General features: G+C 34.8%; 61 protein-coding genes, 1 rRNA gene, 3 riboswitches and 1 other annotated feature (1 of these 66 running past the window's edge). Of the genes, 25 read left to right on the forward strand and 37 right to left on the reverse strand.

What is annotated here, in order from left to right:
* Positions 1 to 421, reverse strand: a 16S ribosomal RNA gene (locus IEV35_RS10020); the annotation flags it as partial.
* A gap of 562 nt (positions 422 to 983) precedes the next feature.
* On the opposite strand from IEV35_RS10020, the gene IEV35_RS10025 reads away from it, so the two are divergent.
* The gene (locus IEV35_RS10025) at positions 984 to 1742 is read left to right on the forward strand and encodes a YybI family spore inner coat protein (RefSeq protein WP_188384521.1); all 759 of its coding nucleotides are present in this window, start codon (positions 984 to 986) and stop codon (positions 1740 to 1742) included.
* A 45-nt stretch (positions 1743 to 1787) separates the two neighbouring features.
* Here the strand turns inward: IEV35_RS10025 and leuS are convergent, their stop codons facing one another.
* Positions 1788 to 4202, reverse strand: coding sequence for a leucine--tRNA ligase (leuS, locus tag IEV35_RS10030; RefSeq protein WP_188384522.1), 2415 nt, complete (start codon positions 4200 to 4202; stop codon positions 1788 to 1790).
* A 51-nt stretch (positions 4203 to 4253) separates the two neighbouring features.
* Positions 4254 to 4467 (reverse strand) — a binding site (T-box leader).
* Positions 4468 to 4771: 304 nt separating this feature from the next.
* Here leuS and mnmM point away from each other — a divergent pair.
* The 3 genes from mnmM to IEV35_RS10045 are packed head-to-tail and all read left to right on the forward strand — an operon-like array spanning position 4772 to position 6096.
* Positions 4772 to 5335, forward strand: coding sequence for a tRNA 5-(aminomethyl)-2-thiouridylate-methyltransferase MnmM (gene mnmM, locus IEV35_RS10035; protein ID WP_188384523.1), 564 nt, complete (start codon positions 4772 to 4774; stop codon positions 5333 to 5335).
* A 15-nt stretch (positions 5336 to 5350) separates the two neighbouring features.
* Positions 5351 to 5878 (forward strand): gamma carbonic anhydrase, encoded by a 528-nt coding sequence (locus IEV35_RS10040; RefSeq protein WP_188384524.1) that lies wholly within the window; start codon positions 5351 to 5353, stop codon positions 5876 to 5878.
* A gap of 23 nt (positions 5879 to 5901) precedes the next feature.
* Entirely contained in the window at positions 5902 to 6096 is a 195-nt protein-coding gene (locus tag IEV35_RS10045; RefSeq protein ID WP_188384525.1) for a hypothetical protein, read from the forward strand.
* Between the two features lie 32 nt (positions 6097 to 6128).
* On the opposite strand, the gene metK is transcribed toward IEV35_RS10045, so the two are convergent.
* Positions 6129 to 7325 (reverse strand): methionine adenosyltransferase, encoded by a 1197-nt coding sequence (gene metK / locus IEV35_RS10050; protein WP_188384526.1) that lies wholly within the window; start codon positions 7323 to 7325, stop codon positions 6129 to 6131.
* A gap of 180 nt (positions 7326 to 7505) precedes the next feature.
* Positions 7506 to 7611, reverse strand: a riboswitch (SAM riboswitch).
* A 216-nt stretch (positions 7612 to 7827) separates the two neighbouring features.
* On the opposite strand from metK, the gene pckA reads away from it, so the two are divergent.
* From pckA to IEV35_RS10070, 4 genes are all read left to right on the forward strand, one after another.
* The gene (gene pckA / locus IEV35_RS10055) at positions 7828 to 9414 is read left to right on the forward strand and encodes a phosphoenolpyruvate carboxykinase (ATP) (RefSeq protein WP_188384527.1); all 1587 of its coding nucleotides are present in this window, start codon (positions 7828 to 7830) and stop codon (positions 9412 to 9414) included.
* Positions 9415 to 9609: 195 nt separating this feature from the next.
* Complete coding sequence (locus tag IEV35_RS10060; RefSeq protein WP_188384528.1) at positions 9610 to 10602, forward strand: ABC transporter substrate-binding protein; 993 nt, start codon at positions 9610 to 9612, stop codon at positions 10600 to 10602.
* 11 nt (positions 10603 to 10613) lie between these two features.
* Complete coding sequence (locus IEV35_RS10065; protein ID WP_188384529.1) at positions 10614 to 11375, forward strand: ABC transporter ATP-binding protein; 762 nt, start codon at positions 10614 to 10616, stop codon at positions 11373 to 11375.
* Between the two features lie 42 nt (positions 11376 to 11417).
* Positions 11418 to 12224, forward strand: coding sequence for an ABC transporter permease (locus IEV35_RS10070; protein WP_188384530.1), 807 nt, complete (start codon positions 11418 to 11420; stop codon positions 12222 to 12224).
* Between the two features lie 39 nt (positions 12225 to 12263).
* On the opposite strand, the gene IEV35_RS10075 is transcribed toward IEV35_RS10070, so the two are convergent.
* The 9 genes from IEV35_RS10075 to IEV35_RS10115 form a co-directional block, all read right to left on the reverse strand.
* Positions 12264 to 13016, reverse strand: a complete 753-nt coding sequence (locus IEV35_RS10075; protein WP_188384531.1) for a phosphotransferase family protein — start codon at positions 13014 to 13016, stop codon at positions 12264 to 12266.
* Between the two features lie 265 nt (positions 13017 to 13281).
* A complete protein-coding gene (gene ytkD, locus IEV35_RS10080) occupies positions 13282 to 13743 on the reverse strand; it encodes an RNA deprotection pyrophosphohydrolase (protein ID WP_188384532.1) in 462 nt (153 codons plus the stop codon).
* Between the two features lie 19 nt (positions 13744 to 13762).
* Entirely contained in the window at positions 13763 to 14257 is a 495-nt protein-coding gene (locus IEV35_RS10085; protein WP_188384533.1) for a hypothetical protein, read from the reverse strand.
* 102 nt (positions 14258 to 14359) lie between these two features.
* Positions 14360 to 14680, reverse strand: a complete 321-nt coding sequence (locus IEV35_RS10090; protein ID WP_188384534.1) for a hydrolase — start codon at positions 14678 to 14680, stop codon at positions 14360 to 14362.
* Positions 14681 to 14743: 63 nt separating this feature from the next.
* Entirely contained in the window at positions 14744 to 16195 is a 1452-nt protein-coding gene (locus tag IEV35_RS10095) for an o-succinylbenzoate--CoA ligase (RefSeq protein WP_188384535.1), read from the reverse strand.
* 308 nt (positions 16196 to 16503) lie between these two features.
* On the reverse strand, positions 16504 to 17322 hold the full coding sequence (menB, locus tag IEV35_RS10100) for a 1,4-dihydroxy-2-naphthoyl-CoA synthase (RefSeq protein WP_188384536.1): 819 nt from the start codon (positions 17320 to 17322) through the stop codon (positions 16504 to 16506).
* A 19-nt stretch (positions 17323 to 17341) separates the two neighbouring features.
* A complete protein-coding gene (gene menH, locus IEV35_RS10105) occupies positions 17342 to 18160 on the reverse strand; it encodes a 2-succinyl-6-hydroxy-2,4-cyclohexadiene-1-carboxylate synthase (protein WP_229740714.1) in 819 nt (272 codons plus the stop codon).
* On the reverse strand, positions 18157 to 19902 hold the full coding sequence (gene menD / locus IEV35_RS10110; RefSeq protein ID WP_188384537.1) for a 2-succinyl-5-enolpyruvyl-6-hydroxy-3-cyclohexene-1-carboxylic-acid synthase: 1746 nt from the start codon (positions 19900 to 19902) through the stop codon (positions 18157 to 18159). Before menD ends, menH begins: the two co-directional genes overlap by 4 nt.
* Before the next feature lie 3 nt (positions 19903 to 19905).
* Positions 19906 to 21288 (reverse strand): isochorismate synthase, encoded by a 1383-nt coding sequence (locus tag IEV35_RS10115; RefSeq protein ID WP_188384538.1) that lies wholly within the window; start codon positions 21286 to 21288, stop codon positions 19906 to 19908.
* Between the two features lie 206 nt (positions 21289 to 21494).
* Between IEV35_RS10115 and IEV35_RS10120 the strand changes: the two genes are divergently transcribed.
* Together IEV35_RS10120 and IEV35_RS10125 are read left to right on the forward strand one after the other, a co-directional pair.
* The gene (locus IEV35_RS10120) at positions 21495 to 22427 is read left to right on the forward strand and encodes a 1,4-dihydroxy-2-naphthoate polyprenyltransferase (protein WP_188384539.1); all 933 of its coding nucleotides are present in this window, start codon (positions 21495 to 21497) and stop codon (positions 22425 to 22427) included.
* A gap of 39 nt (positions 22428 to 22466) precedes the next feature.
* Positions 22467 to 22865, forward strand: a complete 399-nt coding sequence (locus tag IEV35_RS10125; RefSeq protein ID WP_188384540.1) for a hotdog fold thioesterase — start codon at positions 22467 to 22469, stop codon at positions 22863 to 22865.
* Positions 22866 to 22913: 48 nt separating this feature from the next.
* Here IEV35_RS10125 and IEV35_RS10130 read toward each other — a convergent pair whose 3' ends face one another.
* Together IEV35_RS10130 and IEV35_RS10135 are read right to left on the reverse strand one after the other, a co-directional pair.
* Positions 22914 to 23498, reverse strand: coding sequence for an ECF transporter S component (locus IEV35_RS10130; protein WP_188384541.1), 585 nt, complete (start codon positions 23496 to 23498; stop codon positions 22914 to 22916).
* Between the two features lie 155 nt (positions 23499 to 23653).
* A riboswitch (FMN riboswitch) is annotated at positions 23654 to 23794 on the reverse strand.
* Between the two features lie 104 nt (positions 23795 to 23898).
* The gene (locus IEV35_RS10135) at positions 23899 to 24954 is read right to left on the reverse strand and encodes a M20/M25/M40 family metallo-hydrolase (protein ID WP_188384542.1); all 1056 of its coding nucleotides are present in this window, start codon (positions 24952 to 24954) and stop codon (positions 23899 to 23901) included.
* A 133-nt stretch (positions 24955 to 25087) separates the two neighbouring features.
* Between IEV35_RS10135 and IEV35_RS10140 the strand changes: the two genes are divergently transcribed.
* From IEV35_RS10140 to IEV35_RS10155, 4 genes are all read left to right on the forward strand, one after another.
* A complete protein-coding gene (locus IEV35_RS10140; RefSeq protein ID WP_188384543.1) occupies positions 25088 to 25645 on the forward strand; it encodes a thioredoxin family protein in 558 nt (185 codons plus the stop codon).
* A gap of 428 nt (positions 25646 to 26073) precedes the next feature.
* Positions 26074 to 27075, forward strand: a complete 1002-nt coding sequence (locus IEV35_RS10145; RefSeq protein WP_188384544.1) for a potassium channel family protein — start codon at positions 26074 to 26076, stop codon at positions 27073 to 27075.
* Positions 27076 to 27152: 77 nt separating this feature from the next.
* On the forward strand, positions 27153 to 27527 hold the full coding sequence (gene yugI, locus IEV35_RS10150; RefSeq protein ID WP_188384545.1) for a S1 domain-containing post-transcriptional regulator GSP13: 375 nt from the start codon (positions 27153 to 27155) through the stop codon (positions 27525 to 27527).
* A gap of 135 nt (positions 27528 to 27662) precedes the next feature.
* On the forward strand, positions 27663 to 29012 hold the full coding sequence (locus IEV35_RS10155; RefSeq protein WP_188384651.1) for a glucose-6-phosphate isomerase: 1350 nt from the start codon (positions 27663 to 27665) through the stop codon (positions 29010 to 29012).
* Between the two features lie 41 nt (positions 29013 to 29053).
* Here the strand turns inward: IEV35_RS10155 and IEV35_RS10160 are convergent, their stop codons facing one another.
* Positions 29054 to 31147 carry an RNA polymerase sigma factor gene (locus IEV35_RS10160; protein WP_188384546.1) on the reverse strand — a complete coding sequence of 698 codons (2094 nt, stop codon included), beginning with the start codon at positions 31145 to 31147 and terminating at the stop codon, positions 29054 to 29056.
* A gap of 251 nt (positions 31148 to 31398) precedes the next feature.
* On the opposite strand from IEV35_RS10160, the gene IEV35_RS10165 reads away from it, so the two are divergent.
* Entirely contained in the window at positions 31399 to 32565 is a 1167-nt protein-coding gene (locus IEV35_RS10165) for a MalY/PatB family protein (protein WP_188384547.1), read from the forward strand.
* A gap of 41 nt (positions 32566 to 32606) precedes the next feature.
* On the opposite strand, the gene IEV35_RS10170 is transcribed toward IEV35_RS10165, so the two are convergent.
* Positions 32607 to 33185, reverse strand: a complete 579-nt coding sequence (locus IEV35_RS10170; protein WP_188384548.1) for a superoxide dismutase family protein — start codon at positions 33183 to 33185, stop codon at positions 32607 to 32609.
* Between the two features lie 110 nt (positions 33186 to 33295).
* Positions 33296 to 33481, reverse strand: coding sequence for a hypothetical protein (locus IEV35_RS10175; protein WP_188384652.1), 186 nt, complete (start codon positions 33479 to 33481; stop codon positions 33296 to 33298).
* Positions 33482 to 33593: 112 nt separating this feature from the next.
* Between IEV35_RS10175 and kapB the strand changes: the two genes are divergently transcribed.
* Complete coding sequence (gene kapB, locus IEV35_RS10180; RefSeq protein WP_188384549.1) at positions 33594 to 33986, forward strand: kinase-associated lipoprotein KapB; 393 nt, start codon at positions 33594 to 33596, stop codon at positions 33984 to 33986.
* Positions 33987 to 34029: 43 nt separating this feature from the next.
* Here kapB and IEV35_RS10185 read toward each other — a convergent pair whose 3' ends face one another.
* Positions 34030 to 34293, reverse strand: coding sequence for a phosphocarrier protein HPr (locus tag IEV35_RS10185; RefSeq protein ID WP_188384550.1), 264 nt, complete (start codon positions 34291 to 34293; stop codon positions 34030 to 34032).
* 206 nt (positions 34294 to 34499) lie between these two features.
* On the opposite strand from IEV35_RS10185, the gene deoD reads away from it, so the two are divergent.
* From deoD to IEV35_RS10200, 3 genes are all read left to right on the forward strand, one after another.
* Entirely contained in the window at positions 34500 to 35207 is a 708-nt protein-coding gene (gene deoD / locus IEV35_RS10190) for a purine-nucleoside phosphorylase (RefSeq protein ID WP_188384551.1), read from the forward strand.
* 132 nt (positions 35208 to 35339) lie between these two features.
* Positions 35340 to 35936, forward strand: coding sequence for a biotin transporter BioY (locus IEV35_RS10195; protein ID WP_188384552.1), 597 nt, complete (start codon positions 35340 to 35342; stop codon positions 35934 to 35936).
* A 102-nt stretch (positions 35937 to 36038) separates the two neighbouring features.
* Complete coding sequence (locus IEV35_RS10200) at positions 36039 to 36512, forward strand: divergent PAP2 family protein (RefSeq protein ID WP_188384553.1); 474 nt, start codon at positions 36039 to 36041, stop codon at positions 36510 to 36512.
* Between the two features lie 33 nt (positions 36513 to 36545).
* On the opposite strand, the gene spsC is transcribed toward IEV35_RS10200, so the two are convergent.
* The 3 genes from spsC to IEV35_RS10215 all read right to left on the reverse strand — a co-directional run bounded on the left by spsC (position 36546) and on the right by IEV35_RS10215 (position 38963).
* Positions 36546 to 37238, reverse strand: a complete 693-nt coding sequence (gene spsC / locus IEV35_RS10205) for a stationary phase survival protein SpsC (protein WP_188384554.1) — start codon at positions 37236 to 37238, stop codon at positions 36546 to 36548.
* Positions 37239 to 37325: 87 nt separating this feature from the next.
* The gene (locus IEV35_RS10210; RefSeq protein ID WP_188384555.1) at positions 37326 to 37637 is read right to left on the reverse strand and encodes a YuiB family protein; all 312 of its coding nucleotides are present in this window, start codon (positions 37635 to 37637) and stop codon (positions 37326 to 37328) included.
* Between the two features lie 111 nt (positions 37638 to 37748).
* Positions 37749 to 38963: an NAD(P)/FAD-dependent oxidoreductase gene (locus tag IEV35_RS10215; protein ID WP_188384556.1), complete on the reverse strand. Its 1215-nt coding sequence runs from the start codon at positions 38961 to 38963 to the stop codon at positions 37749 to 37751.
* Between the two features lie 270 nt (positions 38964 to 39233).
* On the opposite strand from IEV35_RS10215, the gene IEV35_RS10220 reads away from it, so the two are divergent.
* Positions 39234 to 40223, forward strand: coding sequence for an NAD(P)/FAD-dependent oxidoreductase (locus IEV35_RS10220; RefSeq protein WP_188384557.1), 990 nt, complete (start codon positions 39234 to 39236; stop codon positions 40221 to 40223).
* 46 nt (positions 40224 to 40269) lie between these two features.
* On the opposite strand, the gene IEV35_RS10225 is transcribed toward IEV35_RS10220, so the two are convergent.
* The 3 genes from IEV35_RS10225 to IEV35_RS10235 form a co-directional block, all read right to left on the reverse strand.
* Positions 40270 to 40629: a HesB/IscA family protein gene (locus IEV35_RS10225; RefSeq protein ID WP_188384558.1), complete on the reverse strand. Its 360-nt coding sequence runs from the start codon at positions 40627 to 40629 to the stop codon at positions 40270 to 40272.
* Positions 40630 to 40705: 76 nt separating this feature from the next.
* Entirely contained in the window at positions 40706 to 41569 is an 864-nt protein-coding gene (dapF, locus tag IEV35_RS10230; RefSeq protein WP_188384559.1) for a diaminopimelate epimerase, read from the reverse strand.
* The gene (locus tag IEV35_RS10235; protein WP_188384560.1) at positions 41566 to 41904 is read right to left on the reverse strand and encodes a YuzD family protein; all 339 of its coding nucleotides are present in this window, start codon (positions 41902 to 41904) and stop codon (positions 41566 to 41568) included. The genes dapF and IEV35_RS10235 overlap by 4 nt, the downstream gene beginning before the upstream one ends.
* A gap of 163 nt (positions 41905 to 42067) precedes the next feature.
* Here IEV35_RS10235 and IEV35_RS10240 point away from each other — a divergent pair, with 163 nt between their 5' ends.
* Positions 42068 to 42292: a NifU family protein gene (locus IEV35_RS10240; RefSeq protein ID WP_042142979.1), complete on the forward strand. Its 225-nt coding sequence runs from the start codon at positions 42068 to 42070 to the stop codon at positions 42290 to 42292.
* 51 nt (positions 42293 to 42343) lie between these two features.
* On the opposite strand, the gene IEV35_RS10245 is transcribed toward IEV35_RS10240, so the two are convergent.
* Complete coding sequence (locus IEV35_RS10245) at positions 42344 to 43324, reverse strand: YutH/CotS family kinase-like spore coat protein (protein WP_188384561.1); 981 nt, start codon at positions 43322 to 43324, stop codon at positions 42344 to 42346.
* 84 nt (positions 43325 to 43408) lie between these two features.
* Here IEV35_RS10245 and IEV35_RS10250 point away from each other — a divergent pair, with 84 nt between their 5' ends.
* Positions 43409 to 43909, forward strand: coding sequence for a phosphatidylglycerophosphatase A family protein (locus tag IEV35_RS10250; protein WP_188384562.1), 501 nt, complete (start codon positions 43409 to 43411; stop codon positions 43907 to 43909).
* A gap of 58 nt (positions 43910 to 43967) precedes the next feature.
* Here the strand turns inward: IEV35_RS10250 and nucF are convergent, their stop codons facing one another.
* On the reverse strand, positions 43968 to 44738 hold the full coding sequence (gene nucF / locus IEV35_RS10255) for a 5' nucleotidase NucF (RefSeq protein ID WP_188384563.1): 771 nt from the start codon (positions 44736 to 44738) through the stop codon (positions 43968 to 43970).
* A gap of 9 nt (positions 44739 to 44747) precedes the next feature.
* Positions 44748 to 45185, reverse strand: a complete 438-nt coding sequence (hepT, locus tag IEV35_RS10260; RefSeq protein ID WP_188384564.1) for a type VII toxin-antitoxin system HepT family RNase toxin — start codon at positions 45183 to 45185, stop codon at positions 44748 to 44750.
* 151 nt (positions 45186 to 45336) lie between these two features.
* Between hepT and IEV35_RS10265 the strand changes: the two genes are divergently transcribed.
* A complete protein-coding gene (locus IEV35_RS10265) occupies positions 45337 to 45600 on the forward strand; it encodes a hypothetical protein (RefSeq protein ID WP_229740715.1) in 264 nt (87 codons plus the stop codon).
* Positions 45601 to 45637: 37 nt separating this feature from the next.
* On the opposite strand, the gene IEV35_RS10270 is transcribed toward IEV35_RS10265, so the two are convergent.
* Entirely contained in the window at positions 45638 to 45910 is a 273-nt protein-coding gene (locus IEV35_RS10270) for a YutD family protein (protein WP_188384566.1), read from the reverse strand.
* A gap of 132 nt (positions 45911 to 46042) precedes the next feature.
* On the opposite strand from IEV35_RS10270, the gene IEV35_RS10275 reads away from it, so the two are divergent.
* Positions 46043 to 46615, forward strand: a complete 573-nt coding sequence (locus IEV35_RS10275; RefSeq protein ID WP_229740716.1) for a YhcN/YlaJ family sporulation lipoprotein — start codon at positions 46043 to 46045, stop codon at positions 46613 to 46615.
* A gap of 94 nt (positions 46616 to 46709) precedes the next feature.
* Entirely contained in the window at positions 46710 to 47675 is a 966-nt protein-coding gene (locus tag IEV35_RS10280) for a M23 family metallopeptidase (RefSeq protein WP_188384568.1), read from the forward strand.
* Positions 47676 to 47750: 75 nt separating this feature from the next.
* On the opposite strand, the gene IEV35_RS10285 is transcribed toward IEV35_RS10280, so the two are convergent.
* The 9 genes from IEV35_RS10285 to sufB form a co-directional block, all read right to left on the reverse strand.
* The gene (locus IEV35_RS10285) at positions 47751 to 47852 is read right to left on the reverse strand and encodes a MetS family NSS transporter small subunit (protein WP_188384569.1); all 102 of its coding nucleotides are present in this window, start codon (positions 47850 to 47852) and stop codon (positions 47751 to 47753) included.
* A 1-nt stretch (position 47853) separates the two neighbouring features.
* Entirely contained in the window at positions 47854 to 49398 is a 1545-nt protein-coding gene (locus IEV35_RS10290; RefSeq protein WP_188384570.1) for a sodium-dependent transporter, read from the reverse strand.
* Positions 49399 to 49674: 276 nt separating this feature from the next.
* Positions 49675 to 51207: a Na+/H+ antiporter NhaC family protein gene (locus IEV35_RS10295; RefSeq protein WP_188384571.1), complete on the reverse strand. Its 1533-nt coding sequence runs from the start codon at positions 51205 to 51207 to the stop codon at positions 49675 to 49677.
* A 132-nt stretch (positions 51208 to 51339) separates the two neighbouring features.
* Positions 51340 to 51515: riboswitch (Lysine riboswitch) on the reverse strand.
* Between the two features lie 43 nt (positions 51516 to 51558).
* A complete protein-coding gene (gene yunB / locus IEV35_RS10300; RefSeq protein ID WP_188384572.1) occupies positions 51559 to 52341 on the reverse strand; it encodes a sporulation protein YunB in 783 nt (260 codons plus the stop codon).
* Positions 52342 to 52400: 59 nt separating this feature from the next.
* A complete protein-coding gene (locus tag IEV35_RS10305; RefSeq protein ID WP_188384573.1) occupies positions 52401 to 53477 on the reverse strand; it encodes an HD-GYP domain-containing protein in 1077 nt (358 codons plus the stop codon).
* Between the two features lie 151 nt (positions 53478 to 53628).
* Positions 53629 to 53934 (reverse strand): YunC family protein, encoded by a 306-nt coding sequence (locus IEV35_RS10310; protein WP_188384574.1) that lies wholly within the window; start codon positions 53932 to 53934, stop codon positions 53629 to 53631.
* A gap of 72 nt (positions 53935 to 54006) precedes the next feature.
* Positions 54007 to 55404, reverse strand: coding sequence for a bifunctional metallophosphatase/5'-nucleotidase (locus IEV35_RS10315; RefSeq protein ID WP_188384575.1), 1398 nt, complete (start codon positions 55402 to 55404; stop codon positions 54007 to 54009).
* An 11-nt stretch (positions 55405 to 55415) separates the two neighbouring features.
* Entirely contained in the window at positions 55416 to 56237 is an 822-nt protein-coding gene (locus IEV35_RS10320) for a sulfite exporter TauE/SafE family protein (RefSeq protein WP_188384576.1), read from the reverse strand.
* Between the two features lie 149 nt (positions 56238 to 56386).
* On the reverse strand, positions 56387 to 57671 hold the 3' portion of the coding sequence (gene sufB, locus IEV35_RS10325) for a Fe-S cluster assembly protein SufB (RefSeq protein ID WP_188384577.1). It continues 113 nt past the right edge of the window; the window shows 1285 of its 1398 coding nt (coding positions 114-1398); its start codon lies off the right edge, out of view; it ends in the stop codon at positions 56387 to 56389.

The following is a 57671-nucleotide window of genomic DNA, read 5'->3' on the forward strand; positions in this document are numbered from 1 at the left end:
CGTTGCTCCGTCAGACTTTCGTCCATTGCGGAAGATTCCCTACTGCTGCCTCCCGTAGGAGTCTGGGCCGTGTCTCAGTCCCAGTGTGGCCGATCACCCTCTCAGGTCGGCTACGCATCGTCGCCTTAGTGAGCCGTTACCTCACCAACTAGCTAATGCGCCGCGGGCCCATCTGTAAGTGATAGCTTGCGCCATCTTTCATCTTCTCACCATGAGGTGAAAAGTATCATCCGGTATTAGCTCACGTTTCCGCAAGTTATCCCAGTCTTACAGGCAGGTTGCCCACGTGTTACTCACCCGTCCGCCGCTAGATTCACTAACATCACCTCAGATGAGGATCAGTTAGTTTCACTCGCTCGACTTGCATGTATTAGGCACGCCGCCAGCGTTCGTCCTGAGCCAAGATCAAACTCTCCATAAAAGACTTGCTTTTGGTTTTGCCAAAAGCAGAGTTTATAATAATTGAACGAGTCAATTACGTTCTTAGCTACTAAAGCACGCTAGCTTTAGATTTATTTAATAGAAAAAACAGGGTATGTTTTTTCTTACATACTGGTTGTTTTGTTCAGTTTTCAAGGAGCAAAATTTTTGTCGCCATCTCAGCGACAACTATTATATCTTATCACACTCAAAGTATTATGTCAACAAGTTTTTTGATTTTATACTCACTAACCTTACAAACGAAACATCTGAGCGACATTTATTACTATATCATCACCATCAGATTATGTCAACTAGAATTGAAATGTTTTTTTATTTTTTTTATATCTTTAGGCTACTCATTTTTTAAGCAACAGAATACATACTACACTCGTTTGGAATACTAGTCAATATAAATTTTAGTTTTTATAAAGCAAGATTCCTTTATTAGTAATTAAACAAGGATATTATATTCGCTCCACTTTGTATATGTTCCTCTTGAATAGCTTCAAAATTAATACACACTATAACATTACTTTGATAATAACTTCGAGGAGGATCTTATGAAAAGAATAACTATTTCAGTGCTAGTACTATGCCTATTATTTCTAATGGATAATTATTCCATATACAGTGAAGAAAATCCCGCTCCTACACTTAATGTGATTAAAAATTATGAAGAAGATGTAACTGGTAATGGATTAAAAGAGATAATTGAACTAAAGGGACTACTTTTTTCACCTGACTCTAATTACTATAAGGATATTAAAGCTGTAATCACTTCATCGGAAAATCAAATATGGGAGATTCCTTACTTGGGAGGATATGAACCTAGTTTAACTTTTATTGATTTAAATCACGATAAAGTTAATGATGTATTCTTTCAAAGTGCTTCTGGAGGAAGTGGTGGATTGTATCAGTACCAATTACATACATTAATTCATAATAAGCTTTCAGAAATTCCCCTTCCGGAACAACCTTATGTTATAGGTAAGTTTCAAGATAACTATGTAGTGGAAGTAACTTATTCACCTAATTCCAAACCAATCAATGTTGATGTTAAACATCGAAAAGAGGACTACACTCGATTAGGTATTTATAGTAAGGATGGAAAACTTACTAAGCCATTATCAGCAATGGTGGCGCCAATAGCATATTTCGAACCAAAATTTATAAGTAAGACAAAAGGATATGGATTAAAAAGTTATCAACAAGTAAGTGGTGCATTTCATGCTGATCAGCTTGGGACAGTAGAATCACTCTGGTATTACGACAGAGATAAATGGATTCTTCTACAAGCAAAATGGATGCCAAGTAAATAATATTTAAAGAGGCTCCTTGGATAAATTCCAGGAAGCCTCTTTAATTTAGTTTGCTACGATATTAACTAACTTACCAGGAACAACTATTACTTTTCTAACTGTCTTACCTTCAATCCATTCTTGAATAGACTCATTTTCTAAAGCTAGTTTTTCTAGTTCTTCCTTTGAAATGTCTTTAGCTACGTTTACCTTCGCACGAACTTTACCCATTACTTGTAGAACGACCTCTACTTCATCTTCTACTAATTTAGATTCATCAAAAGTTGGCCATTGTTCATAACTAATAGTACTTTCATGCCCTAGACGACTCCAAAGTTCCTCAGCAATGTGTGGAGCAACTGGAGATAGAAGTTTAACAAAACCTTCAACAAATTGTTTTGAGATTTTTTCTGCTTTATACCCTTCATTCACAAATACCATCATTTGAGAGATTCCTGTATTGAAGTGAAGATTCTCAAAATCCTCTGTTACTTTTTTAACTGTTTGATGATAAACTTTTTCAAGTTCTTGACTATTATCTTCCACTATTTTATCAGAAAGAGTTCCATCTTCATTAATAAATAGTCGCCATACTCGATCAAGGAAACGACGTGCACCATCTAGACCATTTGTAGACCAAGCAACAGATGCATCAAGTGGTCCCATGAACATTTCATATAGTCTTAGTGTATCTGCACCGTGAGAAGCAATAATATCATCTGGGTTTACAACGTTCCCTTTCGATTTACTCATCTTCTCATTACCTTCACCTAGAATCATACCTTGGTTAAATAGCTTCATAAATGGCTCTTTTGTTGGTACCACACCTATATCATACAAGAATTTATGCCAGAAACGTGCATATAGCAAGTGTAGAACTGCATGTTCTGCTCCTCCGATATAAATATCAATCGGAAGCCATTTTTTAAGAAGTTCTGGGTCTGCTAGTTGTTCGTTATTAGTTGGATCAATATAACGTAGGAAATACCAGCAACTTCCTGCCCATTGTGGCATTGTATTTGTTTCACGACGACCTTTCATACCAGTTTCTGGATCTACTACATTCACCCATTCTTCACTATTTGCCAGTGGCGATTCACCTGTTCCAGATGGTTTTATTTCTGTCATTACTGGAAGTTCAAGTGGTAATTCTTCTTCTGGAACTGCAGTCATTGTACCGTCTTCCCAATGGATAATCGGAATTGGCTCACCCCAATAGCGTTGTCTAGAAAACAGCCAATCACGTAGACGATATGTTATTTTTTTCGTTCCTACTCCTTTTTCTTCTAGCCAAGCAATCATTTTTGTAATTGCTTCTTCTTTATCCAAACCATTTAGAAAATCAGAGTTAACATGTACTCCATCTCCAGTGTATGCTTCCTTAGAAATATCCCCTCCGGAAACCACTTCAATAATTGGCAAATCAAACTTCGTTGCAAACTCATAGTCACGTTCGTCATGTGCAGGTACGGCCATAATGGCACCAGTACCATAAGACATTAGTACGTAATCAGCAATCCAAATTGGCATTTTCTGATTTGTTACAGGGTTAATTGCATAAGCTCCGCTGAATACTCCAGTTTTATCTTTAGCTAGATCCGTTCTTTCCAAATCTGATTTTGTTTGTACTTCATTCAAATATTTTTGAACTGTTTCTTTTTGTTCAGCGGTTGTTATTTTTTCAACAAAAGGATGTTCTGGAGCTAGGACTGCATACGTTGCACCAAACAAAGTATCTGGTCTTGTTGTAAATACTGTGAAACTTTCATCGTGTCCATCAATTTGGAAAGTAACTTCAGCACCTTCTGAACGACCAATCCAATTGCGTTGCATATCCTTAATACTCTCTGGCCAATCTAGCTCTTCAAGATCTTCCAATAGTCTATCGGCATATTCAGTAATTTTAAGTACCCATTGCTTCATTGGTTTCCGTACTACAGGATGGCCACCTCGTTCACTTTTCCCATCAATAACTTCTTCATTAGCAAGAACAGTACCAAGTGCTGGACACCAGTTAACTGCTACCTCATCAATATACGCAAGTCCTTTTTCATAAAGCTTAGTGAAAATCCATTGTGTCCATTTATAATAATTTGGATCTGTTGTACTTATTTCTCGGTCCCAATCATAGGAAAAGCCTAGTTCTTGAATCTGTCTTCTAAATGTATTGATATTTTTTATCGTAAATTCTGCTGGACTATTCCCTGTATCCAGTGCGTATTGTTCTGCTGGAAGACCGAATGCGTCCCAACCCATAGGGTGAAGAACTTCATAACCTTGCATCCGCTTCATGCGGGAAAGTATATCTGTTGCAGTATAACCCTCTGGATGTCCTACGTGTAGTCCTGCCCCTGATGGATACGGGAACATATCTAGTGCATAGAACTTCTTTTTATTCGATGATGTATCCGTCTTAAATGTTTTGTTTTCAAGCCAGTAACTTTGCCATTTCTTCTCAATCTCAAGATGATTAAAACTCATAATACTTCCTCCTTATTATAAAAATAAATACAAAAAAGCTTCTCATCCCAATGAAGGGACGAGAAGCTATTATTCCCGCGGTACCACCCAAATTAACGAAGTAATCGTTCACTTGTATCCATAACGTGGACGTACGTCAGAAACTACTTTCTTTCATTCCTGCAGCCTTGAAGGCGAGTTCGTAACGCTTCAGGGACAATTCACACCAACCATTGTCTCTCTTTACCTGAACCTAATTACTACTACTCCTTCGCATCGCTTTTCATTATTTAAATTGAATTGTAATGAATAGTAATAGCTTTGTCAAGATATTCCTATTTTAATCCTTTTATATGATGAAAAAGCCTAATTAACATAATCTTTAGCAAAGATAATGACATCTTTAGCAAGTTTACAGGAAACTTTAGCAACTTTACAGTAATCTTTAGCAACTTTCACCAAAACTTTAGCAACTCCCTTTCATTACTCTACGAATACTTCACTAATTTGTGCACATCATTTAATTTCCGAAAATTATCTAAAAATGCTATTCTTAATAGAGAGATTTACTTATGGTTAGGAGAGCGTTAATGAAAAGCATATTAAAATATTCTCATCATTTATTAGAAGAGATAATTACACCTGGGGAAACAGTTATTGATGCAACATGTGGTAATGGTAATGATACATTATTCTTAAGTAAACTAGTTGGTGAAACTGGAGAAGTCCTTGCATTTGATATTCAAGAACAAGCAATAGATAATACAGATCAATTATTAGTTGAAAATCATTGTACAAACGTTTCGCTTATATTAGATAGTCATGCTAATATAGAAAACTATTTGACAGAAGACTTAAGAGGAAAAATTGGTGGAGCTATCTTCAACTTAGGATATTTGCCAAAGAGTGATAAATCTATTATCACCAGAGGGGAATCAACAATTAAAGCAATTAATACAATATTACACTATTTAAAAAAGAACGGAAGAATTATTCTAGTTGTCTATTATGGTCATGAAGGTGGAGTAGAGGAAAAGAATTCCATCCTTAAATCTGTTATAGCATTAGACCAGAAACAATTTAACGTCTTACAATATGGTTTTATTAATCAAAAGAATAATCCACCTTTTATTATTGCTATCCAGAAAAAATAAGAAAGGGGTTTACCAATGATTCATCATTATAAAAATGTTTCACCAGCCATCCATCCAACTGCATTTATCGCTAATGATGCAGTCGTTATCGGGGATGTCGAAATAGGGGAAGAATCTAGTATTTGGTTTAAAACGGTTATTCGTGGTGATGTTGCACCAACTAAAATTGGAAAAAGAGTGAGTATCCAAGATCTTTCGATGCTTCACCAAAGCCCAAATAACACATTAATTGTAGAAGATGATGTAACTGTTGGTCATCAAGTTACGCTCCATTCAGCAATTGTAAGAAAAAAAGCGTTAATTGGTATGGGGTCAATTATATTAGATGGTGCTGAGATTGGTGAACACGCATTTATCGGGGCTGGCAGTTTAGTCCCTCCAGGCAAAAAAATCCCCCCACATACTTTAGCGATGGGCAGACCGGCAAAAGTTGTACGTGAACTTACAGAGGATGACTATAAAGAGATGGAACGAGTTAGAATATCGTATGTGGAAAAGGGACAATATTATAAACATCATACAAATTTAGGGATAGAGAACTAAATAAGATATTGGGGAAGTTTCATATGAAAGGTATTAAATTAAGTAAACTATTTTTCGTCTTCATGTTAATTGGGAGTATAGCAATTACACTTAGTGCCCTTAATATTGGTAGAGATTTTATTAGTGACCATATATATTGGTTTGTAATTCCTTTGTGGATTGGCATGATAGGTTATTCCATTATTGAAAAGCAAAATAAGAAACAAAAAAAACAATAAAAAGAACGCTTGATTCCAAGCGTTCTTTTATTTTATTTCGTTAATGATACTAACTCATCTACTTTATCAGTCTTTTCCCAAGGGAACTCCAAGTCAGTTCTTCCAAAGTGACCGTAAGCAGCGGTATCTTTATAGATAGGTCTTTGTAAATCAAGCATTCGAATAATTCCAGCAGGTCTTAAATCGAAGGTTGCACGTACAGCATCTGCTAATTTTTCTTCTGCTACTGTCCCAGTTCCAAATGTATTGATTGCAATGGAAACTGGCTCTGCAACACCAATAGCATATGCTAACTGTACTTCACAAGAATCTGCTAGTCCTGCAGCTACAATATTTTTGGCAACATATCGTGCAGCGTATGCAGCGGAACGGTCAACTTTTGTTGGGTCCTTACCACTAAATGCACCACCACCATGACGAGCATAGCCGCCATACGTATCAACAATAATTTTTCTTCCAGTAAGACCTGCATCCCCTTGTGGTCCTCCAATTACGAAGCGACCTGTCGGATTAATGAAGTACTTTGTATTCTCATCTAATAATTCTGACGGGACAACTGGCTTTATGACATACTCCATTAAATCTGTTTCTATTTGTTCTAATGTTGCTTTTTGAGAGTGCTGTGTTGAAATAACAATCGTATCAACTCGGATTGGACGATCGTCTTCATCATATTCAATCGTAACTTGAGTTTTACCATCTGGACGTAGATATGCCAATGTACCATCTTTTCTAACATCACTTAAACGCTTAGAAAGTTTATGAGCTAATGATATTGGAAGAGGCATTAATTCTTTTGTTTCATTACAAGCATACCCAAACATAAGACCTTGGTCTCCAGCTCCAATTGCAGCAATTTCACCTTCCGTCATTTTCCCTTGACGTGCTTCTAATGCTTGGTTTACTCCACTAGCAATATCAGGTGACTGTTCATCAATAGCAGTTAAGACAGCACAAGTATCTGCATCAAAACCATACTTAGCTCTAGTATATCCGATATCTTTAATTGTTTGACGGACAACTGCTGGAATATCAACATAGGTTGATGTAGTAATTTCCCCTGCTACTAAAACTAATCCAGTTGTTACTGTAGTTTCGCAAGCAACACGAGCAACAGGATCTTTCTTTAAAATTTCATCTAAGATTGCATCCGAAATCTGATCACAAATTTTATCAGGATGCCCTTCTGTTACGGATTCAGAAGTAAATAAACGACGATTGTTAGCCATTTGGCTAAATCCTCCCTCTTTTTACTGGTACGGAACTCTATAATTATCAGTATTATATCCTAATCTTATATAAGAAAAACTAGCCCACTACTTTATCTAATAATTCGTATCTATTTAGCGTTTTAGAACATAAAAAATCCTTTCCTGCAATACATGAGGAAAGGAATGACCAGCCTTTCGCTCTTATTGTTCAAGGATTAATCCTTGCATCAGGTTAGCACCTTTTCACAAATGTGAGGTTGCTGGGCTTCATCGGGTCTGTCCCTCCGCCTGCTCTGAATAAGAGTATCCGCTCTATTGTAGGTTAACTTAATGGACAATACAATGTCAATAAGTTAATCCACTGTCACAAAACTTTTTATTTAATAATACAATAAAAAATAATAATTAGTATGGACTATTAACGCAAATGTGTTATACTAATAATTAATTTCAGGTTATTAATTATAACATCAAAGGAATATTGTTAATTAAACTTTTTATAAAAGGTAGGTAATTTTGAATGAACACAGTAATGAAATCTTCTCAATTAGAAGAACTTCTATCACAAACTCACGTGAAGAGAAACTTATCTGTTGCAGCTTTAGTTGAAAAAGTACTTTCTCGTAACGAAGGTCGTTTAACAAATACTGGTGCCGTTTTAGCAACTACTGGTAAATATACTGGACGTTCTCCAGAAGATAAATTTATTGTAAAGGATTCCATATCTGAAAGTAAAGTAGATTGGGGTACAGTAAACAAACCAATTGAAGAGGAAATTTTTGAAAACCTTTATAAGAAAGTTATCTCCCATTTAAAAGATAAAGATGAAGTATTTGTTTTTGACGGTTTTGCTGGAGCAGATACAAATTACCAATTACCAATTCAAGTAATTAACGAATTTGCTTGGCATAATTTATTCGCTAAACAATTATTTATTCGCCCAACAGAAGAACAGCTTGAAAGACATGAGCCGTCGTTTACCGTTATCTCTGCACCTACATTTAAAGCTGATCCTGAAGTCGATGGTACAAACTCAGAAGCATTTATTCTTGTTTCGTTTAAACATAGAGTCATTTTAATAGGTGGAACAGAATATGCAGGTGAAATTAAAAAGTCTATCTTCTCGATTATGAATTTGCTATTACCGGAACAAAATATCCTTTCTATGCACTGTTCAGCAAACGTTGGAAATGAAGGAGATGTTGCTTTATTCTTCGGTTTATCCGGAACAGGTAAAACAACATTGTCTGCGGATCCATATCGTAAATTAATTGGTGATGATGAACATGCATGGAGTTCAAACGGTGTTTTCAATATTGAAGGTGGATGCTATGCGAAATGTGTAAATCTATCAGAAGAAAAAGAACCCCAAATTTTTAATGCAATCAAATTTGGTTCTGTCTTAGAAAATGTCGTTGTTGACGAGAAAACCCGAGTTCCTGATTACGATAATACAACATTAACTGAAAATACTAGAGCAGCCTATCCATTAGAGCATATCGAAAATATTGTAGAGCCAAGTATTGCAGGACATCCAAATACGATTATTTTCTTAACTGCCGATGCTTCGGGTACATTACCACCGATCAGTAAACTGACTAAGGAACAAGCTATGTATCATTTCCTAAGTGGATATACTAGTAAACTTGCAGGAACAGAACGTGGTGTGACAGAACCACAAGCAACATTCTCAGCTTGCTTTGGTGCGCCTTTCTTACCATTAGCTCCTGCAACATACGCTAAGATGCTTGGTGAGAAGATTGACTTGTATAATACCAATGTATTTTTAATTAATACTGGTTGGACTGGTGGTTCATATGGTGTAGGTAATCGAATTAAACTTGCTTACACAAGAGCAATGGTTCATGCAGCTTTAGAAGGTGAACTTAATAACGTTGAAACAATAAAAGATGAAATATTTGGTTTAGAGATTCCTGCACATGTTGCAGGGGTACCAGATGAAGTATTAATTCCAAAGAATACGTGGGTTGATAAGGAAGCATATGATTTTGCTGCAAAAGAACTAGCTACTAAATTCCATACAAACTTCCAAAAGTTCTCCCATGTTAGCCCGGAAATCGCGGCAGCTGGACCTGTTTATAAGTAACATATTTTGTTTGTCCTCATCCCAAGAGGGTTTAAATATTTTGATTTAACCGACCTATTCCATGGTCGGTTTTTTCTTTTTATATTAATAAAATGTATTTAATATGCAATGAAGAAATATAGGCATTCACACATTTTTTTCACACCGCATACACTGTCTTGACTAAAAATTTCGATGTTGAAAGGGTCGAATAGAATGAAAAAAATGAAATGGCTTGCCTTATTATCTGCTCTTATCCTGCTATTCTTATCAGCCTGCGGATCGAGCAGTACGACAACTATTAAAATTGGAGAGGTTACTCGCTCTCTCTTTTATGCACCACAATACGTAGCAATTGAAAAAGGGTTCTTTGAAGAAGAAGGATTAGAAGTGGAACTTCAAACTACCTGGGGTGGGGACAAAACAATGACCGCTCTACTATCTGATGGGATTGACGTTGCTTTAGTTGGTTCAGAAACATCTATTTATGTATATGCACAAGACTCGAAAGATTTTGCAGTGAATTTTGCACAATTAACTCAAACAGACGGAACTTTCCTTGTAGCTAAAGAAGAAAAACCAGATTTTACTTGGGAAGACCTTAAAGATTCAAGTTTCCTGGGACAGCGTAAAGGCGGTATGCCTCAAATGGTTGGTGAATATGTGTTAAAGCAGTACGGAATTGATCCTCATAATGATTTGACATTACATCAAAATATTGAATTTGCTAATATTCCTGGAGCTTTCTTATCAGGGGATTATGAATATGTTCAATTATTTGAACCAACTGCAAGTGTGTTTGAAAAAGAAGGAAATGGTCATGTCATTGCTTCCTTTGGAGAAGAATCTGGGCATGTACCATATACCGTATTTATGGCGAAACAAAGTTATATTGAAGAGAACGAAGAAAATATCGAAAAGTTTACTAGAGCCATTTATAAAGCACAACAATGGGTTCAAGAAACTGACTCAAGAGAAATCGCTGAAACCATTCAAAAGTATTTTGAAGATGTAGATTTAGATATATTAACCTCTTCCATCGAACGTTATAAAAATCAAGATTCCTTTGCTCCGGATCCAATTTTAGATGAAGAAGAGTGGAACAATTTAAAGAATATCATGGATGAAGCTGGAGAATTACCAGATGGTGATATCTCTTACGAAGAACTAGTTAATACCGAAATAGCAGAGGACGTCATCAATAACTAAGGAGGGAAACCATGTCCTTTCTAACCTTAGAAAATGTTACACATCACTATTTCAATAAAAATAATTATACGAAAGCATTAAATGACATTTCCTTCACCGTAAAGGAAGGAGAATTTGTATCATTACTTGGCCCAAGCGGATGTGGGAAATCAACTATTCTATCCATTGTTTCTGGTATTATGAAGCACACGTCAGGAAAAGTTCTTCTTGATAATAAGCCTATTACAGAATCCGAATTAGCAATCGGATATATGTTACAGCAAGATTATCTGTTTCCTTGGAAAACAATATTAGACAATGTATTAATTGGTCCTTCTATTCATCATAATGTCACCCAAGAAGTAAAAGAGAAAGCGAAAGAATTATTAAATGAGGTCGGCTTATCAAATGTTGAACATCAATACCCACCTTCTTTATCAGGTGGAATGAGGCAACGTGTTGCGTTAGTTAGAACGTTAATAACTGACCCAAAGATCCTCTTATTAGATGAACCTTTTTCAGCCTTAGATTATCAAACAAAATTAAAATTAGAAGACCTTGTTTTTAAGCTTCTGCATGCCTATCAGAAAACAGCAATTTTAGTAACTCACGATATCGGGGAAGCAATCGCAATGAGTGATAGAATTATCGTGATGAGTGCTAATCCAGGAGAAATAGCTAAGATATTCGAAGTACCGATTGAACTTCGAAATGAAATGCCCTTTCTCGTCCGTAGACACCCTAAATACCAATCTATATTTGATAAAGTTTGGGAGGAGTTAAACAAAAAATGAAAAGCAATCTGTTTAACCCCTTCTTAGAAAGGGGTTGTCACCATGACTAACAAAGGAGACGAAAAATTATTTGAACAATACCAACAAGGGCTTAGGCGAGAAAAGAGAATCGTGTTCACATGGCAGGCATTTATTCTAATTGGATTCTTTATGATGTGGGAAGTTGCTAGTAGATTAAATTGGATTGATCCGCTACTATTCAGTTCTCCTGCAAAAGTAATCGAATTAATCATTAGAAAGTTTTCTGATGGTTCTATGATCTCTCACACCTATGTAACTTTGTTTGAAACATTACTGGGATTCGTAATAGGTACTATATTAGGAATTATTCTAGCTTCTCTACTTTGGTCATCTACAAGATTTTCTAAGATTTCTGACCCCTACCTTGTTATACTAAACGCAATGCCTAAAGTTGCTTTGGGGCCAATTATCATTGTAGCTTTAGGACCAGGATATGTTGCTATCATTGCTATGGGGGCAATCATATCCGTTATTATCACCACCATCGTAGTTTACACAGGATTTCGTGAAGTCGATCCAAACTACGAAAAAGTGCTAAAAAGCTTCGGCGCTACTCGTTGGCAATGTTTTAAATCCGCTGTCTTTCCTGCAAATTTGCCAGTAATGATTTCTACATTAAAAGTAAATGTTGGGCTATCTTGGGTAGGAGTCATTGTCGGTGAATTCCTTGTTTCGAAGGAGGGCTTAGGTTATTTAATTGTCTATGGATTCCAAGTATTTGATTTTACTCTCGTTATGAGCGCTTTAATATTAATCGCAATCTTTGCAGCGATTATGTATAAAGTTGTTGAACGCATTGAAGGCTGGTTAATTAAGCATACAACTTAAAACTAACGAAGAGCAGGCTAATAAAGAACTTGCTCTTCGTCAATTAATACCATGCCTTTTTATTATGTTCAACAGTCTCTCTTCATCTTCTGACGCAACATTTTCTGCTAGTCTTGCAGCAGCAATAATTGGTGCCCATTTTAATATTTCATCTATTTCTAAACCACTTTTTTCACAGTAAAGAGACAAATACTGTTCTGCAAGTTCTTCAGAAAACTGTAGGTACAATAGATAACTCCTACAAATATCCGCTCGAATGTCTCCAACACTAGCATCAACCCAATCAATAATATAAACCGTCCCATCTTTTGAAAGGATTAAGTTAAACAAATGAAAATCTCCATGACAAAGTTTTTCTTCAAATGACATTTTATCTAATAAAGTATTAAGAATAGTTTTTTGATTTTCTGTTATCTTTTTTGTTGAAAGGATTTGGCGCTTTAATTTACTTGTCATACTTTCTAACGATGTAGTTGTAATACTGTGGATCTCTTTTTGTACATTAATTGACATATTTATATAATCTATCGCTTTTTCTTTATTTCTAAGAAATAGTTCCCCTAACGTTTGTCCCTCGACATATTCCATAACGATAGCTGGACTATCATCTACCTTTTTAATCTCTATTACTTTTGGTACTGGAAGACCAGTTGCATAGATAGTCTGTTGTTTTTTCGCTTCATATGCCGCTTCTGTTTTCGGAAAGCGCCTATGGAAAACTTTTACAATCTGCTTATTATAAAGATAGATTTTTGCTGTGTTACCGGCTGCAATAGGATGACCGAGATCCATTTATATGCCTCCTTTTCTCGTACACGCCTTTTTAATCTTGTTTACTAAAATAGTTCATCGTTAATTTAAAATGATGTTTTTATGAATAGCTATTAACTGTACAGATTGTATTTTGAAAATATCGTTCCATTATTAAACTCTTCAACCATAATCCCAACTTTCATCATACTTATGTAAAGTTATGAATATTAACAATTTAAGTTTACTATATTATCTCATATCATTAAAGAACAAAAAAACACCCCCCAATTGGGAGTGATTTTCGTTACATATTCAATTTCTTTATACAGTGTGTTAGTACATCATCTTTCATAATAAAGCTAAAACGACGATTGTATTTAATATTTTTAGGTATCTTATCTAACAAAACTGGGCCTTCCGTTTCATAATATGTTTCCTGCTGTGTTAATTTCTCAACATCAGCAAAATACACATTTTTTACTACTTCTCCGCCTTTTCCTGCAACATGATATTGGCCAACATAACATATTTGCTTAATTACCCCACCGGTTTCTTCCATTACTTCTCGAAAGGCCGCCTCTTCTGGACTTTCTCCTAATTCAACTTTTCCACCTGGAAATTCTAGACCACGGTCTTTATGTTTTGTTAACAGCCATTTATGTTGATAACGGCATATAACCCAGACATGTTTTGGTTCTTGTGAAAAAGGGTGATCATCAAAAGAGAGACGCACCTCATTGTTATAATAATCTAAAAAAGTAAACATATATCAGCTACCTTTAACGTCATTGATGTAGTATATTTGTTATTTTCCACTTATGGTCATTATACGTAAATTCTAATTGGATCTTATAATTGCCATATAATTCTGAGTGATTTTCTTGAATCACCATTAACTTATTATGTTCTAATTGTACCACATCATAATCATTCTGTTTAACAAACCATGGTGGTGTTTCTGTTGGAACAATATACAAATTGTCATCTTCTTCATAGAAATAATAGTCAACATAAGCTTTGGCAACCGTTTCTGTTGTAACTTTTGTAAATTCTTTTAGTAAGCTGTCCTTATTTTGAAAAGTGTTAACCTCATAGTTTGATTTAGTACCTTGAATAAGTATATTTATAAATTCATCAGTTAAGGCTATTATTTCTTCTTGTGTTATTGTATTCCTGAAATCGACTTCTTTACTTCCTACCTGTTCTATCATATTTGGTTTTGTAGGTAGTATAAAGGCAACACACAATCCAATTGTAATCAGTCCTAAGATTCTAAGCAAAGGGAATCCTCCTATTCATTCTACTAATTATTATTCCCTCTACGCTACTATACTCAAACCATAAAAAAGGAATAAGATAGTATATCCTATTCCTTCTATACGTTATATATGATTATCACTTAAAATCCCTATACTATTTATATGATTTTTTACAGCATCATCACCTAAATCATATAAAATTTGGTAGACCTCCACCATATTAGCGTCATAGTCATCATTTGGTTTATCATTATGATAAGGCATAATGGGTACGTGCGACCGCCAGAAACTATTATAAGACGCCTCATGCATATTATTTAATTTAGCCCTTAACATACTTACTTCATCTTGGGTAGCATGAATAATAAAACTATCATTATTTTGATATTTCTCCTGTGAAATCTCACCACTGCCAATATCGACATAATATTTCTTTTTTTCCAACATGGCCACCTCCTACTCTTAATTTGTCTAAAAGCAGGAAAACCATGTATGTAGCTTATTAACTTAGTTAATTAAATCCATCAACTTGTTTCTTACTAATTTATTGGATGCATTTCTAGGTAAACTATTCACAAAATGGATTTCTTTTGGAAGCTTATACTTAGCCAATTTATCCTTAGCATAGTCAAGTATATCCTCTTTCCTTACGTAATCATTTTGAGGAACAATAAAAGCGATAGGGGACTGTCCCCATCGTTCATCTGGTTTCCCTGTCACCCCAACCTCTTTAACTCCGGGAAAACCTGTGAGTACACTTTCTATCTCGGAAGGATATATATTCTCTCCTCCAGAAATTATTAAATCTTTCCTACGATCAACAACATACAAAAATCCTTCGTCATCGATATAGCCTAAATCACCTGTAGAAAGCCAACCATTGTGGAAACTATCTCGATTTGCTAAATCATTATTATAATACCCTTTTGTTACCATAGGACCTTTAACAAATATCTCGCCAATTTCATTAAGGGTTGTACCTTCAATTTTTATTTGTGCAGGAAATAGTGCCTTTCCTGCAGAACCTATCTTTCGAAGTGCATCTCGTGGACTCAATGTAACAATTTGAGAGGATGTTTCTGTCATACCAAAGGATTGAAATACAGGTATTTTTTTAAGAGCTGCTTGTTCAAGTAAAGGTACTGGAGCAGGTCCTCCACCTAAAAGCATACAACGAAAATGTTCAGGAAACACTTTTTCCCCAAGCTGTTCCATTATTCTTTGTACCATGACAGTAACTACAGAAGCGATAGTGACACCTCGGTTGTAAATTGCATCTAAAAAGACATCTTCACTAAAACGGTTTAAATGATAAACAGGCATGCCATAAATAACACTTTTAATAAAAATTGATAACCCTCCAACATGAAAATACGGCAAGACCGCTAGCCACTTATCTTTGTCGGAAATTCCAAGATTTAAGGCAGAACCTATTGCACTCCACCAATGATTACCAAATGTATGTATTACCCCTTTTGGAAATCCTGTTGTTCCAGAAGTATAAATAATAGTAAAAGGATCATCTAAATCCAATTCAGATAGAAGTTCTATTTCTTTTGCACCTGTTAAATGTACTTGTTTAAAATTAAATACTTTCTCTACTTCTAATTCTTTTCCTTGCTCGAATAAGTTATCTTCTACTATAACTGCTATTACGTTGGCATCCTTTATTTGATAATTTAGTTCACTTGCTGTCAGCCGAGCATTTAATAATACAGCAACTGCACCTAAATAACTTAATGCATGTATCATAGCAATCATCGTAACATTATTATTAGATAATATACCTACATGACTTCCTTTACCTACACCAAGGCTTGCTAATTTCTTTGCAAGTAATTGACTCTGTTCTTTTAATTCCAAGAATGTCATTGTTGAACCATCCACTCGTTCAATAGCGACTCGATTTGGTGCGAGAAATGCTTGCTTTGTTAGCCAATGAGGAATCTTCTCTGCCATTCTACCACCTCTTTTATAAGAAAAGAGGCTGAGACAAAACTATTTCTAACATAGGAAAAACCGAACATTAAAGTTAGAGCATCAGACCCGCCCCGGAAATATACTGCGCTTTCCGTGGGCGGCTGGTGAGCCTCCTCAGAGCTAACGCTCTTGCGGGGTCTCACCGATGCCTTTCCTCCCACAGGAGTCTCCGTATATTTCCGGGGCTAATGTGGTGATTGTTCGTTTTTTATTACCTTTGTTTTAGTTTTGTCCCGGCCTCTTTACAAACTTCATTAATGTATCTAATTATACCCACTCTTATTGAATCAAGGGAAGCGTGGGAATTGATCAAAGTCTGGCTTTCTTTTCTCTTTAAATGCATCTCTACCTTCTTTAGCTTCATCCGTTGTGTAGTAAAGAAGAGTTGCATCGCCACCGAATTGTTGTAAACCTGCTAAACCATCTGTAGCAGCGTTGAAGGATGCTTTTAAGAAACGTAAAGCAGTCGGTGATTTTTCTAAGATTTCTTCACACCATAGTAATGTTTCTTCTTCCAGTTTTTCTAATGGAACTACTTTATTTACCATTCCCATCTCATATGCTTCTTCAGCATTATATTGACGACATAAATACCAAATTTCACGAGCTCGTTTTTGACCAACCATTTCTGCAAGTAACCCTGCACCATATCCAGCATCAAAGCTACCAACTTTTGGTCCAGTTTGTCCAAACTTAGCATTGTCTGCGGCAATAGTTAAATCACATACAACATGTAATACATGTCCACCACCAATTGCATATCCTGCTACCATCGCAATAACTGGTTTTGGAATTGTACGAATTAACCGTTGTAAATCTAAAACGTTTAGACGTGGTACTTGGTCTGAACCAACGTAACCACCATGGCCACGTACAGACTGGTCTCCACCGGAACAAAATGCTAAATCTCCAGCACCAGTTAAAATAATGACACCAACACTTGAATCATCACGTGCATCCGCAAATGCATCGATCATTTCATTTACAGTAAGTGGTGTAAATGCATTTCTTTTCTCTGGACGATTAATGGTTACTTTTGCAACACCATTATATTTTTCATAAATAATTTCTTCGTATTCACGAACTTTTTCCCATTGTACTGTCATGGAAATCCTCCTTAGATTGCTATGTATTAGTGTTAGTATTACTTTTAACAACAAACTCCTCTACCATTTTACCAAAGATTGTCTCACTTTCCACATGAATTGCATGTCCTACACCATTAATAATCTGTAAAGTACTATTTGATAAGGACTTTTGCATTTTTTTATTGATAACTACAAACTTCGTATCTAACTCACCTACAAGTAATAATACCGGTATTTTCGTAGAAGGTAATGTATCCCACAAACTAGGCATTACCCCTGTACCCATAGACCGAAGTGACAAAGCTAGACCTTCCACTGTTTGTGATAAGCGCTCTTCTCTTATATTCATTTGGAGGTTTGATGATAATCTTTTTTGTGTGTCAAATAAAGGGATATTCTCCCAATAATCGATAAATGCTTCTAATCCTTCTTCTTCTAGTTTGAGAGCTAATTTCTCATCATGTTCAATTCGATTTTTCCGTTCTCGTTCTGACTCAATACCTGGAGAAGCACTCTCCAAGATCAATGACTTCAGTTCATTTTGATAGAACGTTGCATACGTTAGAGCTGTTCGACCACCCATTGAATAACCAACTAAATGATATGTTTGAATACCAATGTTCTCCAATATATGATGAATATCGTGACAGCATTGCTCCATCGTCACTGGTGTAGAAGTTTTGGTTTTCCCATGGCCAGGTAAATCAATCACTATCATTTTGAATTTTCCCTGATAGGTATTAATAAAATTAGTCCAGGTTTTTGTACTCCCAGTAAATCCATGTAACAGTACGATTGGTTCTCCATCACCATACATTTCATACCAATAAGAACGTTCCCCTATTTCTAATTTCACTGTTCCACCAACTTCAAAATATCTTCTTCAATGTCGCGCCATAGCCCTCGATGCCAAATAAGATTCTCAGTTCGATCGGTTTTCACTTCAACTACAGAAAGTCCTAGTTCTCCATAACTTAGTTGCAATGCTTTCTTTAATTCATGAATTGTTTTCGGTTGATGATAATTTCCATCATACATTTCAACAGCTTTTTTAAAGTCAATATTTAATGGAGTGCCAAAGAGTGCCTCAAAATGTTTCTCATTTGCAGCTTGAGGAAGAAATGAGAATATTCCCCCACCGTTATTGTTTACGACAAGTATTGTTATATTTAGTTTATATTGTTTTGCTGCTAATAACCCATTCATATCATGGAAAAAGGATAAATCTCCTAATAACAATGTTACAGGTTGACCAGATGCAGCAGCTCCAACACCACTAGACACCATACCGTCAATTCCATTAGCCCCACGATTAGCGAGTATAGTTAGTTTTTTGGAACTAGTCATTAAAAAGGTATCCACATCACGAACAGCCATACTGTTTCCTACATAAAGGCTACTATTATGTGGAATTACATCTACGAGCTGTTTAACCGCTTCCCCTTCTGTTAATGTGTTATCTGAAGTTTTCGTTAGATGTGATTTTGCAATGTCATTATAACTTTTCCATTTCGTTAACCAATCATTTTCTTCAGATAGTAGTGTAGGTGAAACTTCTAATAAATCGGAACAAAATAAAACTGGATCTGCTTGGATGAATTCTGTTGGGTTTCCAACTGGTTCACGAAATCCAGCATGAGGCTCAATCACATACTGTGTAACATCTTGGTTTTCTTTCAAATAAAATAAATAAGCTTTTGAAACTGGCATAGCACCAAATCTTAAGATGTAATCTGGCTTAATTGATGCACGAATTACCTCATTACGTAATATTGCATCATATCCTTCAATTATATTCTTAGTGGAATGTGAACCAGTTCGTATTTGAGATAATGGGTCAGCAAGTACCGGTACCCCTAATGTCTCTGCCAACATTGTAATACCTTCTGCTAATTCTTCGTCCACTTGTGGCCCACAGACAATAAGTCCTCTTCTTGCAATGGATAATTTTTCTGCAAAGTAATTAAGGAAATCTTCCGGAAGACGTTTCTTACCTTCATGCCAAATATGATAGGGTTCTCGAAGTGGTTCACCCCAGATGTTTTCTAAATTTAAATCAGGAGTTAATGGTTCTCGAAAAGGAAAATTCAAATGAATAGGACCTGGATTCCCACTTAATGCTTCACTCACTGATCGTGCCGCTCTCGTCCTAACATAATTCAACATTTCCACTGTGCCTTCAGGAAGTGCCATTTCGTGAAAATTTTTCACATAATCCCCAAACAGCTTAATCTGATCAATAGCTTGAGGTGCACCAACATCTCTTAATTCATGAGGGCGATCTGCAGTTAATACGATTAAAGGCACCCTACTCTGATGTGCTTCTACTACGGCCGGAAAGTAATTTGCTACTGCGGTTCCAGATGAACATAATAATGCTACTGGCCGTTTCGTCTGTTTAGCTAGTCCTAATCCAAAAAAAGCAGCAGACCTTTCATCAAGTACAATCCACTCCTTTATTTGTGGATGTTCTGCAAACATCATGGCAAGCGGTGTAGAACGTGAACCAGGAGAAATAACAACATCCGTTAATCCACTTTTTGATAATTCATCTACGAAGTTTGCTACATATCTTGTTAATTGTTCTTGTGTGTTCATTTGTTATCCTCCCAAAACGGTTAACATTGGCATAAATTTAATTCTTGTTTCTTCATATTCTGCTTCAGGATCTGAATCTTTTACTACCCCACACCCTGCAAATAAGGATGCTTTATTATTTTTTATAAGTCCGGAACGAATAGCAACTGCAAATTCGCCATTTTGATTATTATCTATCCAACCAAATGGAGCTCCGTACCAGCCACGATCAAGTTGTTCGTGTTCACGAATATAGGTTAGTGCTTCCGGACGTGGTTCCCCACCTAATGCAGGAGTTGGATGCAATTTTTCTATGACATGAAAAATACTATACCCATCTTTGAACTTTCCTTTTACAGGGGTATATAAATGTTGTAGATTTCTTAATTTATATAAAACTGGATGTTCAGGAATTTGTAGGTCTTCACAATACTCTTCCACAGAATCCTTTATCATTTGCACAACAAAATCATGTTCTTGTAAATTTTTATCATCATGCAGTAGCTCATATCCTAATTTTTCATCGTCTTCTTCATTTTGCCCTCTAGGTGCTGTACCTGCTAAACAAGTAGATAATAATTCATTATGTTCCACTTTTACTAACCGTTCAGGTGTTGCACCAATAAAACAATTATCCTTTACCTCATACGCAAATATATAGCTTGTTGGTTGTTTGTCCATTAATTGTTGTAATACTTTGGTAAGTTGTACATCTTCTTGGAATTCTAATTGTAGTTCTCTTGCTAATACAACTTTCTCAACATGACCAGCCGTTATATATTCCGTTGTTTTCTTAACAGTATCTTTCCATTTATTTGGTTCAACTTCTTTTTGATGAAGAATTGTTATATTCTCGGACGGAATATTTCTTTTAGCTAGTAAGAAAGTTTCCTGCTTCAGCAAATGTTCTGTAATTTCTTTAGGGTCATCGTCAGTTTTTACCATGATAGTTATAGTTAAATAGAAGTTCTTTCCCTTATTCGCCAACATAAATCTTGGTATACGTAATGCATTTTGTTTAAATTTATTCCATAAAGAAGTTTTTTGTTTTAATGGATCAAAGTCCATTCCTCCAATTGCTGCTAGTCCTATTCCAGGTTCTTCATAGGGATTATAAATTACAGCATTATGAATAATGGATTGCCATGCCTCTTCTAATTCATTAATTGGTAAATGACCTACCCCAACTGTATATGCATTACCGATCCCAACTAACGTAAATTCATCTATAGTACTCTTCCAAAAAGAACGTTCCATATGAAATTCCGAACCTGCATCGAAAAATTCGAGAGGATTAATATTCTTTATTTTCTTTGTATAGCTAACGATTCTTGATTCAGAGGATTGTAACCCTTGGATCGCTTTTCTTAATAATGATTCAAGTGTATCCTCTTTAACCTCTAACATGATATTGCCCTCCGTATCATTACATAATAGTCCATCTCTTATTCTATTCCCTTTTCATTAGTTTCTCAAGAAATCACGTATCTTATATCCGAATAAGCTCATGTATATAATGGTACTTTTTGATACGTATACAATTGCACCTTCATTGACAGCATGTATGTTTTTGCCTAAACTTAGAATGATATCGATATATGAGGAGATTAGACATGGCAACAGATAAAGATCATATTAAGAAAGCTTTAAATGAGCGGGAAGGCTTTCAAGTATGGTGGCGTTTACTTAGACCCCATACATTAACCGCTTCGTTTGTGCCTGTTTTTGTAGGGACAATGATTGCACTAAATACAGATGGAATAAACATACTTATCTTTCTAGCAATGCTAGTAGCATCCATGCTCATACAATCAGCGACAAATATGTTTAATGAATATTACGATTATGTCCGTGGAATTGATTCCGAAGAGTCTGTTGGAATCGGTGGAACAATCGTCCGTGACGGAATCCAACCTAAAACCGTACTTCGCTTAGCACTTATTTTTTATGGAATTGCATTACTCTTAGGCATATACATATGTGTAGAATCGAGCTGGTGGATAGCTGTCATTGGTTTAGTTTGTATGTTATTGGGCTATCTCTACACTGGTGGTCCAATTCCAATATCAGCAACTCCTTTTGGAGAAGTTTTTTCAGGCTTTTTCATGGGAACTGTCATTATCGGAATAGCTTACTACATCCAAACGGGAACCATTAATAGTTTTGTGATTTTCATATCAATACCAGTTGCGATATTTATTGGTTGTATTATGCTCTCGAATAATATTCGAGACCTAGATGGGGATCAACAAGGGGGCAGAAAAACATTAGCCATCCTACTTGGTAGAGAAAATGCGGTACGATTCTTAGGACTTTTATTTTTCGTCGCCTTCTTTTATACTGCCTACTTAATTTTAGTGGATGTATTGCCACTATGGTCAACCATTACCTTTATTGCAGTAATACCAGCAATAAAAGTAGTTAAAGGATTTAAAGGTAAAACCGAACCACTTGAGATGATGCCTGCAATGGTTCTAACAGGTAAAACAAACACGATATACGGATTTTTATTAGGATTATCTTTATTGATTTATTATTTCATCTAAGAACTACATACTAAACCAAACATTGGGGGAGAGGATTAGATGGAATTTGCTAATACAAATAATACGCTTTTACAATCTTTAGGAATCGAAACAGTTACATTAGAAAAAGATCTCGTAGTCATGACGATGCCAGTAGATCACCGCACCCATCAACCATTAGGTTACTTGCATGGTGGTGCAAGTGTTGCACTTGCTGAAACTGCAGCAAGTGTAGGGGCTTGTTTACATGTGGATCTAGAACAATTTCATGTATTTGGTATTGAGATTAATGCCAATCATGTGAAAAGTAAGCGAGAAGGTATTGTTACAGCAAAGGCAAAACCTATTCATGTAGGAAGATCAAATATGGTATGGGAAATAAACATAGTTGATGAAGAAGATCAATTAATCTGTATCTCAAGATGTACAGTCGCTGTTGTACCAAAAAAATCTAAATAACTAAAAAAGCTTGGATAGCATCCAAGCTTTTTTTTAGTTATTTTTATATTAAGCAAACTTTGCTTGTTGTTGTTCAATCCAGCGACGCATTTTAATGAAGATTGGTACAAATAACAAACTAACAATAATTCCTTTTATTACGTTGAACGGCAATATAGCACCTACAACAGTACTTATTTTAACAGTGTGAGTCATCTCACCCCAGCCCATCATTAGTCCATAAGCAGGTAATAAAATGAAGTAGTTAAACACACCTAATCCTATTGCCATAATAATAGTACCAGTAACCAGACCAGAAACAATACTCTTAACTGATTTATATTTGTGATAAAGAATTCCTATTGGTAAGACTAGTAAAGTCCCTGCAATAAAATTCGCTAATACACCTACTGGCTCTCCTCCACCTGCAATTAAATAAAGACCATTCTTAATTGCAACTACGATAACTCCTGCCAGTGGTGAAAAGATTAGTGACGCCATGATTGCTGGTACATCACTAAAGTCAATTTTTAAATAACTTGGGAGAACGGGGAGCGGAAAGTTCAAAAAGAATAATAATAACGATACTGCTCCTAGTAATGATAAAATGATAAGTCTTGTTAATTTTGATGATTGCGTGCTTTTTTGCATCATCATACCTCCTTCATCTTTTTACCGATTCCTATCTCGTGATGAAGGAAAGCCGTATCCTACAAAATTAAAAACCCTAAAGCCGTAACTTTAGGGGCTTTAGGGTATAAATTCGTCATAGGAAATAAAGGTACACAAATAGTACCGATATTCGGCTAGATCATCTTCTCCCATCCAGACTTTAACTGTCGGTCCTGGACTCACACCAGGTCAACCATTTGCTTTAGACAAACGGCTCACGGACTTGAACTTTTGTTCTTACCGTCGGTCGGGAATTGCACCCTGCCCCGAAGATTGGAATCGATATGTTATTGTCAATTCTTATTATACAACGCATCCTATGTTTTGAAAAGAAGTATGCTCACAAAAATGTAAAGATTTGAATGACAAGTTTTCCCAAAATTTAATCAAGTGGATTCAAACTTTCATTTCCCGTTAATCCAGAAATCATTTCTACTAATAATTCTATCTCTTGATCAATATCTTCAAGACTTGCTGTTTCCACAGGTGAATGCATATAGCGTAATGGTAATGATACTAATGATACAGGTACACCTCTACCCGTATATCGCATCTTGTCTGCATCTGTTCCAGTATGTCGTGGAGTAAGTTCGTATTGAACATCCATTTTCAACTTCTTTGCTGCTTGTTCCAGTAATTCATTTACTTTCCGATTTATTGGAGCACCTTTTGCAAGTACTGGTCCTTTATCTAAACGAACATCACCATGTTTATTTTTATTTACACCAGGATAATCTGTTGCAAATGTCACATCACAGGCGATAGCCATTGTTGGTTCAATCCCCGCAGCCGCAAAGTATGCTCCACCCATGTTTGTTTCTTCGTTTACGGTACTAGCTGCATATACACCAACAGAACAATCTTTATTCTTCAATTGACGCAGTACTTCCGCAACAATAAATGCGCCTGTTCGATTATCTAATCCACGACCTGAAATATATCGATCCATTAGTATTTCCGGTTCTGTTTGGTATACGACTAAATCTCCAATTTGTACATATTGCTCTGCTTCCCCTTTAGTTCGAAAACCACAATCAATAAATAAATCTTCTAGATCAAAATCATTCTTTAATCCTCCGTGATGCTGGGCATTAACACCGATTACCCCAGTAATGGTTTTCCCATAGCCAAGTACGGTTGTTTTCATACCTACAGCAGCTTTTGGATTAATACCGCCCATTTTATCAAAATGTAAGAACCCATCTTCATCAATTCGATTAATTACAAGCGCAATTTCATCACAATGACCTGCGAGTAATACTTTAAACGTTGCTTCAGGATTTAACACACCTATTACATTACCTGCATTATCTGTTAATACTTTATCAGCGAATCCCTTATAATAATCTCGCATTTTCCGTTGTATTGCCATCTCATCACTAGATGGTGATGGAGTTTTTAATAATTCTAACAAAAATTCTCTATTTGTTTTTTCCAATATCGCGCAACTCCTTTTTTATATGTAAAAACTAATTAAATAATAACAAAATTACCACTAGCAAGCACTTTTATTTACCTTGTTAGTTTTTTTGTTTACTATCAAAGTAATAAAAGTTAAGGAGGAATTAAACATGACAAAGTCATTAAATGATTGGTTTACAAAAGGAATTCCGAGTAAGGACTACGTGGAAAACATGACACAACATAAAGAAAATTTACTACATATATATAACTCTTATACATTGCCATCGGATGATGAATTCTTCTCATCCCTAAAGGCAAGAAAGCTTCGCGTGATCGTATTGACAGAAGATTGGTGTGGAGATGCGATGATGAACACCCCAGTCCTTTTACATCTAGCTGAAAAAACGGATATGGAAGTTAGAATGCTACCTCGGGATGAAAATTTAGAGCTAATGGACCAATATCTAACTAATGGAAAATCCCGTTCCATCCCTATTTTTATTTTTATTGATGAAGATGGAAATGAAGTAGCAAAATGGGGACCACGAGCTGAAGAAGTACAACAATTTGTGGATGAAATGAGAAAAGATCTTCCGGAAAAAGAAGCAGAAGACTACAAAGAAAAATTTGATGCAATGATAAAAACGATGTATCAAGAATTTTTATCAAACAAAACATTTTGGAAGTATGTTTACGAAAGTATGAAGACTACATTAGCTAAATAAATAGTTAAATTTATTAAGACAGATAAAAGCAATTTAGTTATGATATTTACTTTATTAAGGTTGGGACATATTTTTTCTCCAAGGTTAAAACCGAACATTAAAGTTAGTGCTTCTAACCCGCCCCGGAAATATACTCCGCTTTCCGTGGGCGGCTGGTGAGCCTCCTCGTGCTTACGCACTGCGGGGTCTCACCGATGCCTTTCCTCCCACAGGAGTCTCCGTATATTTCCGGGGCTCGTGTGGTGATTGTTCGTAACTTTCTGCCTTCAATTAAGTTATTGTTCCAGCCTCAGTGTTTTGCACTACCTCTAACGTTCACCTTTCCTCTTTAGAAATAGTTTTTACCCCAATCTCCTTTTTCATTTATCTATAGTTTTCTTTATTTTTGTACATACTAATTGAACACGACAATTCATTTAGGTGAGAAAATGAATATTGAGTTATTTAAACACGTATATTTTCGCATTCCCATTCTCCTTAGACTGTTAATTACCATCTTACTTGTTATCTTTTTATTTGGGACAATTATTCATTTTATTGAACCTAAAAATTTCCCAACCATCTTTGACGGAATTTGGTGGGCCATTGTCACCGGAGCGACAGTTGGTTATGGGGATTACGTACCATTAACAGCAATTGGCAGAATTATTGGGATGGTACTAATTCTAACCGGTGGTGGATTACTAACATTCTTCATTACACAGTTTGCCGCCACTACCGTACAACATGAGAATGACCTTTCTCAAGGAAAGGTCGCCTATAAAGGGAAGGAACATATTATCTTAGTTGGATGGAATGAACGGACTAGAATACTAATGGATAAGATATTAAAACATAATGCAAAGGCAGAAATTGTATTAATCGATCAAACTGTATCCCAGATGTCCTATCAACATTACCCCATTCATTTTATCCATGGTGATCCGACTGACGACTATTTTTTACAAAAGGCAAATATAACGATGGCCTCTAAAGTAGTTATTAGTGCAGATAACCGTAAGGGAGAGAAACAAGCAGACAATCAATCCATTTTGACCACTGTAGCTGTTAGGGGCAATAACCGTGACATCCCGATTATTGTTGAAATTATGACAAGTAACCAAATTGATAATGCGATTCGGGCTGGTGCAAATACTATTTTACGACCAAATGACTTTATGAGTGCCCTACTTTATCAGGAAGTCTTCAAAAGTAATGCGAAGCCATTTGAAACAGTTATTCACCTTCTAAAAGATCAACAATTTCATCACTTTAAAATTACCGAAGAATATATCAACCAGCCATATTTAGAAGTGTTTATTACCTTAAAAAAGCAACATTATTTATTACTTGGAATTATAAGAAATGATAAGTGGATATTTAATCCTGATTACAATTTGAAGTTAATCCAAGACGATGTTCTTGTTACTTCCATTTCTTGGGACAATTAAATTTTTGCCCTTATCCAAGATCTATGATAGTATTATATATTGTGTAAAAAGAAACGAAGGTATAGGAGATGTTCAGCATGTCAGATAAAATAGAAGTAGGTCAAATTATTAACGGGAAAGTAACTGGTATTCAACCATATGGTGCTTTCGTAGCACTTAACGAAGAAGTTCAAGGATTAGTTCATATTTCTGAAGTAACTCATGGATTTGTTAAAGATATAAATGACCACCTTTCCGTTGGAGACGAAGTGAGTGTTAAAGTACTAAATATTGATGAAGCGAAAAATAAAGTTTCTTTATCAATTCGTGCTACTGAAGAAGCTCCAAAGAAACAAGAAAAAGCACCTGTTAAAAAACAGGTAAAAGCAAAAGTTGAAGAAAGTAATTCTGGTTTTAATACTTTAAAAGATAAACTAGAAGAGTGGATTCAACAATCAGAATTTAAAAAATAATCCAAAAGAATAGAGGCTTCTCCCATCCATATTACTAATTGAAGTAATATTAATGGGAGAAGCCTCTTCTTTTATGGTATCTTATGTATGTTGGTTTAAAATATAGAAAACTAGTTAACATGACAAGGAGGAATAATTATGACACATATTCAATTTTCCTATAACCAAGCTTTGAATTTCATTAATCATGAAGAATTAACTAACCTCTCTGAGTTTGTTTCAGTTGCTCATCACGCTATACATAACCAAACTGGTCCAGGAAATGACTTTTTAGGATGGGTAAACCTTCCTGAGAATTATGATAAAGAAGAATACGAACGTATACAAAAAGCTGCTGAAAAAATTAAAAGTAATTCTGACATATTATTAGTAATTGGAATCGGTGGTTCTTACTTAGGAGCAAAAGCAGCACTAGAAATGCTAAATCACTCGTTTCAAGATCTTCTTACAAAAGAACAACGAAAAGTACCACAAGTTATTTTTGTAGGTCATCATATGAGTTCAACATATATGAAAGAGCTTTTCGATGTTTTAAAAGGAAAAGATTTCTCCATTAACATTATCTCTAAAAGTGGAACTACAACAGAACCAGCAATCGCTTTTCGAATTTTCAAGAAGTACTTAGAAGAAAAATACGGCTTAGAAGAAGCTAAATCTCGAATATTCGCAACAACGGACAAAGAAAAAGGAGCTCTAAAAGGGCTTGCTGACGAAGCAGGCTATGAAACATTTGTCATCCCTGATGATGTTGGAGGACGCTTCTCCGTTCTTACTGCAGTAGGACTGTTACCAATGGCAGTTAGTGGTATTTCAATTGATGATGTCATGGATGGTGCTAAGGATGCAATGAATGACTTCAATAACCCATCCCTTGATACTAATATTGCTTACCAATATGCAGCAGTACGCAATGTTTTATACAATAAAGGAAAGACAATCGAGATGCTTGTAAATTATGAACCTAGTCTTCAATATTTCTCTGAGTGGTGGAAACAGTTGTACGGTGAGAGTGAGGGAAAAGATCAGAAAGGTATTTTCCCTACATCTGCAAACTTCTCTACTGACTTACATTCACTTGGACAATATATTCAAGATGGACGTCGAGATTTATTTGAAACAGTTCTACATGTTCAAAAATCTAAATTGGACTTAACATTAGAAGAGGAAGAAAACAATTCAGATGGGTTAAATTACTTAGTAGGTAAAACCATTCATGAAATTAACGATAAAGCATACCAAGGTACATTACTTGCCCACACAGATGGAGGCGTACCAAACTTAGTAATTGAATTACCTGCTATTGATGCGTATACATTTGGATATCTTGTTTATTTCTTTGAAAAAGCTTGTGCACTAAGTGGGTACTTATTAGGAGTTAATCCATTTGACCAACCAGGGGTTGAAGCATATAAAAGAAATATGTTTGCCCTCTTAGGTAAACCAGGTTTTGAAGCAGAAAAAGAACAATTAGAAAAACGTTTGTAAAATGAAAACAGCTCATCTTAACTTGATGAGCTGTTTTACATTTAATGAATAAACCTCCAAATCCCATCCACTTTCTTCATTTCCAGAGTGTCTACAGTTTGTAAATCCCAACTTGCTAAATGAACAAAAGCAGTGTGGTCAGAAGTATATTCAGTCATGACTAAATGAGGTGGGCCATTTGAAATTGGCCATTTTAGAGTTTCCTCTCCAGTGGTTAAGAATGAAAACAAGTCTTGCTCTCCATGATTATTTACATAGTCATACAAAGAAACTATCTCAAAAGGTTCTAGTTCAATTAATGAACTTAAGTCTTTTGCTTCCTTATAGTTCTGGTAGATAGTAATCGTATTTTCACTTAAAGGTGGCCATTGATAAATAAGTGTAATATCTTTCCATTTAATATTTTCAAATCGTTCATCAAATAACACTCTTACAGATGTGAAATCAACATAACTACCATCGTTAACCCAATTATTTTCTTCCCATTCCTTTACTGTTTCATTGATAATTTCCCAAAAAACAGAATCCGGATAATCATCTAAAAATAAATAATAACTCTTCCTATTCTGTTCTTCTATTTGCGTATATCCATCAAGTCCCGTAATAAATCCATTCAAATATTGCCCAATTGTGCTCATTAATAGATTATAAAAATCATCATCAAATTCACTTCCATACATATTGACTATAGTTTCTAATTCAATTAGTATTTCCGGAAAATCTTCCCAGTCAGTATTTCCAAAGTAATAATTATTTAACTGTGGAGCGAGATCCGTATAAGCTAGATAGCCTTCACTATACCCTTTAGCAGTAAGGATTTGTTTAAGACGCTCAAAATTATATTTTACATTTAATGTTTCTGTTTCTAAATTGTGTTGTAACATATATCCTTGATTAGTTAAAGTAGAAATAAAATCCGTTAATTCTTGAGGTCCATCATAGGCTGATAGTAATTCCTGAGAAGTAACAATAGCATGATAATCAGCACTTGAAATTTGATGTTTAGTCAAAATATCAATTAAATACTCTTGGAAATCATTTTCAAACATTGCAACGGCGTAAAGCATATTAGTGAGAGAATGTTCTGGTATAGCATTGTCAGGATCCAAGTTACTTTCGAAAATAGAAGGAGGAGTTAACATATGATCGATAAAATATTTTGATTCATCTTTCGCATATTCGCTAAGACCACGGTTATTCGCTTTAATATCTTTTAAGATTAACTCTACTCTCGATACCAAAGGAAAATGATTGACAGAATCTACATTAAATTCTTCTGCTAACATTTTCTTAGCATTCTCGAAATATTCTATTATTTCAGGATCTAATTCTTCTGCTTCTTCTGTGGGTTCTTCTGTTACTTCTATATTCTCTTTTCTCTTCTCTTCCTCCGCCTGAATCGCTTGTTTCTCTTTCTCATTCGATAAGTAATTCATTGAGAAAATGGAAAAAGCAATGAATGCAACTACCCCAATTGCAATAGGGATGAATTTTTTCCATTTTTGATTAGCTTGTAATTGTTTTACGTTAAATAAAATTTCTTGTTTATCTGTTGTGAAAAGTGGTAAACGATCATAATCAAATTGAATTTCTGATAATAAACTCTCCATGTTTTCGTAATGTTGTTCATCACCATTCGTGGATTTGTATACCTTCTCTAATTTTAAAAAACCATCTTCTATATTTTGCTTTACTTTAGACTCATCTATATGTAATATATTTGCTATTTCCTCTAGTGTTTTACGATGGAAATAATGAATAACTAATGGTAACTTATATTTATAATCAAGTCCAGCGATGCAATAATGTAAAATTATCTTTTCACGATGTTCTAAATAATATCCATATGCTTTTATAAAATCTGATAGGTTTTTATCTTTCGTTGGTTGTTTGTAATTTTTAATTGCCCTACAAGTACTTATATAGATCCAATTTGTCATCGTATCTTCTTCTAATACTTCAATCCTACGGTATATGTAATTAATTGTATTTTGAACAACTGTAGGAATCTCTTGTGGATCAATTCCGCTTTGAAAAGACATTTTTTCTATTAAAGGTAAATAAGTATCGATTAATACAAGTAGCGAAGCTTCATCTTTTTCTTTTAATAATTGGAGCAAATTAACTTCATCCATAACACCCATCCCCTACTAAATATGTTCTCTTTATTTAATTAACGTAAATTTGATAAGAATTGTTTCAAAAAGGCGAAAAAAAATCAAAAATCATGTTTATATTTATTGTAACAGGGTATAACTAATAACGTAAGACTTTCTCGTATTCCCCCTGTAAGCAAGGCGTATTTTAACGCTTTGCTCTTTTTTTTGTTTAAATTACGTTATAATGACTATATAGCAATATAGCTTGTTAATAGGAGGTAATGAACATGGAAACTTTTAAAATCGTACATAATCGTAAGAATACTCGCTCGGTTAAATGGGATTTAGTGAAAGAACTCTTCAGTTCAGAAGATGTATTACCAATGTGGGTTGCGGATATGGACTTTCAAGCACCTGAAGCAGTTAATCAAGCGCTAATGGAACGGGCTAAACACGGTATTTATGGGTATACGGTGATCGATAGCGACGTAAAAGATGCTATTGTGAATTGGAATGAAAGAAGGCATAACTGGAAGATAAAATCGGACTGGCTGTCATTTAGTCCTGGTGTTGTAACTACACTTCATATGGCTATACAAGCACTAACTGAACCAGAAGATAGCATATTAATTCAGACACCTGTTTATACACCTTTTTATAAAGTAATTGAAGCCCATAACCGAAAAGTGATTAAAAATCCACTCATTCTAGAAGACAATAAATATAAAATCGATTTTGTTGACTTTGAAGATAAGCTAAAGACTGGAATAAAAGCTTTTATCTTATGTAGCCCTCATAATCCTGTAGGCAGGGTGTGGACTAAAGATGAATTAGAGGAAATGGCAAGGCTTTGCGAAAAACACGACGTACTTATCTTTTCTGACGAAATCCACGGAGATTTAAGTTTTCCAAATCAACATCATATACCAATTGCATCCATTTCAGAGGAGATTGCTCAAAGGACAGTCACTTTTATGGCCCCATCGAAAACATTTAATTTAGCAGGATTACAGGCTTCTTATGCAGTAACATCCAATAAAGAATTACGTGATAAATTAGATAAACAACTATTAAACCAAGGCTTTCATGGACTTAACATTATGGGTAATACAGCAATCGAAGCAGCTTACAACTATGGGGAAGAATGGTTAGATGGATTAAGAGCAATTATTGAGAGCAATTATTATTTTGTAAAAGAACAATTAGAGAAACATTCAGATCTCAAAGTGATCCAAGCTGAAGGAACATACTTGGCATGGATCGATTGTAGTTCATTAGGATTAGATTCAGATGGTTTGAAGACATTCTTTAGTAAAGAAGCTAAAGTTGGCTTAAATGCTGGTATCGATTATGGAGTAGAAGGAAAATATTTCATGCGTATGAATATTGCTTGTCCACATGAAACACTAGAAGAAGGCGTAAATAGAATTATTGAAGCTATCCACAACAGATAGAATGAAAAAAAGAGGCTGAAAGCATCAGCCTCTTTTTCTGTTCACCCTTCTTGTTCTTCATTAAATTCAGTAGGATCTGTCGGTGTTTCAGTTGATTCACCTGCTTTTTCAGGTTTAATAACCCCACAAATAATCCTTGCACCAGAATCACCACTTGGTTGAGATACGCCATCATCTTGCGAATCGCTTACAATTAATGATGTTCCTTCCCCTCTTAATAATGATTTCTTGCCCTCCTTTAACGTTGCCCCTGGTAGCATTAATTCTACGTCCACTACCCCGCTTCCGTCTGCTTCAATATTTGGCAAATCACCTAAATGTGGCCCTTTTGGATGCATCAATCCGTGTTCTTTCCCCTCCGGATCCAAATGATTTCCTGCACTTTTAAAATCTGGAGCTTCACATTTTGCATATTCATGTACAGCTATGCCGTGAAAACCTGGTGTTAATCCCTCTAACTTTAATTTAACAGATACACCATCTGCACCTTCCTTAAGTTCTGCTGTACCGACCATGTCACCAGAAGTATTATACATTTCTACTGTGGCGGATGTTTCCGCGTTACTTTGACATGAAACTAATAGAAAAGAAGTAAGAAGAAATAAAAGTACTGGTCTCATTACTGCTGCCCCTTTTTTTGCATGATACAAATAGTATTTGCAATATACAGCAAGGTAAACATGAAAATACGAAGTAAATGGAATAAAAAAAGACAAGGATTCCTTGTCTTCTAATTTGGTTTATTCTCTTTTTCTAATTGTGCTTTATACTGTGCATCAAAGTTTTCTTCTTGTTTTTTAGAATGCTTTTTAATAAAATATAGTGCTACTCCTGCAGCTACAATAATAATAACTAACATGATGACAGCTGGAATATATTCTGATTTATCCTCAGGAAAATATAAAAATGGCATCATTACAATCACGTCCTTCTCTTCCATAGTATAGCAAATTTATGTAATGTCTGAAACTTAATTGTTCGCTTATTTGAATAAAATTTGGCAGAATGATGGTAAGGAGGTTACGTGTATGAGCAATTTTAACATTGGGGACATTGTCCAAGTACCATATAAATCAGGAAGCTATGTAGGTGAATTAGTCGAGGAGCGACAAGACAAATATTTAATAAAAGTGATAGCTGTTTTAAAACATCCGATGCAAGGTGATTTACACCATCCAAAACAAGTGGAAAATGTTATTTTTCACGAAAGAAAAGCATTAGCTCAGTATGAAAAGGTATATGTATTAAAAGAGATTGTTCAACCATATCAAGATGAATTAATCGATTACAGTACTTCCTTAAAGGAAGCTGTCAAAATCTATCGTGAACAACTTGAAGCGAAGGAATCCGCATATAACAAAGAAGCATTACGGGCACTTAAGTCAGTTGAAGAGAATTATTATTTAAAACATTACTATTAACGAACACTACATAAAAAAAGGCTGATTATTTCAGCCTTTTTCATTATTCACCAAGATTTTCTTTAATTACTTCTGCAATACCTTGGATTGCCTCTTCTTCATCATTGCCATTAGCAGTAACTTTAATATCTGCACCTTTAGGGATACCTAGAGACATAACACCCATAATTGATTTTAAGTTAACAGTTTTTTCATTATAAGTTAAGTCAATATCAGATTGATATTGCCCAGCTTTATTTACTAATAATGTAGCAGGACGAGCATGTACACCAGTGTCTGCTGTAATTTTAAAAGCTTGTTCTTTCATAGTTTTTCATCCTTCCAGTAGATTCGCTTGTACAAATTTTATGTACTTTTAGTTCAATTATACTATAAATAGACTAAAATTGAACTTATCTATATTATATACGATTTCAATCCGTAATCAAATTTAAAGGTGGCAATATTTGTTTGTTTTTGTAGAATTGTTATGATAAGTTTATTTTTGTAAATATATATTAGGAGGAAATTAACATGAGTGTACATATAGGAGCAAAAAAAGGTGAAATTGCTGATAAAATCTTACTACCTGGCGATCCATTACGCGCAAAGTATATTGCTGAAACCTTCTTAGAAGATGTCCAACAATATAATCAGGTTCGTGGAATGTATGGCTATACTGGAACTTACAAAGGTGAAAAAGTCTCCGTTCAAGGTACTGGTATGGGGGTACCGTCCATATCTATCTATGTGAACGAATTAATTCAAAGTTATGATGTAAAAAAATTGATTCGTGTTGGTACTTGTGGTGCAATTCAAAAAGACGTTAAGGTACGAGACGTCATCTTAGCACAAGGGTCTACTACAGATTCTCGAATGAACCAGTTAATCTTCAATGGCATAGATTATGCACCATTAGCTGATTTTGATTTATTACGAAAAGCATATGAAGTAGGAACTGGTAAAGGAATGAACATTCGTGTAGGAAATGTCTTTACAAGTGATACATTCTATCGAGACAATGCAAAGGAAGTTAATGAACTCCTTGCAAAATATAAAGTTCTTGCTATCGAAATGGAAACAACTGCATTATATACGCTTGCAGCTAAATTTGACTGCCAAGCATTATCTGTATTAACTGTCTCTGATCATATTATTACAGGTGAAGAAACAACAGCAGAAGAACGACAAACAACATTTAATGAAATGATGGAAATTGCATTGGAAACAGCTATCCAATAAATCAATTCATTGAAAAAGGCTTAGTAATTATAACTAAGCCTTTTTTTGGTTGTTCTAATGTTAACTAATTAAAATTTAAGTTGACAATTAACCCTCCCCTTATTATTCTTTATAAAGGGAGGAGAGGAAAATATGAAGAATATTAAACCTATAGAAATCACAATTGGAGCATTATTCGTTTGTTTAATGGCAATTGGAGCAAATATTACCGTATGGTTTCCATTTCTAGCCATTCCAATTGGTGGAGCAACCGTTCCAATATCTTTACAAACATTCTTTTCAATTCTAGCAGGTCTAATTTTAGGGAAAAGACTTGGAAGTTTTGCAATGATTACATATGTATTTGTTGGAGTTATTGGAGTTCCAGTGTTCGCTGGAATGAAAGCTGGCCCAATGCAACTGATTACTCCGACTAGTGGCTTTATTTTTTCTTTTATCGTGGTTGCTTTCGTAGTCGGTTGGATAGCTGAACAGAAAAATAGTTCTTCCCTTTCGTTAAATATATTTGCTTCTATCATTGGCCTAATTATTAATTACGTAATGGGAGTTAGTTTTATGTATCTATCTATGAATACATGGCTAAACCTAGAAATTGGTTATATAACAGCTTGGGCTGGAATGGTACCATTTTTTATTAAAGACTTAGCATTATCAGGTTTAGCAGCAATATTTTCTATACGAATCGTTAAACAAATTCCGATGAAATGGAAAATGGCTAAGGTGAGTTAGGAAGATTTGAAACTTAAAACTTGTACAATGGTATATGGAAGTTAATAATCTGTGGTAGAATAGCTACAATAGAATTAGAAAACAAACGAAAGGAATTACAGCATGGAGCTAATTTCTAACTATCCTTTAATGGCTGCTCTGTTAGCTATTATCATTGCACAAGTAATTAAAATTCCAATCCATTATTTTGCAACAAGAGAATTTATTCCTGGATTAGCCTTTAGTACAGGTGGCATGCCAAGTAGCCATTCTGCCGCCGTTACATCACTTTCTACTGCTATAGGTATCGTAGAAGGGTTTGGATCAACACTCTTTGCTGTTGCTGCTGTATTTAGTGTCATAACGATGTATGATGCTTCAGGAGTTCGTAGACATGCTGGAACACATGCTACTGTTCTTAATCAGCTAGTAAAAGATTTTCAAGTGTTGATTGAAGGAGCTAAAAATTGGGAAAACAAAGAAAAATACGAAAAAAGAGAAGACCTTAAAGAATTGTTAGGCCATCAACCAATTGAAGTATTTTTTGGTGCAATAACTGGTATTTTAGTTGCAATCATTTTTCACTTATTATTGTAAATAGAAAAAGAGAGGATCCCCTCTCTTTTTCTATTAGCTTTTATTTATTTGTTCGCGGAAGACTTGAAGTGCTTTGTTTTCATTGAGATTATGAAGTACTTCTTCTGTTAACTTTCCTTCTCCCTCTTCAATAATATACACTTCAACTTCACGTTTTCCCCACTGACTGTAGACATCCTCGACGGTATGGAAATATAAATCTATTTTATTTCCATTTATTGCGCTACCCTTGTCTGCAACAACTCCAAAACCGTAATCTGGTATCCACATAATCGTACCTATTGGATAAACATTTAAATCTGCCGCTATTGTAGAATATAAGTCCCGCTTTACTTTTACACCTGAGTATGTGATTCCAAATTGTGGATGATCAGGTGTTTTACCCGTTGATTCAACACCTGCTGTATAACCTGTTGCTACCACTTTTTTCTTAGGGTAGTTATCAATGTTTATCGCTTCTTCCACTGTTTTTGGTCCTTCAATTTGAAGACTAGAAATATATCGTTCACCAGGACTAAGATACATAAACCCTTTTTCCTCTAAAGCTATCTTTCTATGTTCCGCTTCTTTGGCAAAGTATACATTTCCATTTACCGCATGATCTTGTTTTAACATTATTTCTATATCAGCATACGTAACATTAGAAATACTGGACACTGTTATCCAAAATGCCAATAGAAACAACGTTGTCATGCTTGTTCTTCTTACTATTTTATTGATTTTCAATAATAACACCTCTCTGGATGTCATCATTTCCAATCTAGTAAGATTTTATTCATAAAAAGTAGAAAACTAATGTTATGGTAAATATAGTTAAAACATTTGATAACCATTTTTTCTTAGCATTTTAATAACAATACCAGATACGATTGTACCTAAAAATCCCGAAGATAAAATAACAATATCCCAGGTATTAATTGACATTAATTCTGAAAATGCCTTTGAGAAAGATTCCCCTGGTGAAGAAAAATAATTTCCAAGTGATATCTTATCTACAATAAGAAGAACAATAAAAGGATAAATAAATGCCATTAACCAAGTTCTTCTAAGTAACATATTTAATATAAAAGCAATACCAAAGAAAATAACAAAAAACAAAATGACAGAAACGATTAATTGTATCAATTTAAAATTCTCCTTCTATCTCACATCTAACTTCCATACTAATTCTATAAGCATTTCATAAAAAAAGCAAAGACGAGATATCGTCTTTGCTTTCAATTGACCAGTTATTGTTTAATAAAAGAAATTAAATTTACCTTTTTTAAGAAGTAAGCCTACCCCACCAAGTTTTAATAAGTAACGATTGTCACTCATTTTCTTCATGAATGTAGCTTTCCATCCAAATAATTTCTTATCTCCAAATACAACACCCATAGCATCATTGTGTCCAAGTGACGCAAGAGTTCCTAGTGGCTTGTACTCAAAGCCAGCTAAATTACCGTTACCTTTAACAAGAGCAGCTACATTATGTGAAACTGTATCTGATTGTTGGATAGCAATTTGTGCTGTTGGTGGGAAAGGACGACCACTTTCTTCGTTCATAATTAGAGCACAATCTCCGATTACAAATACATTATCATATTCAGGTGAACGCATATCCGGACGAACTTGAATCTTACCACGATTATGTTCAAATCCAGAGTCAGCTACGATTGAATTTGCTTTAACTCCTGCAGCCCATACTGTAGTTAATGTAGGGATTTCATTAAGTTTTCCATCTTTTTCATAAACAACAGCATCAGGTTTTGCTTCTTTTAATAGTGCACCTGTTACGAATTCTACACCACGTGCTTCAAGTGAATTCATAGCATATTCAACTAATTCTGGGTCGAAACCTGGAAGTACAGTTGGTGCACCTTCAATATTGATAATTCTCACTTGTGACTTATCAATATCATATTCTTCACAAAGTTCTGGAACTCTATTTGCAAGTTCTCCCACAAACTCAATACCAGTAAAGCCACCGCCTCCAACAACGATATTTAAACGTGCAGGATTTTGGTCTTTATGATATTCTGCAAAATTATAATCTAAGTGCTCTCTAATTAGACGAGAAGTATTAATATCGTTAATCATGAAAGCGTTTTCTTCTAATCCCGGAATTCCAAAAGTTGCTGATTCGAAACCAAGACCAATTACAAGATAGTCATAGTCTAATTCTCCATTTGTAAGAATTACTTTATTTTCTTTTGGTTTAATCTCAACAACTGCATCTTTTACAAAATTAACTTTATGCTCATTGATTACATCTTTAATAGAAATTCGAGCTTGATCTTGATGAACTGTCCCAGCTGATACTTCATGTAGCCAAGTTGTTTGGTAATGATAGTCATTCTTGTTAACTAAAGTGATGTTTGCATCACCTGCATTTAGTAACTTCTGTAACTTTACAGTAGTCATAATTCCACCGTAACCAGCACCTAAAACGACGATATTAGGCTTCTTCACTTTATCATCACATCCATTTATTATTATTCTATTACACGCATGTGACATTTTTCACGTATAAAAATAAAAGAAAAGATTAATACAAATATAATTAATGTGAATGTCACACAATCGTAATATATTGTCCAATCTATATGATAGACCTTTTAAAGCTATTTTTCAAGCATTAAAATATAGATTCTTTTATTCATAGAAGACAGGACTGATGAATTTCATGAAGTAACAAATTATGGTACGATGTTAATGGTGTTTTAATGAGGAGGTAATTCAATGACAAATAAAGTATTCGATATAACAATAATAGGAGCAGGTCCTGCTGGATTATTTACTGCTTTTTATGGTGGTATGCGCCAAGCAAGTGTAAAGATTATTGAAAGTTTACCACATACTGGTGGTCAACTAACAGCCCTTTATCCAGAGAAATACATATATGATATTGCTGGATTTCCTAAGGTAAGAGCCCAAGAATTGGTAGATAACCTAGAAGAACAAGTAAAAATGTTTGATCCAACAATCGTATTAGGACAGTCAATTGAAACTGTAGAAAGATTAGAAGACCAGTCATTTAAATTAACTTCAAATACCGGTGAAGAACATTATACAAAAACAATGATAATTACTGCAGGAAACGGTGCCTTTCAACCTCGCCGTTTAAATATCGGCCAATCCGAGGATTTTGAAGGTATTAATTTACATTACTATATTACAGATATGAATCAATTTAAAGGTAGAAAAATCGCTATTTTAGGTGGCGGAGATTCAGCTGTTGATTGGGCTTTAATGCTTGAGCCAATTGCTGAAAAAGTATCTCTAATCCATCGCCGAAATGAATTTCGAGCTCATGAACATAGTGTCGAGCGATTAATGAATTCTAAAGTAGACGTGATTACACCTTTTGCAGCTAGTGATATTGTTGCTTCAAATAAAATTGAAAAAATTCTATTAGAAGAAGTAAAAGGTGACCAAACAATGGAATTAGAAGTAGATGATGTTATCTGTAACTATGGATTTATCTCTACTTTAGGACCAATAAAAAATTGGGGACTTGACATAGAAAGAAATAGTATTGTTGTTAATACAAAAATGGAGACGAATATTCCAGGAATCTATGCTGCCGGTGATATTTGTACGTATCCTGGGAAAGTCAAATTGATTGCAACTGGTTTTGGAGAAGGACCTACAGCCGTTAATAATGCAAAACAATATATTGATCCAAAAGCTAGAGTACAGCCGAAACATTCAACAAGTATGTTTGAATAGAAGACTATAAAAAAGCATGAAAAGGATTAACCTTTTCATGCTTTTATTAACATTTTTCTGGTGCTCCGACCGTTTCTTTTGTACGGAATGAAGATCCACAGCCACAGGAAAGTATTGCATTTGGGTTGTCAATTGTAAAGCCGCCACCCATTAAGTTCTGTTTAAAATCTATTGTAGTCCCCTGAATTACTGGAATGTCTGGCTTATGAATAACAACTGGTATGCCATTGATAACTTCCACAAGGTCCAATTCTTCATTTAATTCTTCGTCAAACCCAATGGAATAAGATAGACCACTACAACCGCCACCTTTTACCCCAAAGCGTAGACGAATATTTTTTGTCTCTTCTGCTTTCATCATTTCTTTTATTTGTAGACTTGCATTTTCAGTTAATGTTAAAACCATTGTAACACCTCCTATAAATGGTTATTAATAGTATACATGATTCAAACCACTAATCCAAGATTGCACTACCTATACATTAATTATGATAATAAAATGAACCTGTAGCAATTGTTTTAGCTTCTCCGGTCATCCACACATGACCATTTTCATCCCATTTGATGAACAAATCTCCACCTTGTAAATGAATAGTAATTTGTTGGTTTTTCGGGATATATTTACTTAGAGTTGCAGCAACAACTGCCGCACAAGCTCCAGTACCACATGCTTGTGTTACTCCTGAACCACGTTCCCAAACTCGGAAGTTAATCTCTTTCTCATTCATTATTTCGATAAATTCTACATTCACTCGTTCTGGAAATCTTGGATCTTTTTCTATTTTTTCACCTAATTCGTACAGTGGTGCTTGAGTAATATCTTCCACAAAGAATACTGCATGTGGATTACCCATCGATACTCCCGTAACATATAGCATATTATTTTCAATTGGGAAAGGTTCTTGAACAACTTGTTCAGAATCAAGTCCGAGCATTGGTATTAGAGAACGTCTTAAAGTTGGTTTACCCATATCGATTGTGACCTCATCCACTTTTCCATCATTTACTAATACTTCTGCTTCAACAATTCTTGATTTTGTTTCGATAAGAAAATGTGTTTTTTGTACGATTCCAGATTCATATGCGTACTTAGCCGTACATCGAAGGCCATTCCCACAATTTTTTCCTTCTGAACCATCTTTATTGAAAATGCGCATCCCAACATCAGCTTTATTAGTTGGATGAATTAATATCATTCCATCTGAACCTATACCAATATTGGGATCCGACACTTTCATAGCAACTTCAGATAAGAGTTTTTCCTCTAATGTATATCTAAATAAGTCAATATAAATGTAATTATTACCTAGCCCGTGCATCTTAATAAAAGGTATCTCTAAACTCATTTTAATTCTCCGATTAATTTGACATCCTGTTGGTCTAAAGCATTATAAATTGTTTTTAATCTTGGTATTCCTTCTGCCACCAGTTCATCATTTACAAAGATAATCGGATAAAATAAATCTTCTTCAAAAATTCTCTCCACAAATGCTTGATGCTTTTCTTCTGATTGTGGAATATTTATATCGATATATTTATAATTTATCCTGTCTACTTCATATTTCCTTGCTATTGCAGCTTGCAACCATTCATACGTATCTCTTGAGCCTGGTGCACCAACACAACTAGCACAAATTTGCTCTGCCCCGTAAACCGTTATTAATACCTCTTTATTGTTCAATCCCCTTTCTCCCCTTTCTTTTTTAATTATTTAGTTTCTTTTATTTTACAAAATCTTTATATAAAGATAAAATAATAGTTACCAATGTAGGCGGTTTTAAATTTGGAATAGATTTTTTTATGAAGCATCTATATAATAAAGTTAGGAAAGGAGAAGATGGATAATGCGTGAACAAGTTCAGGAAGTATTAAATAAATTACGTCCATTCTTACTACGTGACGGTGGGGATGTTGAATTAGTTGATGTTGATGATGATGGCATTGTACTTCTTCGTCTCATGGGTGCATGTGGTAACTGCCCAAGCTCAACAATTACATTAAAAGCAGGTATTGAACGTGCCTTAATGGCAGAAGTACCAGGTGTAAAAGAAATCGAACAAGTTTTTTAATAAATCTTTTAAGCAGCCAACAGAGAATGTTGACTGCTTTTTTATTGCTTCCTAATCCAGCCATTTAATAATGGGAAAATCATACCGTTTATAATCCACATCTAATAAATCAAATAACTCACTCAATCTGTTCTCATACCTATTTTGAATCTTTAATAGTTGTTTCAAATCTTGATAATATTCATCTACATTTTCCCCATTAAATCCTTTCTCGATAAAATCAAATAGATGAATTGGGTAGACTAGACGGGCATACAACAATCTCCAACTAAACACAGATAACGGTCGTAGTTCCTGATAGTCAATTAAGAACTGTTTCATTTCATTTATTGGAACAGAATCTAATAACAAATGATGTCTTATATATTCTGCCAAATCTCTAGAGGGATGATCATATACTAACTTATCTGTCCAAATAATAGGTTGTAGTAAATCATTCGTATACCTGTGAAATGTAAATACACCTTGATCACTTTTATGAAATCGTTTTTCCGTTTCACTTTCTTGAATATATTGAATTGCATTTTCACTAATGCCAATAATATAGGGAAACATATCCACTAGAAGACGATAATATTTATTTGAACTTGATTTGCCTTCCATTTCTAATTGAATTTTCTGTTCATAGGCTGTTATTTTTTTTATCCATAATTCTTTCCATTGTCCATAACTAGAAATTTCTGTCGGTTCATATTGATATTCTGCGCTTTTATTATGAAATTCTGCCATTCTTTGTCCGTGTGTTAAGGTTGAACTATCTTGAATCTTCTCTACTTTTAGCACGAGATAATGTTGATTATCTTTTTCAACAAACCATTTATTCCCCATCGTCGGTATGGGAATAGCCGTATGTTTATAACCAATTTCGGTAAGATAATAAGCAAGTGCAGCTTGTTCTAAGAGAATCATTTCCTTGTTAGTAGCAGAAATGATAAAATAATAATTATACTTATCGTGAAAACCATCTCTTCCATTTATTCTTACTTGTTCCGTCACATGAATATTATAATTTACTAATAATAATTCTCTCATCATATTTCCCTCCCAGACACCCTTACTATTAAATGTATGAGAAATTAAACTAATTTTAACCATGAAAAGGAGAAAGTGATAAACATGGATAAAAAAATTAAAAATGAAGTATTAAATCAAAAGGCAAGAGAACTATTAGAAGAGAGAGGAGTTACATTACAAGATATTGCAGAATTAGTTTATTATTTACAGTCAAAGTATCATGATAACTTGAGTATGGATGATTGTCTTTATAATGTTGATCGCGTTCTAGAGAAACGTGAAGTACAAAATGCTATATTGACAGGTATACAGCTCGATAAGCTTGCAGAGAAGAATATGCTAGAAGAGCCTTTACAGACGACCATTGCCATCGATGAAGGGTTATATGGGGTTGATGAGATTATTGCTTTCTCTATTGTTAATGTGTATGGCTCCATTGGGTTTACAAATTATGGGTATATCGATAAACAAAAGCCTGGCATATTAAAACGTTTGAATGATAAGTCAACTGGCCAGTGTCATACATTTTTGGATGATATTGTTGGAGCTATTGCAGCAGCTGCTTCTAGTAGATTGGCACATGCTGCACAAGATGCTGAGTAATGTAGTATTAAAAAAGGGTTTGACTCGTCGAAGGTAAGAGTCAAACCCAATATTATTATTACAACCATTCACTCAAATCTCTTACGTAATACGTTGGCTTTATTGGTAACGAATCATAATCCTTAAAAGGAGTCACTCCTGTAAATACCATTAATGTATCCATTCCAGAACTTATTCCAGCACGAATATCTGTATTGTAGTTATCCCCAACTAAGATTGTTTCCTCTTTGGTTGTTCCTAGTTCATGTAATGCTTGGTCCACAATAATGGTTTCAGGTTTTCCTATGAATTGAGGTTTCACCCCAGTACTTACTGAAATAACGGTTGTTAAAGCTCCATTTCCAGGTAGTAAACCCCGTTCTGTTGGTAATGCATGATCACTATTAGTAGAAATAAAAGAAGCTCCATTTCGCACTGCTAAACATGCACAAGCTAATTTCTCATAATTGATGTAACGATCGATTCCGACAACAACTGTATTACTTACAAGATGGTCATCTGCCACTTTGACATTTTCTTTTTGTAAAGCATCAAATAACCCTTCTTCACCTATAACATAGCAAATCGCATTTGGATTTGTTTGCTTGATATATTTTGCGGTTGCCATACTACTTGTAAATACATTTTTAGCACTTGCTTCAATTCCTAAATGATTGAGCTTTTCTGCAACTTGGGTGCTTGTTCTTGAAGAATTGTTTGTTAAAAATAAGTATGGAATGTCTTTTTCAACTAAAGATTGAATGAATTGTGGTGCTTGGTCAATGACCTCATTTCCCTTATACATCGTCCCGTCTAAATCAATAAGGTATCCTTTATAGCCCCTAAACATGTAACATCACTACTCCTTCGTGAATGCGTTAGCTACACCAATTTCCTTTGTTAAATAGTCACGAATACGAGTGGTAAAATGATTTAACATTTCATAATTGTCGTCTAATACTGTCTGAATATGGTCATGATTAACATGTAAATAATCTTTAACTAACATTTTTCTTAAGTCGATAACTGCTTTATAGCCACTACTTTCTTCACTCGGAATTACTTTTTCATCCTCTAAAATATCAATAATATCTTCATAACTTCCTGGATCTCGCATAATAAATCCATCAATCATCATATTGCCAATATCGATAATGGATTCAACTAAAAGCTGTGATAGCCTTTCCAAAGCAAACTTTTCTAAATTTGTTTCGACATGAATTTCTTTATACTCTTGTAAGAGCTCTTCAATAAATTGTAATGTTTCTTCTACTTTTTTTCTGTCTACAAAATACATTTATGATACCTCCAACATTCATATACAATTCCATCATAGCATAAAAAAATTAAACTAATAAATGATTGTCCTCGAGTAGAGAGTAGGTAAGTAATGGATAATTATTCGATCGATTATTTGGAAAGGCTATTAGAAAGAAAGGATGATTCAATTGGGTAAAAAGGACAAGGAGAAATTTTCTAATTTTTCAAACGTTGAATACCAAAATAATTATTTAATTCCGGAAGAGTTTCCAGAAGGACCTTTTGGATCAAGCATAAATAAGGAACAAGCAGTGGAAGGTAAATCAACACCATGGAAAGAAGGACAACGAAGAGAAAGTGCATTTGTCTTTCCTGATAAAAATCAACATGAGGATCTCCCCCGTCAAATTAAAGGAGCACACCCTCTTCATGATGATGTAGAAGAGGATTGATTAAACTATTTAGGGGGACATCCCCCCTATTTCCAACTCAATCTTTCTTTTGCAAAACAAAATAAGCACAGCCGAAATTACAATACTCAAATAAATAGTCATCTAATGCACTAATTTTGGTATCTTCGGATGCTTTCGAATTATGATCATGATAAAAGCCTTTAAGTCGTAATTGCTCATAACCCCAGTCACCAACTATGTAATCATATTTCTTTAGAATATCTGAGTAACGTTCCTCTAACGCCTTTTGTTGGAATCCGTCCTTTACATTTTCAATCAACTCATAATTTTTGCCAAATAATTCAATCACAATTCTCACCCCTCATCTGTTGCCTTTAGTTTACCATACTTTTGATAAAATCAGCTATCTTCGTTTTTATTGCATGATTTTCATATTATACAACAAACTAGTAGTATCTGATAGCGAATGAAGGAGGAAATTATGTTGAAACAAATATTAAGTATCTTATTCCTAACCATATTTATAGTTGGCTGTACAAATACGGATAACTCTTCTAGTAATGATTACCAAATTCCAACTGATGTAAATCCAAATAATGAAAGTAACATCGAAAATATGTCAAATGAAAACCCGAAAGTTGGTTATGTTAATTATACAAGAGACCAATTGAATCAAGAGAATGAACAAAACCATGCTGTTACTATAGACTATAGTCAGATGGCAGATATGATAGCAAAAATTATTCTTAAGAATGAAGGATTCAACAGAGTTGCTACATTAGTTACAGACCAAGAAGTGTTAATTGCTTATGACCGTGATGATGCATTAGATCGAGTTATTGCTGCTGATATCGCAAGTAAAACTGCAGTATCGGTAATGCCTGGTTTTTATGATGTGTACGTATCAGATAATGAAATGTTAATAAACGATATTCAAAGCTTACATCGTTCATCTCCTTCAAACCGTGATTATGACAATACTTTAGAGCAAATCATTAATCGAATGAAGGAAACACCTCAAGGTATTAAACATAAAGAGGATTTAACGGACTAACATTGTTAGTCCGATTAACTTTTACATTATTCCTTTAGCAAAATATACTAGTTCCATTTTCTGATTGAATTGACTTCTGTTCTGAGGTGAAAACATGGCTAAGAAATTAGTAATATTTCTGCTCTTTTTATTAATCATTATCTTATTACCGAACACCGTTTTAGCTGAAGATAAGGAAAAATCTCTTTATGAAGAACGGCTAGCATTGTATAAAAAGACAGCTGCCCTCACTGAAATTCCTTGGTATTATATCGCAGCTGTTGATCAATATGAGCGACAAATTCACAAAGATCTAGAACCAGACCAATTAATTTCTATAAGAATCCCTCCAGAATATTGGTTTGGAGTTGGTAATGCATCGACAGATATAAAATCAATAGAATTTTTTAACGGTATCGGTAAAGATGGAAATGGAGATAAAAAAGCAGACCCAGAAAACGGTGAAGATGTACTATTTACAATGGCTTCTTATATTAAATCTTTCGGTCATTCTGAAGAAGATTTTAAGATTGCGTTATGGAATTATTACAAAAGAGACCTAACGGTACAAACAATAAAAAATACAGCTAGAGTATTTAAAAAATTTAAAGCGATTTATTTAACTGACCGGGACTTTCCAGTAGCGATAAATTATAATTATAGTTATAGAAATACGTGGGGAGATAGACGTGGTTTTGGTGGGAATCGCATTCATGAAGGAACAGATATTTTTGCAGGGTATGGTACTCCTGTACACTCTACCACATATGGAGTAGTAGAGTTAAAAGGCTGGAATTTGTATGGTGGTTGGAGAGTTGGTATACGAGATATCTTCAATATTTATCATTATTATGCCCATTTAAGTGGCTTTGAGGAAGGATTAAAAGTAGGACAAATTGTAAAGCCAGGGGATGTATTAGGAAGTGTTGGATCTACCGGTTATGGACCTCCAGGAACATCAGGGAAATTCCCACCTCATTTACATTATGGCATGTATAAAGATAATGGGTATAGTGAATGGTCATTTGACCCTTATCCGTATTTGAGAAAGTGGGAAAGAATGGCTAGAAATAAGCGTTAAAAAAGCGAATGTCTTCTTAGGACATCCGCTTTTTCTATCTTCTAGTCAATACTACGAAAACCGTACTGGACTTTCTTAATTAGCTTCTTTTGATTTTTTAACAGCCCACCAAATGCTCGCTGCCAAACCTCCCCAAACAATAACAATAGATAGAATCATAAAAAAGATCCAGGCCATTTTATTGTGCCTCCTTCTTTAAGTTCTCTTCCTCATTAGCTGACGGCTTCTTCCATTTCGTTATAGCCATAATAATACCTACAATTAAAGCTCCAGCAGCTACTGCCCAGCCACCCCATAAGATAAAGGCATCGGAGTACCCTTCATAGTTTCCTGTTGTATTCTCTTCACCAGTAAACTGTTTTAGTAAGTTCAATTTAAACAAACCATACATCATATATCCTAAGACAATTGGGGTTATAAAGGACAAGCTAACAGTCCACCAAGAGCCAAGCTTAATGTCAGATATTTCATTGGCATGTTCTTTCAAATTCTTAATTTCTCGTAATACCCAAGCGATTAATACTACTTCAATTAACCCTAATAATGCAACACCAAATTGGTTTATGAAGTAATCAGCTGCATCTAACAGATATAGTCCACCCTGTGTCGCAAACAATAGTGATATTAATGCTGCAGTTCCACCACCAAATGCAACAGCTTTTCCACGAGAAATTTTAAATTTATCCATTAAACCAGATATATATGTTTCTGAAATAGACATTAAAGAAGTTAAACCTGCTAGAACTAAAGATGCAAAGAATAAGAATCCGAATAATGCATTCAGTCCTGGGAATTGATTAATAATTTCTGGGAATACAACGAATGCTAATCCTACACCAGCCGAGACAACTTCATCAACAGGTACACCGACTTGCCCAGCCATAAACCCTAAAATCGCAAATACTCCAATACCTGCTAGGATTTCAAAAGATGAGTTACCAAACCCAGTTATAAAAGCGTTATTTGTTAGATCCGATTTTTTAGGCAAATAACTAGAATACGTAATCATAATTGCAAATGCAATCGATAAACTAAAGAATATTTGTCCATATGCCGCTACCCATACTTCTGGATCGAGTATTCGACTAAAATCAGGTGTAAAGAACGCCTCTAAACCATCTAATGCTCCTGGTAATGTGATAGCTCGAATTACAATGATTAAGAATACGATTACTAATGCTGGTATAAAAATACGGTTCGCTATCTCAATACCTTTCTTAACACCTTTGAATAAGATACCAAGTGTAATTACCCAAACTAATATTAACGGGATTAATACTCCTGGTACTAGACTACCTAATTCTCCCGGTGCAACTGTGCGTTTCAAATAATCTCCCATTAAGAACGCTCCAGTATCAGAACCCCAATTTAAGTTGAATGAAAAAACAGAATAAGACATTGCCCAGGCAATAATAACTGAATAATAAGTAGAGATGACAAACGCTACTAATACTGCCCACCATCCTATGAACTCTGTTTTCTTATTCATTCTCCGATAAGTTAACGGTGCTGAGCCACGGTATTTGTGCCCCATTGTAAATTCCAAAATTAAAATTGGAATACCTGCCGTTAACAATGCAAACAGATAAGGGATTAAAAATGCCCCTCCTCCATTGTCATAGGCTACAGCCGGAAACCGCCAAATATTACCTAATCCAACGGCAGATCCTACTGCAGCCAAAATAAATCCTGCTCTCGTTCCCCACTGTGAACGTGTTTCCATTAGAAGACCTCCTTATAATTTTTTCCTTATTACATATGTAAATTTGTAATAAGCCTAAGATAATGTTAAATTACCTACTTGTACAGTTTATATTTTATTTTTCAGAAATTACTGAACTTGTCTGTATTATAACGGTACGGAGTTTATATGTCAAAGTATTTTTTAAATTTTCTCATTCTAAAAAATATTATAAATAAACAAAAAGAGCCTCACTCTTTTGGGGGTAATTCCATGAGGATTTATCCAAAAAGTTAGACTCTATTTTCAATGCTATCTTTAGTTGTTTGATACTTTTTTCATGATTACTGCAAAAGCAACTATAAGTACTAATGTTACTATCAATCCTACAAACAATAAGTTCGTTAAACCAATAATTAAATATCCAATTGATGAAGCAATCGCAACGACTAATGCATATGGAAGTTGTGTTAGCACGTGATCTATATGATTTGCCCCTGCACCTGTTGACGATAGTACTGTTGTATCAGATATAGGTGACACATGATCTCCAAATACTGCACCAGCTAACACTGCCGCAAGGGAAGGAAGCATTAATGTTGGGTCTGCTACAGCCATGATATTAGCTGCAATTGGAAGCATAATTCCAAATGTACCCCAAGATGTTCCCGTAGCAAGTGCCATAAAACCAGAAATTATAAATAGTATTAATGGTAAAAATCCTGTACTAATATTTGCAGTCTCAACCACTCCAGCTAAATACTCACCTGTTTGAAGGGTAGAGATAATAGACCCTATCACCCAAGCTAGTAAAAGAATATAGATTGCCGGAAGCATCGCTTTAATACCTTCCATAAAGACACGGCCAGTAGTTGCATTTTGATTTCGTTGAGTTACATATAGTACAAACGCGATTACTACTGCTACAATACCACCAATAAACAGTGAGAAGTTAACATTTGTATTTTCAAATATAGATAGAAGTGTTACTGTATCACCACTAGCATTTGCGCCAGTTATCAACATGAAGCCGACTGTAGTAACTAGCAGAGCAACAATTGGTACAATTAAATGATAGACTCTTCCTTTTTTACTTGGACTAAACGTATCTGATAAATCTCCTGGAACCGCTTTGTCACTCGGAATTACTTCTCCAGTTTGCAATGCTTTATCTTCATGCTTTTTCATTGGTCCAAAGTTAATATCGAAATAAGCAACAAGGAAAACTAATAGTATGGCACCAATCGCATATAAATTGTAAGGAATCATTTTAACAAATGCTTCTAATGGTTGAAGCCCGACAACAACAACTAAAGACCCGATTACACCAATTAAATAAGCACCCCAACTTGATATAGGAGAAATAACCGTAATTGGTGCAGACGTAGAGTCAATATAATATGCTAATTTCGCACGAGAGATTTTATAACGATCCGTTATCGGTCTAGCTATTTGCCCGACAGCTAACGCATTAAAGTAGTCATCAATGAATATGATTAGTCCAAAGATTGGAGCCATTAATTGCGCGCCACGACGGGTCTTAATTTTAGAAATCATCCAGTCTCCAAATGCCTTACTACCACCGGAAGCTTGTAGAAAAGCTGTCATGACCCCTAATAATAATAAAAAGCCAATTAATTGTAAATCACCTGTGTTAATGGATCCTTCTGAAACAAAGATACCGTAAAACACACTCCAGATTTCTTTAACACTGTTCAAAATGTTAAAATCATGAATAAACAATGCTCCAACAATAATTCCTACACCTAGTGATAGGAGTACTTTCCTAGTTATTAGTACTAAAACGAGCATCACAACTGCTGGAATAAGAGAAAAAATTGTTCCTTCCATAAAAGCTACCTCCAATGTTGTATTTAGTATGTGCCGTCCGAACATGGAGATACGCTTTTGGTTTTTTGCAAACAAAAAAAGCAACGATAGAAAATAACTTATCATTGCTTTTGATATACGTTATCCTCCATCACGATCTGTAGTCCTCCATGCGGTCGGCCGCATGACAGTGTGCCTCTTATTCAAAGACACCCCAGCAAATAATAAGTTCGACCCTTATTACGCTTCGGCAAATAAGCCTTTCATCCATAATCATCGTTGTCATCCTCATATGGATTACTTTTCTTACTCGCGCCTCTACCTCACCGATCTGATAAGGTTTCTATTAAATTATGAATCTACTATACTAAATTATTCATCATCTTGCAAGTCTTCTTTTGGGACAGATATAGAAGGATTGCCCCCAGTACCACCGTAAAAATCAGGTACATCCCCCATTACTAATGTTTTGTCTATTAATATTTTTGTACTTACCTTTTGTACATCAGTTGTAAAAGGTATAACAATTTGCACATCTGCTTCTACCTTTACGTATAACGATACAAATACACCATTAATTGCTAATTCTTCTACCTCTTCTACTAATTCTGTCCGTACAGCACCAATTAACTCCAGATTAATCGGGATTCGAGGTCCTAAATTAGCTAAGATAGAATTCCCGGTTGCTTGACCAAGTGGGATTTCAATAACAGTTGGATCTCGATCAACTAATTCATCAACTGTATCTCCATATACTTCTGGTTCACCAAGTGGGTCACTGTATTGTGGTGGTGTTCCACGGTTCATACTATGAAAAAACTCTTCTACCCTATCAGTTGCTGCGCGATTAATTTTATTAACTACCGACTGATCCCATCCAACTATAGATATATAACCCGCTTCGGTTTTTTCTTTAATTGCAATATCATCAAATGTATACTCTTCTGCAAACTTAACTGCTGAATTAATACCTCTAGTTGCAAATTCAGTTGTTTTCGCTTCAGCAATCTCTAAAATTGTTGGCGTAATCTTTTCATCAACAAACTTTAGACTAAAATACGTAATGACCACTACCATGATAAATGAAATCATTAAAATATAACGTGACGGAGGAGGTGAACTCCTTCCACGAAAACCCATCCGATGTCTTCTCATTATAAAAACCCCCTCAGTACAATCTATGCTTGTTCCTTTGGGGGTATGCTATTCATAACTTAATAACAGTTAATAATGGTTAGGTTTAATTCTTTGGATAAATCGACTTCATAAGCAGTGACCTCACTGGATCCATCTTTTTCAATCCGAATAATTGGACGATCACATATGTTTTTATTTTGAGATATTACAATTCCTTGACGTTTATCATTCAATTCCACAGTAATTCCGTTTGGATAAATCGCAACACTAGACTTAAAGGCCTCTACAACCTTCTTATCAAACTGATTCACTGCTGCACTGTATAAAAATTCCATCGCTTCATGTGGTAATAAAGCTTTTTTATAGACCCGATTACTTGTCATAGCATCAAACACATCCGCAACTCCAATAATTTGAGCAAATAGGTGGATTTCGTTTTCTTTTAATCCACGAGGATAGCCAGACCCATTTAATCGTTCATGATGTTGATAGGCACAGTGAGCAACGAGGGAGGAATATGTATGTGTTTTCCGAAGCAAGTTATATCCAATCGTTGTATGTGATTTCATTACCTCAAATTCTTCTACTGTTAATTGTGTTGGCTTATTGATAATATCTGAATCAATAAATACCTTTCCAATGTCATGGAGCATGGCACCCTTACCTAGCTCTAATAATTCCTTAGAGTTTAAGCCTAATTTCATTCCAATTGCTAAAGAGTATATTGCAACATTTAATGAATGATTATAAATATAATCATTCATTAAATAGATATCTGTAAGTATACTAATCGATTCTGGATGATTATCTAAATCATTTTTTATTTTTGTAATTACTTCTGTAATATTCCTCGACTCTTCGTCAAGAGCGTGTGGACTAGCTTTTAGATTACCTTTACGGATATTCGTAAATAATTTCTTTAAGGATGATACAGCCTCTTGTCTTAATCTCTCGGAAATTACAGATTGAGTTGTAATATCGTTCGTGGATTCATCTTCTATATAAACATAGGATATCCCTTGTGCCTCTAATCGTTCTAATATTCTATCAGATATTGTGACACCATTTTGAAGTAGGATTGTTCCATTTTCGCGATAGATTGTTTGCCCTAAAATATTACCTGGTTTAATTGATCGTAGTGATACTAGTCTCATAGCCTACCCCTACCTAACTAACTCCGCCAAAAGAGTCAAAATTCGACATAATAATAATTTCATAGTATCAAATTTTTCTAAATTCCGCTATAAATTACTAAGTATTTTAATATCCGAACAACAAAAAATGTCTCACAAAGGAGACACTTTTCTAAGAGATACGTTTTAATGCTTCTTTTCCGATCATACCAACTTCCCAACCAAACTGTTCCTTTGAGGCCTCTGTTATTTTCTCTAACGGGGCATTTAACAAATCATCAATCGTACGAACTCCGACAGCCCTTGCAGCAATTACTTGACGATCCTTTAGTTTCTCACTCAGTAAATCAACATCCAATGCACCACACATAATATACCCGATCTCATTAGTTATCATTAAGAGATTCGTTTTAGGAAGTTCTACTTTTATCGCTGTAAACATGATACCTTCTACTTCCAACGGATTAATCGTAATCAACTTAATGCCTCCTTTACACAATACACAATATATGTCTATGCAATAAAGGGGATATATGTCACGATTGGAAAGTTATTTTTTATAATAGGTAATTAGTGTCTCAACAAAATAATCTCGAATAAATTTAGGTAAGATATACTGCTTCCTTTCTGAACGTGCCACTTCCGGCAATAGTCTTCCAAAGGTAAATGTATCTGCAGTAATTACCGAATAAGTTTTATCAGGGTTTATTGGTTTATTATGGATTCTAACTTCCGATACAAACTCTTGCCCATTCGAATGTAATTCCGTCTCAACATCGATTCTAGAGAAGACCATCTTACCTAACACCTTACCTCTAAATCCCAATCCTTTTAATTCAAATTCCATAAATTCTTTTGTTAAACTAACTCGAATTACTTCTATCAATTCCGCCCCAGTTAACTCGACTATACAAGGATTAATTGGATGAGGACATATGCGATGCACATCTCCATATGTTATTTCACCTTTTTCAAATCCTTCTAATAATAACCCCGTGTTAAACATTCCACAATCTGCTTGTTCTTCTTGTGTAATAAAGTCTGTTAACTGCTGCATAATAGTTGAATGCTTATACCAGTCCACTTTTATTGGTTTATCAATTGTAACAATTGATGTTCCTAGAACATGATTCGATTTTTTTTGAAGTTCTTGAAGTAATTCTAATGTGTAGTTATCGTTGGGATAATTCGAAATTTCTGTTGTATAGGCTTCTTTTTTTACTAATTTTCTTTCATTATGATCCCAAGTTAAGATGACTTCTCCTACATAATTACAATGTTTTCCTCCAGCAGTGATGATAGCTTGATTCACTTCTTCTCCAGTTCGTAATAAATGATGAGTATGCCCTCCGATAATTACATCGATTTCCGAAAACCCTCTAGCAATTTCTTGATCTTCAGAAATACCTAAGTGGGATAATAGAACAATAATATCTGTTTCTTCTTTTAGTTTTGAGATTAGACATCCTAAAGTATGATAAATATCTTTGATATTCCAGCCTAGAATCTCATAATACTCTTTAAATGGCGCGGTTAGTCCAATTACTCCTATCCGTATCCCGTTATTTGATTGAATTTGCACAGTAGGCTTTAACCAATTTGGATTTTCTCCTCTTTTATTCTCTAAATTGGCGCAAACTACATGAAATTTAGCGTTATCATACAACTGAAATAAATCCTCATGAGCAAACGTAATACCCTCATTATTACCAATCGTGACTACATCATATCCAATTTCATTCAAGAGTGTAATATTGCCTTTCCCTAATAATGCTTCTGAAATGGGGTGCACCCGGTCAATATGATCACCAATATCAAAAAGCCAATATGAATCATTGGCTTTTTCACGCTTTTCTTTTGCTGTTTTCATAAACGTAGCTACTTTTGGCCATTGTTTGAAATTACTATGTAGATCATTTGTATAGTAGAAATATAATTTTTCTTGCATAAGTAGACTCCTTAAGCTGTTAGCCCATTAATTATCATACGTAATCCAATAATAATTAATGTTACTCGTAAAATCCATTCTAACGTTTTCCCTTTTAAAATTTGGTTAGTTTTAGCACCGAGGCGACCACCAATCCACGCTCCTGGAATGAAGAAGAAAACGTATGTCCATTCTATATGTCCAAGTGTAATGTGGGTGCTTGCTCCAATCATACTAACAAAAAATATCATAAACATCGAAGTAGCAGTTGCAATATGTACTGGAAAGCCAAACAATAATATCATTGCTGGAACCATAATAGATCCCCCACCTATTCCAAATAACCCTGACAAACTGCCAACAACTAAAGAAAGAATGAACGCAAAAGTTGGTGAAACGGAATACTGGAATGTATCCCCATTCATGTGAAAAGTTCGCAAATGACTACTTGCTTGAATTTGGACTTGCACTCGTGGTTTTCTTTTAACGAAGAAGAGTAATGATATTCCGATAATCAATATTCCAAAATATAGTAAAAACTCTTCTGTCCCTATGAATTGATTTAGCCATGAACCAAATATACTACCTGGTATACTTCCTGACAAAAATAGAATACCCGTTTTATAATCTACTCTCCCTTCCTTAAAATAGGAAAGAGTAGATGCAAGTGAAGTGAAAACCATTGTAATTAACGATATACCGACAATTGCCTGTGGAGTAGCCCATTCGAAGCCTGGGACAAACTGGCTAAGCAGTAACATACTTGGTATAAGTATAACTCCTCCACCAAGCCCGACTAAACTTCCTATAAATGCTGTCATGATACCAATAAATAAACAAATTATGACTACCAAATGAAAAACCTCTGTTCTTTTAGTTTCTATCTCATTGTAGCATTTTGAGAGATAGATTCCTAATGAGCAGTTTATCTTTCAGTCCGTATTATATTTTTGGATATACATAAAAAACCCAGTACAAGATATCTTGTACTGGGTAAATATTATTAACCGATTGAACCTTCCATCTCGAATTTGATTAGACGGTTCATTTCAACTGCATACTCCATTGGAAGTTCTTTCGTAAATGGCTCGATGAAGCCCATTACGATCATTTCAGTTGCTTCTTCTTCCGATAAACCTCTACTCATTAAGTAGAATAACTGTTCTTCAGAAACATTTGAAACTCTAGCTTCGTGCTCTAATGAAATATTATCATTTAAAATTTCATTATAAGGAATGGTATCTGATTTTGACTTATTATCTAAAATCAATGTATCACATTCGATATTAGCACGTGCACCATCAGCCTTACGTCCAAAGTGAACAACACCACGGTACGTAACGTTTCCTCCATCTTTAGAGAATGACTTAGAAACGATCGTAGAAGAAGTGTTTGGTGCTAGGTGATGCATCTTCGCACCAGCATCTTGCACTTGGCCTTTACCAGCCATTGCAATAGAGATTGTGTTACCACGAGCACCTTCTCCACGTAGAATGATTGCTGGATATTTCATTGTTAGTTTAGAACCAATGTTACCATCAATCCATTCCATTGTTCCATTAGCATCAACTACTGCACGTTTTGTAACTAGGTTATAAACGTTAGCAGACCAGTTTTGAATTGTCGTATAACGGCAATATGCATCTTTTTTAACGATGATTTCAACTACTGCACTATGAAGTGAACTTGAAGAATACGTTGGTGCTGTACATCCTTCCACATAGTGTACTGAAGCATCTTCATCAACAATAATTAGTGTTCTTTCAAACTGTCCCATATTTTCAGAGTTAATACGGAAATATGCTTGAAGTGGTGTACTTGTTTTTACACCTTTTGGTACATAAATAAATGAACCACCAGACCAAACTGCAGAGTTAAGTGCTGAGAATTTATTATCAGAGTATGGAATTACTGTACCGAAGTACTCTTTAAATAAATCTTCATGCTCTTTTAATGCAGAATCCGTGTCTAAGAAAATAATACCTAAATCTTGTAAATCTTCTTTTAGACTTTGATAAACTACTTCAGATTCGTATTGTGCAGAAACACCAGCAAGGTATTTCTGCTCTGCTTCAGGGATACCTAATCGATCGAATGTTTGTTTAATTTCTTCAGGTACTTCATCCCAAGATCTACCTTGTTTCTCAGAAGGTTTAACATAGTAAACAATTTCATCGAAATCAAGTTCGGTTAAATCTCCACCCCATTGTGGCATTGGACGTGAATAGAAATGTTCCAATGCTTTAAGACGGTAATCTAACATCCACTCAGGTTCTTCTTTCATTTTC

The sequence above is a fragment of the Ornithinibacillus halotolerans genome (assembly GCF_014637405.1).
Classification (GTDB): Bacteria; Bacillota; Bacilli; order Bacillales; family Amphibacillaceae; genus Ornithinibacillus; species Ornithinibacillus halotolerans.

Excerpts from the sequence above, each read along its gene's own strand:
- IEV35_RS10275 (WP_229740716.1), top strand. The coding sequence starts at position 46,043 with ATGTTGAAACAAATATTAAGTATCTTATTCCTAACCATATTTATAGTT.
- nucF (WP_188384563.1), bottom strand. The coding sequence starts at position 44,738 with ATGTTTAGGGGCTATAAAGGATACCTTATTGATTTAGACGGGACGATG.
- dapF (WP_188384559.1), bottom strand. The coding sequence starts at position 41,569 with ATGAGTTTAGAGATACCTTTTATTAAGATGCACGGGCTAGGTAATAAT.
- IEV35_RS10115 (WP_188384538.1), bottom strand. The coding sequence starts at position 21,288 with ATGTTAGAGGTTAAAGAGGATACACTTGAATCATTATTAAGAAAAGCG.
- IEV35_RS10220 (WP_188384557.1), top strand. The coding sequence starts at position 39,234 with ATGACAAATAAAGTATTCGATATAACAATAATAGGAGCAGGTCCTGCT.
- IEV35_RS10225 (WP_188384558.1), bottom strand. The coding sequence starts at position 40,629 with ATGGTTTTAACATTAACTGAAAATGCAAGTCTACAAATAAAAGAAATG.
- IEV35_RS10120 (WP_188384539.1), top strand. The coding sequence starts at position 21,495 with ATGGCAACAGATAAAGATCATATTAAGAAAGCTTTAAATGAGCGGGAA.
- hepT (WP_188384564.1), bottom strand. The coding sequence starts at position 45,185 with ATGTATTTTGTAGACAGAAAAAAAGTAGAAGAAACATTACAATTTATT.
- leuS (WP_188384522.1), bottom strand. The coding sequence starts at position 4,202 with ATGAGTTTTAATCATCTTGAGATTGAGAAGAAATGGCAAAGTTACTGG.
- IEV35_RS10025 (WP_188384521.1), top strand. The coding sequence starts at position 984 with ATGAAAAGAATAACTATTTCAGTGCTAGTACTATGCCTATTATTTCTA.
- IEV35_RS10165 (WP_188384547.1), top strand. The coding sequence starts at position 31,399 with ATGGAAACTTTTAAAATCGTACATAATCGTAAGAATACTCGCTCGGTT.
- deoD (WP_188384551.1), top strand. The coding sequence starts at position 34,500 with ATGAGTGTACATATAGGAGCAAAAAAAGGTGAAATTGCTGATAAAATC.
- IEV35_RS10145 (WP_188384544.1), top strand. The coding sequence starts at position 26,074 with ATGAATATTGAGTTATTTAAACACGTATATTTTCGCATTCCCATTCTC.
- mnmM (WP_188384523.1), top strand. The coding sequence starts at position 4,772 with ATGAAAAGCATATTAAAATATTCTCATCATTTATTAGAAGAGATAATT.
- IEV35_RS10185 (WP_188384550.1), bottom strand. The coding sequence starts at position 34,293 with ATGAAAGAACAAGCTTTTAAAATTACAGCAGACACTGGTGTACATGCT.
- metK (WP_188384526.1), bottom strand. The coding sequence starts at position 7,325 with ATGGCTAACAATCGTCGTTTATTTACTTCTGAATCCGTAACAGAAGGG.
- IEV35_RS10290 (WP_188384570.1), bottom strand. The coding sequence starts at position 49,398 with ATGGAAACACGTTCACAGTGGGGAACGAGAGCAGGATTTATTTTGGCT.
- IEV35_RS10045 (WP_188384525.1), top strand. The coding sequence starts at position 5,902 with ATGAAAGGTATTAAATTAAGTAAACTATTTTTCGTCTTCATGTTAATT.
- IEV35_RS10040 (WP_188384524.1), top strand. The coding sequence starts at position 5,351 with ATGATTCATCATTATAAAAATGTTTCACCAGCCATCCATCCAACTGCA.
- IEV35_RS10125 (WP_188384540.1), top strand. The coding sequence starts at position 22,467 with ATGGAATTTGCTAATACAAATAATACGCTTTTACAATCTTTAGGAATC.
- IEV35_RS10200 (WP_188384553.1), top strand. The coding sequence starts at position 36,039 with ATGGAGCTAATTTCTAACTATCCTTTAATGGCTGCTCTGTTAGCTATT.
- IEV35_RS10240 (WP_042142979.1), top strand. The coding sequence starts at position 42,068 with ATGCGTGAACAAGTTCAGGAAGTATTAAATAAATTACGTCCATTCTTA.
- IEV35_RS10280 (WP_188384568.1), top strand. The coding sequence starts at position 46,710 with ATGGCTAAGAAATTAGTAATATTTCTGCTCTTTTTATTAATCATTATC.
- menD (WP_188384537.1), bottom strand. The coding sequence starts at position 19,902 with ATGAACACACAAGAACAATTAACAAGATATGTAGCAAACTTCGTAGAT.
- IEV35_RS10295 (WP_188384571.1), bottom strand. The coding sequence starts at position 51,207 with ATGGAAGGAACAATTTTTTCTCTTATTCCAGCAGTTGTGATGCTCGTT.
- IEV35_RS10170 (WP_188384548.1), bottom strand. The coding sequence starts at position 33,185 with ATGAGACCAGTACTTTTATTTCTTCTTACTTCTTTTCTATTAGTTTCA.
- menB (WP_188384536.1), bottom strand. The coding sequence starts at position 17,322 with ATGACAGTACAATGGGAAAAAGTTCGTGAATACGAAGAAATTATTTAT.
- kapB (WP_188384549.1), top strand. The coding sequence starts at position 33,594 with ATGAGCAATTTTAACATTGGGGACATTGTCCAAGTACCATATAAATCA.
- IEV35_RS10160 (WP_188384546.1), bottom strand. The coding sequence starts at position 31,147 with ATGGATGAAGTTAATTTGCTCCAATTATTAAAAGAAAAAGATGAAGCT.
- IEV35_RS10070 (WP_188384530.1), top strand. The coding sequence starts at position 11,418 with ATGACTAACAAAGGAGACGAAAAATTATTTGAACAATACCAACAAGGG.
- IEV35_RS10285 (WP_188384569.1), bottom strand. The coding sequence starts at position 47,852 with ATGGCCTGGATCTTTTTTATGATTCTATCTATTGTTATTGTTTGGGGA.
- IEV35_RS10065 (WP_188384529.1), top strand. The coding sequence starts at position 10,614 with ATGTCCTTTCTAACCTTAGAAAATGTTACACATCACTATTTCAATAAA.
- IEV35_RS10095 (WP_188384535.1), bottom strand. The coding sequence starts at position 16,195 with ATGGCAGAGAAGATTCCTCATTGGCTAACAAAGCAAGCATTTCTCGCA.
- yunB (WP_188384572.1), bottom strand. The coding sequence starts at position 52,341 with ATGAGAAGACATCGGATGGGTTTTCGTGGAAGGAGTTCACCTCCTCCG.
- IEV35_RS10315 (WP_188384575.1), bottom strand. The coding sequence starts at position 55,404 with ATGCAAGAAAAATTATATTTCTACTATACAAATGATCTACATAGTAAT.
- IEV35_RS10130 (WP_188384541.1), bottom strand. The coding sequence starts at position 23,498 with ATGATGCAAAAAAGCACGCAATCATCAAAATTAACAAGACTTATCATT.
- IEV35_RS10175 (WP_188384652.1), bottom strand. The coding sequence starts at position 33,481 with ATGATGCCATTTTTATATTTTCCTGAGGATAAATCAGAATATATTCCA.
- IEV35_RS10075 (WP_188384531.1), bottom strand. The coding sequence starts at position 13,016 with ATGGATCTCGGTCATCCTATTGCAGCCGGTAACACAGCAAAAATCTAT.
- IEV35_RS10305 (WP_188384573.1), bottom strand. The coding sequence starts at position 53,477 with ATGAGACTAGTATCACTACGATCAATTAAACCAGGTAATATTTTAGGG.
- IEV35_RS10245 (WP_188384561.1), bottom strand. The coding sequence starts at position 43,324 with ATGAGAGAATTATTATTAGTAAATTATAATATTCATGTGACGGAACAA.
- ytkD (WP_188384532.1), bottom strand. The coding sequence starts at position 13,743 with ATGTTTACTTTTTTAGATTATTATAACAATGAGGTGCGTCTCTCTTTT.
- pckA (WP_188384527.1), top strand. The coding sequence starts at position 7,828 with ATGAACACAGTAATGAAATCTTCTCAATTAGAAGAACTTCTATCACAA.
- IEV35_RS10060 (WP_188384528.1), top strand. The coding sequence starts at position 9,610 with ATGAAAAAAATGAAATGGCTTGCCTTATTATCTGCTCTTATCCTGCTA.
- IEV35_RS10250 (WP_188384562.1), top strand. The coding sequence starts at position 43,409 with ATGGATAAAAAAATTAAAAATGAAGTATTAAATCAAAAGGCAAGAGAA.
- yugI (WP_188384545.1), top strand. The coding sequence starts at position 27,153 with ATGTCAGATAAAATAGAAGTAGGTCAAATTATTAACGGGAAAGTAACT.
- IEV35_RS10195 (WP_188384552.1), top strand. The coding sequence starts at position 35,340 with ATGAAGAATATTAAACCTATAGAAATCACAATTGGAGCATTATTCGTT.
- IEV35_RS10140 (WP_188384543.1), top strand. The coding sequence starts at position 25,088 with ATGACAAAGTCATTAAATGATTGGTTTACAAAAGGAATTCCGAGTAAG.